Below are 57,671 nucleotides of genomic sequence, written 5' to 3'. Positions count from 1 at the left end.
GATCAAAGAGATGGCAGCAAAATATGGCTGTGATATCTCTCGTCCGGCAACTAACGCTCAGGAAGCGGTGCAGTGGACTTACTTCGGCTATCTCGCAGCGGTTAAGTCACAAAATGGCGCAGCAATGTCCTTTGGCCGCGTGTCCACTTTCCTTGATGTCTATCTGGAACGCGATCTGCAGGCTGGCAAAATCACCGAACTTGAAGCACAGGAACTTATCGATCATCTGGTGATGAAACTGCGTATGGTGCGCTTCCTGCGTACGCCAGAATATGATGAGCTGTTCTCCGGCGATCCTATCTGGGCTACAGAATCACTGGCTGGCATGGGCGTTGATGGTCGTACGCTGGTCAGCAAATCAAGCTTCCGTTTCCTTAATACGCTTTACACCATGGGCCCATCGCCTGAGCCTAACATGACCATTTTGTGGTCAGATAAGCTGCCGCTGAACTTTAAAAAGTTCGCTGCCAAAGTCTCTATTGATACGTCGTCCGTTCAGTACGAAAACGACGATTTGATGCGGCCTGATTTCGATAACGATGATTACGCTATCGCCTGCTGCGTCAGCCCAATGATCGTGGGCAAACACATGCAGTTCTTTGGTGCTCGTGCCAACCTGGCAAAAACCATGCTCTATGCCATCAACGGCGGCATGGATGAAAAACTGAAAATGCAAGTGGGTCCGAAAGAGAATCCAATAACCGATGACGTGCTGGATTTTGACGTGGTTATGGAACGCCTGGATCACTTCATGGACTGGCTGGCCAAACAGTATGTGACATCGCTGAATATCATTCACTATATGCATGATAAATATAGCTATGAAGCATCACTGATGGCACTGCATGATCGCGATGTTTATCGCACTATGGCATGTGGTATTGCCGGTTTATCAGTAGCCGCCGACTCACTTTCAGCGATTAAATATGCCAAAGTGAAACCGGTGCGTGATGAAGATGGCCTGGCGATCGACTTTGAAATTGAGGGTGAATATCCGCAGTTTGGTAACAATGATGCCCGCGTAGACGATCTGGCCTGCGATTTAGTTGAGCGCTTCATGAAGAAAATTCAGAAGCTGACAACCTATCGTAATGCTGTACCGACGCAATCGGTGCTGACCATCACCTCAAACGTGGTATACGGTAAAAAAACCGGTAACACACCTGATGGCCGTCGTGCCGGTGCGCCATTCGGACCAGGCGCTAACCCCATGCACGGTCGCGATCAAAAAGGCGCGGTGGCTTCCCTGACCTCGGTTGCTAAACTGCCGTTTGCTTATGCAAAAGATGGTATCTCTTACACCTTCTCAATCGTGCCGAACGCGCTGGGTAAAGATGACGAAGTGCGCAAAACCAATCTGGCAGGTTTGATGGATGGTTATTTCCATCATGAAAGCACCATTGAGGGCGGCCAGCACTTGAATGTAAACGTCATGAACCGTGAAATGCTGCTCGACGCTATGGATAACCCGGAAAAATATCCGCAGTTAACCATTCGCGTCTCCGGCTACGCGGTCCGCTTCAACTCGCTCACCAAAGAGCAGCAGAAAGATGTGATTACGCGTACCTTCACACGCTCACTCTAATGCGCTGACAGTGTTAAAAAGGCTCCGTCAGGAGCCTTTTCTTCCAGTCCGCTTTGCCAGTCGCCTCAGCAGCAGACGCCGGGCAAAACAGATTAACTTAACGCAGCACCAACAGACTGCGTCACCTGCTCACCAGATAACAATGGGAGAACCATCGCAATGTCAGTAACCGGCCGTATTCACTCTTTTGAATCCTGTGGCACCGTTGATGGCCCTGGCATTCGCTTTATCACCTTCTTTCAGGGCTGCCTGATGCGTTGTATGTATTGCCATAATCGCGATACCTGGGACACGCATGCCGGCCGCGAAACCACGGTCGAAGAGTTGATGAACGATGTCACCTCCTATCGCCATTATATTAACGCCTCCGGCGGTGGCGTGACCGCCTCTGGTGGCGAAGCGATCCTGCAGGCAGAATTTGTTCGCGACTGGTTTCGTGCCTGCAAAGCTGAGGGCATTCACACCTGCCTGGATACCAACGGTTTTGTCCGCCGTTATGATCCAGTGATTGATGAATTGCTGGAGGTAACCGATCTGGTAATGCTCGACCTGAAGCAGATGAATGACGATATCCATCAGATTCTGGTCGGCGTGTCTAATCACCGCACGCTGGATTTTGCGCGTTATATTGCCAAAAAAGGCATTCGGACCTGGATTCGTTATGTGGTGGTTCCCGGTTATACCGACGATGACGCCTCTGCACACAGGCTGGGAGAATTTACCCGTGATATGGGTAATGTCGAGAAAATAGAGCTTTTACCCTATCATGAGCTTGGCAAGCATAAATGGGTTGCTCTTGGCGAAGAGTATCAGCTGGAAGGTGTTAAGCCGCCGTCAAAAGAGACCATGGATCGGATAAAAGGTATTCTGGCGGAATATGGCCACAAAGTGATCTATTAACGGGGCTGACGCCCCGTTATTTTTAGGCGTGAGCGATGGGAGTGATTTGCTGATCGGCCTTGCGAAGCAGCATAACCAGATAGACCAGTGCCACCAATGCGATCATGACGAACAGCAGCTGATCGGAATAGTTTTGCATCAGTAATGACGTCATGGTCGGTCCGGCAAGGCTGCCGATGGTATAGCTCAACAGCAGCGCCTGATTCATCGCTACCAGTTCATTGTGCGGCACGGCTTCACAGGCCCATGACATCGCCACGGGATAAAGCGTAAAACCTGCACAGCCAAGGATAAAGAGCGCTGGTGCCATAGCAGCATTCCCCAGCATGGCAACCGCGCCCAAAATCACCACAAATACCTGAACACGTAAAACCATCAGTCGACCAAAGCGATCGGCGAGACGTCCTATCGGCCATTGTCCCACGATGCCTGCACTCACCAGCAGTGCCATCCAGTAACCCACCGCCGAATCATTCATGCCCTGATGAGAAAGATAAACGGGCATCAGACCATATAGCGAACCGAGCAGAATACCGGAAATGATACAGCCGTTGATGCCAAGGCGCGCCCCGCGACGGCGCAGCATTGGCCAGATGCGCGATGCCGGAGATTCTTCCTGTTCGCTGCTGGCAGAAATACGCACCAGTACCAGTGGCAGAAATGCCAGCATAATCAGCAGGGTAACTAGCGGAATAACCTGTGCCAGCTGCGTCGAAAGTCCGCTCACCATCAGCTGACCCAGCACCGTGCCCAGATAATAAACGATCATATAAGCCGCCAGCAGCTGGCTGCGATTCTTCAACGTACCGCTGCATAACAGTGCGCTTTCCACCACCACCCAAATCAGAGCGCAGCCAATACCGGCGACAAAGCGCGCCATTGACCATGACCAGAAACCTTGCGTCAGCATCAGCGCCATGCTGGCAACGGCAAACAGTGCAGCCGCAAGGTAATAGCTGCGATTGAAGCCGTAGCGTTTAATCACCATACCCGCAGCAAGCGTACCCGCAAGGTTACCGGTGTAATACGCTGAGCTAACCACCCCAACCTGCCACGTTGGCAGAAGATCATGCGTGAGCCACAGCGGCACCAGGGTATTGAGCACGGCAATAGACACCGTCAGCAACATCAGGCCGCAAAGCAGCATAAATACGGGGCGGGACCAGGTGGACATAGCGAAGGGAACCAGAATAAGCGTAAGATTTTGCGCGCATAATGCCATTAGCTTTTTTAAAGTCAATGAGCGCTTTCAGACAGGCGCACAATTTGTCTTTGACCGATAAATTTTTTTCATTAACAGGAGGTTACGGCGGTTGAAGTAGCGGACAGGGAAAAAGTTATCTCTATGAATAATATAGCTTTCACTCCCGGAGCCTGCCGGGAAGACGATAATAATTACTCTTACTGTTAAGTTTATGAGATCGCGGTAATTATTTCAGCCGTACGCCTTTTTTCCAAAAAAAAGCCCGCCAAACGGCAGGCTTTAATGTTGGGATGATGGTTTAGCCAATCACCTCGAGTCCTTGCATATAAGGACGCAACACTTCAGGTACGACAATCGACCCATCGGCCTGTTGATAGTTTTCCAGTACGGCTACCAACGTTCGGCCTACTGCCAGGCCTGAGCCGTTGAGCGTATGCACCAGACGCGTTTTTTTATCGCTTTTACTGCGGCAACGCGCCTGCATACGGCGTGCCTGGAAATCCCACATGTTGGAGCACGAAGAGATCTCGCGGTAGGTATCCTGCGCAGGCAACCACACTTCCAGATCGTAAGTTTTGGTTGCGCCTGCACCCATATCGCCGGTGCATAACAACATTTTGCGATAAGGCAGGTTTAACAGCTGCAGCACCTTCTCCGCGTGGCCAACCAGCTCTTCCAGCGCCTGCATTGAGTCTTCCGGACGCACAATCTGAACCATTTCGACTTTGTCGAACTGGTGCATGCGAATCAGTCCGCGTGTATCACGTCCATAAGCACCCGCTTCCGAACGGAAACACGGCGTATGCGCGGTATACTTCAGCGGCAGCGACTCTTCTTCCAGAATCTCGTCGCGCACCAGATTGGTCAGCGGCACTTCTGAAGTTGGAATCAATGCATAGTCGCTGCTTGATGCCTCTTCTTCGAGCGGGCGCGTATGAAAAAGATCTTCACCAAATTTTGGCAACTGACCGGTACCAAACAGTGACGCGTGGTTAACCAGGTAAGGCACATAGGTTTCCATGTAGCCGTGCTGTTCGGTATGAAGATCGAGCATGAACTGGCTCAGCGCACGATGAAGCCGCGCAATTTGCCCTTTCATCACCACAAAGCGTGAACCGGTCAATTTCGCCGCGGTGGCAAAATCAAGGCCCTGCTGCATCTCGCCCAGTTCAACATGATCGCGCACGGCAAAATCATATTGCTTCGGCTCGCCCCAGCGGCTGATTTCAAGGTTATCCGTATCATCTTTGCCAGCAGGAACTTCATCAGCTGGCAAGTTTGGCAGGGCCAGCGCGAAATCGCGGATCTCATTTTGCAGAGCATCCAGCTCAGCTTTCGCTGCGTCCAGGCGTTCGCCCAGTACGTTCACTTCCTCACGCAACGGCTCGATATCTTCCCCACGCGCTTTCGCCTGCCCGATAGATTTGGATCGTGCGTTACGCTCAGCCTGCAAGTTTTCAGTTTCGACCTGCAGCACTTTACGACGCTCTTCCAGCGAACGTAGCGTGTCCACATCCAGTTTGAATCCTCGGCGTGCCAGTTTTTCTGCGACTGCGTCTGGCTCGTTACGCAGCAGATTGGGATCGAGCATGCTTGTCCTGTGCTTTAAGTAATGGATGAAAAAGGAGACGCATTCGACGTGCGAATGCGTTGAATTTACTGCTAACCTTACCGTAACGTCCGTTTTAGCGATAGCGTTTTGTCGGGCTATTTTGATCCTGTTCAGTAAGCCAGGCGAGCTTTTCGCCGATCTTACCTTCAAGGCCCCGCGAGGTGGGATGATAATAACGCGTACCGGCCATTTGCTGCGGGAAATAGTCTTCGCCGGCTGCATAGGCGTTGGGTTCATCATGGGCATAGCGGTAGGACTTGCCTAATCCCATCTCTTTCATCAGTGAGGTCGGGGCATTACGCAGATGGTCAGGCACATCGTGATCGGCATTCTCGCGCGCATCACGCATTGCCGCTTTAAAAGCGTTATAAACGGCGTTGCTTTTTGGCGCGCAGGCAAGATACACAATAGCCTGTGCAATGGCGCGCTCGCCTTCCGCCGGGCCTACTCGCGTAAAGCAATCCCAGGCGGAAATAGCCACCTGCATGCCGCGTGGATCGGCATTACCGACATCTTCAGAAGCGATGGCCAATAGCCGACGCGCAACGTAAAGCGGATCGCCGCCTGCGGTGATAATGCGCGCATACCAGTAGAGCGCCGCATCCGGTGCTGAACCGCGCACCGATTTATGCAGTGCAGAGATCAGATCGTAGAAACGGTCGCCTTTGTTATCAAAGCGCGCTGCGCGTTCGCCAGACACCTCATTGAGCAATGTCGGCGTCAGTTCACGCTCACCCAGCGCATTAAGCTCAGCCATATCTGACATCATTTCCAGCGTGTTTAAGGCACGCCGCGCATCGCCATTCACCAGTTCAGCAATCATGCGCCGGGTATTATCAGGCAGCACAATATCGCTATCGCCGTAACCGCGGGTTTTGTCGCGCATCGCCTGATCCAGCACCTGTTCGATATCCTCTGTGGTTAACGACTTGAGCAGATAGACGCGCGCACGTGACAGCAGTGCGGAGTTGAGTTCAAAGGAGGGGTTTTCAGTGGTGGCCCCGATAAACGTGATGGTGCCATCTTCGATATGCGGCAGGAAAGCGTCCTGCTGGCTCTTGTTAAAGCGATGTACTTCATCCACGAACAGGATGGTGCGCTGGCCGACCTGCTGGCTTTGGCGGGCACGTTCGATCGCTTCGCGAATCTCTTTGATGCCGGAGGTTACGGCTGAAATACGCTCCACGTTGGCACTGGCGTAGTGGCCGATAATTTCTGCCAGCGTGGTTTTGCCGGTGCCAGGTGGCCCCCATAAAATCATTGAGTGCAGCTGGCCCGCTTCAATGGCACGCGGCAGCGGTTTACCCGTAGCCAGCAAATGCTGCTGGCCGATATATTCGGCCAGCGTGGTTGGCCGCATACGCGCGGCCAAAGGTTGAAATTCGTTACTGGCAAAGTTCAGAGAGAGGTTGCCCACACTGGCCTCACTGTCGTTGGTCGTCCACCGTCACGCCTTTAGGTGGCGTAAAGGTAAATTTATCCGGGCTGATAGCACCGTTTTGCTGGCTCTTCAGCTCATAGTTGCTACGTTGACCATCCTGCTCAATTGCGCTGAACTGATTGATGGTGCCGCTGCGGGAAACGTTAATAGTGAACTGCTTGAGGTTTCCGGCATCGCTTTTTGGCGTCAGTGAAAATTGATCGCCCTGCTGTTTGATATTGTACTGTTTCCAGTCACTCGCCTGGTTGCGCGCAATCAGCATAAATGGCGTGTTGCTGGTCGCATCTTTCAGCCAGCTGGCACTAACCTGCTCAACAAACGGGTTGTAGAACCACAGCGATTTGCCATCAGAAATGATGATGCTTTCATCGGGGGCGGTCATATGCCAGTTAAACAGATTCGGTCGCTTAACCCACAGCTCGCCCTGACCGTCCTGCACGTTTGCCCCACTGCCGTCGGTGACTTTCTGCGTAAAGCTGGCGTGGAAACTGTTTACTTTATCAAGGCGCTGCTGGAGTTCGCTGGCACCGTCGGCCAATGCGCTGGCTGATGCAAATGCCGTGAGCACGCAGCAAGATAGAAGAATCTTTTTCATTTAACGTTTCCTTATTGACCGTTTTTATCCTGTGACAACCGTCATAACCATAGCGTCTGGACACAGAGCTGCACAGGAGAATTTCCCGAAAGCCTGTTCAGATATGGGGACAACGCCTGAAAAAACAATGGACCAGATAATCTGGTCCATTGTGAAAGCCTTAATGCAACGTGCGAGGTTTACATCTCATGAGGCGGTGGAGAAAGTACTTCGCGGTTACCGTTATGGCCTGGTGGCGAAACGATGCCCTGCACTTCCATCTGTTCAATAATACGAGCAGCACGGTTATAGCCAATGCGGAACTGCCGTTGCACACCTGAAATCGATGCACGCCGCTTCTCAACGATAAAGGCCACCGCCTGATCGAACAGCGGATCCAGCTCTTCATCGCCTTCCAGCCCCAGACTGCCCGCTTCGCTTTCACTGCCCGCGGTGATGCTTTCGATGTACTGCGGACGACCACGTGCCTTCCAGTCACTGACTACCGCATGCACCTCTTCATCGCGCACAAAAGCGCCATGAACACGGATTGGCATCGATGAGTTAGGCGGCATGTAGAGCATATCGCCCATGCCTAACAGCGATTCTGCACCCGACTGATCGAGAATGGTGCGCGAATCGATTTTGCTGGAGACGGTAAAAGCGATACGGGTCGGGATGTTTGCTTTGATCAAGCCGGTAATCACATCCACCGACGGACGCTGCGTAGCCAGTACCAAATGTATGCCAGCCGCACGCGCTTTTTGCGCCAGGCGTGCGATTAACTCTTCCACCTTTTTACCGACGGCCATCATCAAATCGGCGAACTCATCGACCAACACCACGATATAAGGCAGTTTTTCCAGCACTGGCGGCGTACTGTCCATGCTATCGCCGGGTTTCCAGAACGGATCGGGAATCGGCCTGCCCATCGCTTCGGCCTGCATCACTTTTTCATTATAGCCAGCAAGGTTACGCACGCCGAGCGCCGACATCAGCTTATAGCGACGCTCCATCTCACCCACACTCCAGCGCAGCGCATTGGCGGCATCTTTCATGTCGGTTACCACTTCTGTTAACAGATGCGGAATGCCTTCGTAAACCGACAGCTCCAACATTTTCGGGTCGATCATGATGAAGCGCACTTCATCCGGCGTCGCTTTATACAGCATGCTGATGATCATGGTGTTAACGCCGACCGATTTACCCGAACCGGTGGTACCGGCAACCAGCAGGTGCGGCATTTTTGCCAAATCGGCCACTACCGGTTGGCCTGCAATGTCTTTGCCCAGCACAACGGCCAGCGGCGAAGGATTGTCGCGGAAGGTGGCGCAATCCAGCACTTCACGCAGATAGACCGTCTGCCGCTTTTTGTTTGGTAGCTCAAGACCCACATAAGGTTTACCGGGAATCACCTCAACCACACGCACCGCAACTGCAGAAAGCGAACGCGCCAAATCGCGAGAGAGATTTGAGATACGCGCCGCTTTGACGCCAGGCGCCAGATCAAGCTCAAAGCGCGTGATAACCGGGCCCGGAGAAATGCCGACCACTTCCGCTTTAACACGGTAGTCAGCCAGACGAGCCTCAACCAACCGCGCCGTCTGCTCAAGTGCGAACATATCTACCGGTTCTTCTTCTTCAGGCGGTGCCGTCAATAACTCCAACACCGGCAATGGCGTTGACGGTTTCTCCATCGGTTGCTCATGACGCACCAGGAACGGATGAAACAGACTATCCTGCATGCTGTTTTTTTCCGGTGTTGGTGCAGCGGGTGCCACCGGCGCGGCGTAAGCGGGCTGGGCTGGCGGCTGTGCTGGCGGCGGCTCGGGTGCGACATAACGTGGCACCGGTTCGGGAGCAAATACCGGTTCAGCATCATGCACTTCGGGCTGCACTGGCGGCTCAGGTGCGACATAACGTGGAACCGGTTCGGGTGCAAATACTGGTTCAGCATCATGCACTCTGGGCGGCGTTGGCGGCTCGTAACGCGGCGGCGTGTTAACCGGCTGCTGAGCGGACCACTGCGCTGACTGTTGCGGCAGCTCGACTTCAGGCGTGGCAGCGATGGTAAACAGCGGTTCACCGGGTCCGTCGTCGACCAGATCATCCATCGGCGAGAAATCAAACGCGGCGGCTGTATCGATAGAGAAAGCAGGCGCCGGCGTATCTGGCTGAGGCGGCTGATAACGCTGCTGCTGCTGATCGGCAAACTGGCGAGCCAGCGCTGCCTGTTCACGTGCTTCTTCTTCCTCTTTTTCAGCCTGGGGCTGATACTCTTCGCCGTAACGCTGTTGCTGTTGTTCTTGCCAGGCATCGCGCAGTTCCGCTTCCTGTGCCGCATTTTCTACGGCATCCGTGGTCGGTTCTGTAGATGGCTGACGTTGTTCTTCCTGTTTAGCTTTCTCTTCTGCCATGCGCTGTGACGGTAGCTTAATGCCATAGGAAGCGAGCTCGCGGCGCGTTGGCAGCTTAACCGGATTAGGCCGGGGAAGTTCAGGACCAATGCCCTGCTTGACCTGTGGATTAATCTCTTCGCTACTGCTGGCGCTAAATTCCGGCATAAAGGCATGGGCAGAAGCCTGGCTGGCGGCAAAACCCGCCGCCGCTACCGTAGCCGCAGCAGGAATCTGAGCGGGCTGCGAGGGTTGCGGTGAAGAGAAATCGAACGGTGAGGCTGGATCAGTGGTGCCGCGCCAGTTGCCCATAACAGGCTCCTCCTCGTCGATCTGCCCTGCAGGGGCAGCATCTTCAGGGATATCGAAGTGATATAGCGGTGGCGTTTCTGGCTCAGCCGCTGCGTAATGCGGCGCTGGCTGACTGGCTGCTACAGGCTGAGCAGGCGACGCAGGCGGTTGTTGCACCGGCGCGGTTGCCACTGGCTGAGGCTGAGACGCAGCAGCTGGCGGGACTGTTGGCGCAGCGGCCTCAACGGCGGCGGGTGCAGCAGGCGTTTTCGCTACCGGCGCAAACAGCGGATCGTCCAGCTCATCGTTATCGGTATTGTCGTTAGCTGCATGAGCGGAGAGTTTGCGTGGCGGAGCCAGCAGAATATCTTCATCATCTTCTGCAACGGGCGTTGCGCGCTGAATGACCGGCGCCTGCGGTTCATCTTCCTCATCCTGCCAGCGATCGTCATCACGCGAACGGTTACTGGCAAAGGTCAGTACGCCCATGACGACGCCACCGATTTTTTCAGCGATAGTCAGCCACGACCAGCCGGTATAAAGGGTTAGACCCGCTGCCCAGATGCACAGCAGCGTCAGTGTGCCTGCTGCACCGTTGAACCACGGCACCATGGCGTTACTTACCAGGCTACCAATTACGCCACCCGACGCAAAATACCAGATATCGTCAGCATTGAGCGCTGCCAGACCACAGGTGGTGATAACCAGCGCCAGCACGCCTATCAGACGTAATCCTACGGCAAAATAGTCGATGTAATCCTGGCGATCACGCTGGCGAAAGGTAATCCAGCACAGGCCTAAGATCACCGGAGGAATGGCATACGCCATCACGCCAAAGATAAACAGCAAGGTATCAGCCAGCCATGCGCCTACGCCACCACCAAGGTTATGGATCGGTTCATGCCAGGCCGTTTGCGACCAGCTGGGATCGGAGGGATTAAAACTCACTAGTGCTATCATCAGATAAACAGCAAACAGCGCTACGATGATCAGCAAAGCTTCAAGCAGACGACGTCCGCTGCTAAGAGGCTGCAGGGAAACGTCTTTATCTTCTGTATATTCCTGGCTCAAGAGAACTCTCCAGGTGCCCGTAAATAGTGAAGGCAACAGCGCCGGGATAGGAGCCCGACGCTGAACCTGTATGAATTCACAGGAGTGTACCTAAACCCGTCAGGTTTTGCACCTGCCCTGTGTTACCGCGTTTTAATGACAAGGCGGTTGCTCTGTTTCACTTCTTCCATGACCACGTAGGTACGCGTGTCGTTGACACCCGGCAGACGCAGCAGGGTTTCGCCCAGCAGTTTTCGGTAGGCGGACATATCTGGCACACGCGTTTTCAGCAGGTAGTCGAAATCACCTGAAACAAGATGACACTCTTGAGTTTCCTCAAGTTTTTGTACCGCGGCGTTAAACTGTTCAAACACATCTGGCGCGCCGCGATTCAGAGTAATCTCAACGAAAACCAGCAGTGAGGCATCAAGATAGTGCGGGTTCAACTGCGCGGTATAGCCAAGGATAAATCCCTGACGCTCCAGGCGACGAACACGCTCAAGGCATGGCGTTGGCGATAACCCCACACGCTTCGACAACTCGACGTTGGAAATGCGTCCATCTTTTTGCAGTTCATTAAGAATATTGCGGTCGATACGATCGAGATCTTTCCCGGGGCGTTTTTTATTATCTACCATTATTATTGTCTCTCTTCATTCCTTCCCTTTGCCTGCCACACCCTGCAACCATTCATTAGCGCAGAGTTTTCTTTGAAAGAGATAAGCCTGTGCCGATCAAAGCACCACCCGAAAAGCACGCACGTTGTCTGTCCACTCCATGCTGCCTTTTTGATGTCAGGCTGAGTTTATTGGCTTAATTAGCTAAAACAGGATATTACGCCCGGCCGTTACCGTTAAACACACTCTGCTTCCTCCCTTGTTTTCGCAAAAGCGCAGCCGATTGTCAAAGTAAAACAACCAAAATCAGTACAAGATGCCAGATGGAGTGCTGCTTAACTGTTTTTAAATGGGTAATTTGCGGCAAGTGCACCAGCATCGGCCGTTTTTTGCCCCCTTTTAGCGCAGCAGGCGGAAATTTTCTGATTATCGGCTACACCACTTGCATCTATCGGTAACAAAATCGCACAAGCCTTTTTTTGCCTGCATAATTTGCCTACAATCCTCGGACATGTTTTATGCCGAATAGCAATGGGGAAGTCATGAGTACGGCCAAACACAGTAAGCTACTTATTTTGGGCTCAGGCCCGGCAGGCTATACCGCAGCAGTTTATGCTGCACGCGCCAATCTCAACCCGGTATTGATCACCGGCCTGGAAAAAGGCGGTCAGCTTACCACGACCACCGAAGTTGAAAACTGGCCAGGCGATCCAGAGCATTTGACCGGTCCTTTGCTGATGGAACGTATGCATGAGCATGCGGTAAAATTTAACACCGAAATTTTGTTCGATCATATTCACACCGTCGATCTGCAAAATCGCCCTTTCCGCTTAATCGGCGACAGCGGTGAATACACGGCCGATGCGCTGATCATTGCCACCGGCGCGTCAGCACGTTATCTCGGCCTGCCGAGTGAAGAAGCCTTTAAGGGCAAAGGCGTTTCCGCCTGCGCGACCTGCGACGGCTTTTTCTACCGTAACCAAAAGGTCGCGGTTGTCGGTGGCGGTAACACCGCGGTGGAAGAGGCACTTTATCTGGCGAATATCGCAGCGGAAGTACATCTTATTCACCGTCGTGACAGCTTCCGCGCCGAGAAAATCTTGATCGATCGCCTGATGGATAAAGTGAATAACGGCAATATCGTGCTGCACACTGACCGCGCGCTGGAAGAAGTGCTGGGCGATCAGATGGGCGTAACCGGTGTTCGTCTGCGTGGCAGCCTTAATGAGACGATTACGGAAGAGCTGGATGTAGCAGGCGTGTTCATCGCTATCGGCCACAGCCCAAATACCGCTATTTTTGCCGACCAGCTTGATCTGGAAAATGGCTACATTACCGTGCAGTCCGGTTTGCACGGTAACGCCACGCAGACCAGCATCCCAGGTGTCTTTGCCGCAGGTGATGTGATGGACCATACCTATCGTCAGGCTATCACTTCTGCCGGTACCGGCTGTATGGCTGCTCTGGATGCCGAGCGCTATCTGGATGGGCTGGTTAAAAACGATCGCTAAGTTGTTAATCAGTCGATCTTAATTACCAAAGGCGACGCTTATGCAGTCGCCTTTTTTATTGTCTCCGTGATACATTTTTCGGCATCCTGAGTGGCGCTTTTGCGAGTGCCATCGCCTTTGTAGACGGTCAACGATGAATAAAACGCGTCAACAGTTTCTCAGCCGCTGGCTGCGCCAGCAGCGTTCGCATGGTCAACGCTGGCTTCATGTCTGCTCGTTGCTTGGCGCGCTGGCAGCGGTGATGATCGTACTGCAAGCCTGGACGCTCGCTTCGCTGTTGCAGGCACTGATTCAGCACAACGCCGACCGCCACGATCTGCTCCTCCTGTTTATCGCTCTCTTCGGCTGCTTTGTGCTGCGCGCTGCGGTTAATTTTCTGCGTGAACGCGCCGGGTTTATGGCTGGCCTGGCGATTCGTCGTGCGCTACGTCAGCAGGTATTGAACAGGCTACAGCAGTCAGGTCCGGCCTGGATCCAGGGCAAACCGGCGGGTAGTTGGTCGAGCCTGCTCCTGGAGCAAATTGAGGACATGCAGGATTATTACGCGCGCTACCTGCCACAGATGACGCTGGCGCTGCTGATTCCACTGGTTATTCTTTTAACAGTCCTGCCGATAAACTGGGCCGCCGCGCTGATTCTGTTTGCCACAGCGCCGTTGATTCCGCTGTTTATGGCGCTGGTTGGACTTGGCGCTGCTGATGCTAACCGCCGTAACTTTGCTGCCCTTGCGCGTCTCAGCGGCGACTTTCTTGACCGTTTGCGCGGGCTCGATACGCTGCGGCTGTTTCATCGTGGCGAGGCGGAAAAACAGCATATTGGCCAGGCAACAGAAGATTTTCGTCTGCGCACGATGGAAGTGCTGCGCCTGGCCTTTCTTTCTTCGGCGGTACTGGAGTTTTTCGCCTCGCTGGCGATTGCCATTGTGGCGGTCTATTTTGGCTTCTCCTATCTCGGCGAGTTGAACTTCGGTCACTACAATAGTGGCGTCACGCTGTTCGCCGGATTTCTGGTGCTGGTGCTGGCACCGGAATTCTTTCAACCATTGCGCGATTTGGGCACCTTTTATCATGCCAAAGCGCAGGCGGTGGGTGCGGCCGACGTACTTGAACAGTTTCTCTCACAGGATCATCCCGCGCCTCATCAGGGCACTAACCTGCCCGCTGCTACCGTCTTGAATATTGAGGCCTGCGATTTGGTGATCTGTTCGCCAGCCGGTACGCTGCTGGCCGGGCCGCTGACGTTTAGCCTGCCGCCAGGCAGGCGCGTGGCTGTGGTTGGGCAAAGCGGCGCGGGCAAAACCTCATTGATCAATGCACTGCTCGGCTTTCTTCCCTATCAGGGCTCGTTACGCATTGGCGGCATTGAACTTCGCGAACTTGCTCCCACGCAATGGCATCAATGCCTTAGCTGGGTTGGCCAGAATCCGCAACTGCCTGCCACAACGCTGGGTGAAAATCTGCTACCTGCAGGCGCAGAGACTGAACGCCTGCCTGCGGTTATCGCTGCCTGTGGTATCGATGAGTTTTTGCCACTGTTGCCGCAGGGCCTGGAAACCGAAGTGGGCGAACATGCTCTGCGTCTCTCGGTAGGTCAGGCACAGCGGGTGGCCGTTGCCAGAGCGCTCATGAAACCTTCTGCCTTGCTGCTGCTGGATGAGCCGGGCGCCAGCCTGGATGCGCACCACCATCAGCGTATTACGGAGGCGTTGATTAACGCGTCTTATCAGCAGACCACGCTGATGGTGACGCACCGAATGTCTGAACTGGCGGCGTGGGATGAAATCTGGGTGATGCGCGACGGAAAAATCATTCAGCAAGGCAGTTGGGATGCATTGCATCACCTGCCCGGCCCGCTATTTTCTCTGTTGCAACAGCGCAAGGAGACGGAACGATGAAAGCATTGCTGCCATTTTTTCGCCTGTGGCGTCGGCAATTCTGGCTGCTCAGTCTCGGTGTGGTGCTTGCGCTGTTGACCCTGCTGGCCAGCATCGGACTGCTCACGTTGTCGGGCTGGTTTCTCGCCGCCTCTTCGCTGGCGGGCGCAGCGGGCTTAACCACTTTCAACTATATGCTTCCTGCAGCGGGCGTGCGCGGCACGGCGATTGTGCGTACCGCGTCGCGCTATTTTGAACGACTGGTCAGCCACGATGCGACATTCCGGGTACTGCGTTTTTTGCGCGTGCATACCTTCAGTGCCCTGCTGCCGCTGGCGCCTGCCGGGCTGATGAGATTTCGTCAGGGTGAGCTGCTTAACCGTTTTGTTGCGGATGTCGATACGCTGGATCATCTTTACCTGCGCATTATCTCGCCGCTGATCAGCGCGGTGATCGTGACGCTGGTGGTCGCTCTGGGTTTAGGCTATCTCGACCTGAAGCTCGGGTTGCTGGTCGGTAGCATTATGCTGTTGACGCTATGCCTGTTACCGCTGCTTTTTTATCGGCTGGGCCAGCCTGGCGGACACGCCATCAGTGTGCTGCGCGGCGTCTGGCGCGATCGCCTGACCGGCTGGCTGCAGGCGCAGGCTGAACTGCAAATTTTCGGCATGGCAGCATTATGGCGCCAGCGACTGGATGAGACAGAAGAACAATGGCAGCAGGCACAGCGTCGTCAGACTACGCTGGCGGCCTGTTCACAGGCGTTGCTGACGATCATCACCGGCGCCAGTGTGGTGTCCGTACTCTGGCTGGCGGCAGCGGGCGTAGACGATCACGCTCAGCCAAGCGCCCTGCTGGCTTTAGTGGTGTTTTGCACGCTGGCAGCTTTTGAGGCGCTGGGCCCGCTGGCCACCGCGTTTTTGCATCTCAGCCAGGTCACCCGCGCTGCAGAGCGCATTACCGATATCATTGAGCAACCGCCGACGGTGCGTTTTCCAGAAACCTCATCGGTGCTCACGGCGGCTTCAATTGACCTGCAGGCGGTGACCTTTAGCTATCCGGGCAGCGCGCAGCCAGCGGTCGACGCGGTGGATTTACATTTGCGTGCAGGTGAGAAAGTGGCGTTGCTGGGTTACACCGGCTGTGGCAAATCCACGCTGCTGAACCTGCTCACGCGGGCATGGGATCCGCAACAGGGCACCATCCTGCTAAGCGGAGTCCCATTACAAAACTGGAGTGAAGCGGCGCTGCGGGCAACCCTCACCGTGGTAACGCAACGGGTGCATCTGTTTAATCAAACGCTGCGTGAGAATCTACAAATCGCCTGCGCCTCCGCCTCTGATGACAGCATGATTGATGCTCTACGCCAAACCGGGCTGGAGAAATTGCTGCTCGACCCGCACGGGCTGGATGCCTGGCTGGGTGAAGGCGGCAGAGACCTTTCCGGTGGTGAACGTCGTCGGTTGGGCATTGCACGTGCACTATTGCACAACGGCCCGATTTGGTTGCTGGATGAGCCAACCGAAGGCCTCGATGCCGAGACGGAAAAGCAGATTCTGGCGCTGCTCCAGCGCCTGAGCCGTGATAAAACTGTGATTATGGTGACGCACCGACTGCAGGGCCTGCAGCATATGGATCGCATCTGCCTGATGGCAGAAGGCCGAATCGTTGAACAGGGCAGCCATCTGGAACTGCTCTCAAAAGCGAGTCACTACCGCGCTTTTCACCAGCCGTTTACGCTATAGTCTTAGCCTGCAATTTGATGAGAAGAGAGTGTGATGAGACTGGTTCAGCTTTCCCGTGAATCATTGAATTTCCCCCCGCCGTCGATGGCGCTGCGTGAACCTAATGGCCTGCTGGCGATGGGCGGCGATCTCTCGCCTGCCCGCCTGCTCAATGCTTATCACAACGGCATTTTTCCGTGGTTCTCGCCTGGCGACCCTATTTTGTGGTGGTCACCCGATCCCCGCGCCGTGCTGGATCCCGCCACCTTTCATCTCAGTCGCAGCATGAAACGATTTCATCGCCATTCGCCTTATCAGGTGACACTTAATCACGACTTTGACGCGGTGGTTGCTGGCTGTGCCAGCGATCGCAACGAAGGCACCTGGATTACCAATGAGGTCAGGCGCGCATGGAGCCGTCTGTTTGCTATGCAGCAGGCGCACTCCATCGAAGTGTGGGCAGAGGGCGAACTGGTTGGCGGTATGTACGGTCTGGCGCTGGGACAAATATTTTGCGGCGAATCGATGTTCAGCCGCCAGGAGAACGCTTCCAAAACCGCACTGCTGGTTTTTTGTCAGCACTTTATGCGCTATCACGGCAAATTGATCGATTGCCAGGTGCTGAATGCACACACCGCATCGCTGGGCGCGGTGGATATCAGCCGCGCAGCCTATCTGGAGCAGCTGGACGAACTGGCGAATCAACCTGTTGATCCCGCTTGTTGGCAGTCACAACGCCTTTTTTAAGGCGTTGAAACGATGTTTTGCACACAACTTCCGGCAAAAGTGATACAATTCCAGCGTTTGGTATGTCGTCCGCTTTTCGCGTATGCGAATCCGGAATTACCAGGCTGAGAATCTTTACGCACTTCAATACTGTTGCAAACGTGCACATGGAGGCGTTTGATGCAGATTCCTGGCCCGAAATTCTCCCGCTGACGTCCCATAACCATAACACCTCATTCTGAGCTTTGTGCTTGCGTCATTGCGTCAGGCACAGCGAAGCGTTGGTGAAATCACCAACAATTCTTTACATAATTCTTTGAATTGGGCATTATCTTGCCGGTTCAAAACAATGGTAGTCCACCCAGAGGATTCGATGGCCAAAGAAGACAACATTGAAATGCAGGGTACCGTACTTGATACGTTGCCTAACACCATGTTCCGCGTTGAATTGGAAAACGGGCACGTGGTAACCGCTCATATCTCCGGTAAAATGCGCAAAAACTACATCCGCATCCTGACGGGCGACAAAGTCACAGTTGAGCTGACCCCGTACGACCTGAGCAAAGGCCGCATTGTCTTCCGTAGTCGTTAGTTTGCAGCTTAGTTTCGCCAGCGTTTGATGCAAACAGGGCGATAAAAAAAGGCCGGATATATTATCCGGCCTTTTTGCATTCAGACATCAGTGATTAATGCACCGTGCCTTCCGTTTTGTTTTTTGTCGCGCTCATGAAGTGATAGGTGAGCTGGTTTTTCTCTTTGTCGAGAGCAACCGACACCGATCCTCCATCCACCAGCGAGCCGAACAGCAGCTCGTTCGCCAGCGGTTTCTTCAGGTTTTCCTGCACGGCACGCGCCATTGGTCGCGCACCCATCGCTTTGTCATACCCTTTCTCAGCCAGCCAGTCGCGCGCTTCGTCACTGACTTCCAGCGACACGCCTTTGGCATCAAGTTGGGCCTGCAATTCGACAATAAACTTGTCTACCACCTGATGAATAACCTCAGGTGAAAGGTGGTTAAACCACATAATATTGTCGAGGCGGTTACGAAACTCTGGGGTAAAGATCTTTTTGATCTCTTCCATCGCGTCAGTGCTGTTGTCCTGTTGAATCAGGCCAATCGACTTGCGCTCGGTTTCGCGTACGCCAGCGTTGGTGGTCATGACAAATACCACGTTGCGGAAATCTGCTTTGCGTCCATTGTTATCGGTCAGCATACCGTTGTCCATTACCTGCAGTAGCAGGTTAAAGACATCCGGGTGCGCTTTTTCAATCTCATCCAGCAGCACGACCGCGTGCGGATGTTTGATAACGGCGTCAGTTAACAAACCGCCTTGATCAAAGCCTACATAACCTGGAGGCGCACCGATCAACCGGCTCACGGTGTGGCGCTCCATGTATTCCGACATATCAAAACGCAGCAGCTCAATGCCCAGCGCTTTTGCCAGCTGAACCGTCACTTCAGTTTTCCCGACACCGGTTGGACCGGCAAACAGGAAAGAACCCACCGGTTTGCGATCCTGGCCAAGACCTGCACGGCTCATTTTGATCGCTTCAGTCAGCACTTCGATAGCGTCATCCTGTCCGAACACCAACATTTTCAGGCGCTCGCCCAAATTTTTCAGCGTATCGCGGTCGGTTGCCGACACGCTCTGTTCCGGAATACGCGCAATACGGGCCACCACAGATTCGATATCAGCCACGTTGACCGTTTTCTTGCGCTTGCTGGCCGGCATCAGACGGCTACGCGCGCCCGCTTCATCAATAACGTCAATGGCCTTATCGGGCAGATGACGATCGTTGATGTACTTCACGGCGAGCTCAACCGCCGCCCGTACCGCTTTCGCGGTGTAGCGAACGTCATGGTGCGCTTCATACTTCGGCTTCAGGCCGTTGAGAATCTGAACGGTTTCTTCAACGCTAGGCTCAGTCACATCAATTTTCTGGAAACGACGCGCCAGGGCGCGATCTTTTTCAAAGATATTGCTGAATTCCTGATAGGTCGTGGAACCCATTACCCGAATCCTGCCGCTGCTCAGCAATGGCTTGATCAGGTTAGCAGCATCGACCTGTCCACCAGAGGCGGCACCGGCACCGATGATAGTGTGAATCTCATCGATAAACAGGATGCTACTGGTGTCCTGCTCCAGCTGCTTCAGCAGCGCTTTAAAACGCTTCTCAAAGTCACCACGGTATTTTGTTCCTGCCAGCAGTGAACCGATATCCAGCGAATAGATGGTGCAATCTTTGATCACTTCCGGCACGTCGCCCTGCACAATACGCCAGGCGAGTCCTTCGGCGATCGCCGTTTTACCGACGCCCGATTCACCCACTAACAGCGGATTGTTTTTACGGCGGCGACAAAGAACCTGGATAGTACGTTCCAGCTCTTTATCCCTGCCGATAAGCGGATCGATACCGCCGACGCGAGCAAGCTGGTTGAGATTGGTGGTGAAGTTTTCCATACGTTCCTCCCCGCCTGCCTGCTCTTCGTTTACCGGATTTTCTGCGCCTGGCGCCTGGCCCGGTTCATCTTTACGCGTGCCGTGTGAAATAAAGTTCACGACGTCAAGACGGCTAACTTCATGTTTGCGCAGCAGATAAGCTGCCTGCGATTCCTGTTCGCTGAAAATTGCCACCAGCACGTTTGCGCCGGAGACTTCGCTGCGACCCGATGACTGGACATGGAACACCGCACGCTGCAGAACGCGCTGGAAGCTGAGCGTAGGTTGTGTGTCACGCTCCTCTTCGCTGACGGGCAGCACCGGTGTGGTTTGTTCGATGAAGGCTTCAAGTTCCTGCCGAAGAGCGACAATATCCACCGTACAGGCTTCCAATGCCTCTCTGGCCGACGGGTTACTGAGCAGTGCCAGCAACAAATGCTCGACGGTCATAAATTCATGACGGTGCTCACGCGCTCTGGCGAAAGCCATATTTAAACTGAGTTCCAGTTCTTGATTGAGCATTAGGCACCTCCCCCAATTATAGTCTGACAATCATTCCCGATATGGGGATAACCTCAGGCTTTTTCCAGCGTGCACAGCAACGGATGCTCATTTTCCTTCGCGTATTGATTCACCATTGCCACTTTTGTCTCTGCGACTTCAGCGGTAAATACACCGCAAATGGCCTTTCCCTGGTAGTGCACTCTAAGCATCAGTTGCGTTGCACGTTCAATATCATAAGAAAAGAACTTTTGCAGAACGTCAATAACAAATTCCATAGGCGTATAATCGTCATTGTTCAGTATAACTTTATACATTGAAGGTGGCTTAAGCCCTTCGCGCAGTTTGTCATCTGCAAGATGTTCAAAATTAAGCCAGTCGTTAGTGTTTGCCATGAAAATTCCGTTGCTGTTCTGCGTGACGAGCAGGAGGCGTCACCTCACTGCTTCAAGTTTAACACGTGCTTCAGGACCTGGGCCGCGTGTGGAAAGATGTACAAAAATAGTTAGCGCGACCCCCATCACAAAATTTGCAATAGCGTTAACCGCTTCAAATTTTAAAGATTTTCCTGCCGCCTTCCCTGCCCGATTGCTTGACGCCCCGTAGGGTTTCTCTACATTCTACAGGCACAGCTGTTTGAGATTTGAGCAATCAGCTCACAGCATGTTACCTCACCTACCGAATACAATGTCTTGCGAGGGATCCAGAGCATGGAGACGGGTACAGTTAAATGGTTCAATAACGCCAAGGGCTTCGGCTTTATCTGCCCAGGTGATGGCGGCGAGGATATTTTCGCGCACTACTCCACGATTCAAATGGAAGGATACAGAACCCTGAAAGCCGGGCAGCATGTCCAGTTTGATGTTCATCCGGGACCCAAAGGCAACCATGCCAGCGTTATTGTTCCCGTCGAGTTACAGGCTACCGCCTGACTCTGGCTATTCTGTACAACCCCGTTGAAAAATGCCAGCCATCGCCGCTGGCATTTTTATTTTTTCCACCCGACGCTTTTTCACAACGTTAACGCCGAACTGCCTGCTCGCCTGCGCTTTTTCGCCCGTCAGCTGCATGAAAAACAGACGCTATAGTAGCGTGCCAAACGCAATCATATTTAACGGCTGGTGCCACCGGCTTAGTCGTGATGCAGGGCACAAAAAGTTTATTCTGTGAGCAGGGTTTACGCTGCGATCGTTTTTGGATAGCGTGTCCGTTACTTTTTCACGGACGAGCGCGATTCATGTATTCCGGCCTGTTAATTATCCTTATTCCTCTGATTCTTGGTTATTTACTGCCTTTACGTCGCCCGGCGATACTGGGCATGGTCAATCGTCTGCTCAGCGGCATGGTTTACGTCATTCTTTTTTTTATGGGCATCAGCCTCGCCTTTCTCGATAACCTCAGCAGCAACCTGTTGGCGATTTTTCACGTTGCCCTGGTTAGCGTGGTCGCTATTCTGATCTGCAATCTGCTGGCGTTGCGGCTGCTGGAGAAAAAAATGCCGTGGCGGCATGCGCACAAGCAGCAGGCGTTGCCGTCGCGGCTGAATATGGCGCTCGACTCACTGAAGCTGTGCGGCGTGGTGGTAGCGGGCTTTCTGCCTGGCTTGACCCACTGGTCACCGCTGACCCATGCCGGTGAAGCCAGCGAATATGCGTTGATCTTTCTGCTGTTTCTGGTGGGTATGCAGCTGCGCGGTAGCGGCATGACGGTTCGACAAATTGTGCTTAATCGGCGTGGCACAATTGTGGCGGCGACGGTCTGCGTGAGCGCGCTGGCAGGCGGAGCCATTGCTGCGCTGCTGCTCGGATTACCGATTCACACCGGCCTGGCGCTGGCGAGCGGCTTCGGCTGGTACTCGCTGTCCGGCATTCTGATGACCGAATCCTTCGGCCCGGTAATTGGCAGCGCGGCCTTTTTCAACGATCTGCTGCGTGAACTGATCGCCATCATGCTGATTCCTGGCTTAATTTCGCAACATCGCTCCAGCGCGCTGGGATTATGTGGCGCCACCTCAATGGACTTCACCCTGCCGGTGCTGCAGCGCTCAGGCGGCAATGAAATTGTTCCCGCCGCGATTGTGCATGGCTTTTTACTGAGCCTGCTGGCACCGGTACTCATCGCCCTGTTTGTTTCCTGAATGTGATCGGGCGCACTTTTCGCCGCCCGATCCTCTTTCGCTCAGCTATGCTTTTTTCACTGTCATTACCGGCCACGGATGTGGGCCATACAGCTGAAAGGAGCTAATCATGAAAAATACCGTTGCGGCGCTGGTTGCGAAGACACTGGAAAACGCCGGCGTGAAACGGATTTGGGGCGTTACCGGCGACTCCCTCAACGGCTTGAGCGACAGCCTGAATCGCATGGGCACCATTGAGTGGATGCCAACGCGCCATGAAGAGGTTGCGGCCTTTGCCGCCGGTGCCGAAGCGCATATTACCGGCGAGCTGGCGGTGTGTGCCGGCTCTTGCGGGCCAGGTAACCTACATCTGATCAACGGCCTGTTCGATTGCCACCGCAATCAGGTGCCGGTGCTGGCTATCGCAGCGCACATTCCTTCCAGCGAAATTGGCAGCGGTTACTTCCAGGAAACGCATCCGCAGGAGCTGTTTCGTGAATGCAGCCATTACTGCGAGCTGGTTTCCAGCGCCGAACAGTTGCCTCAGGTGCTCGGCATCGCCATGCGTAAAGCGATCCTTAACCGTGGCGTTTCCGTGGTGGTGTTACCCGGCGATGTTGCGCTGCAGCTGGCACCGGAACACGCTTCTGCCGAGTGGTATCCTCCGCAGGCCCCGCTGATCATCCCGCGTCACGAGGAGCTGGAAAAACTGGCGGCGGCGCTGAATGAGGCGAGCAACGTCACGCTGATGTGCGGCAGCGGCTGTGCCGGTGCGCATGCGGAAGTGATTGAACTGGCCGCCACGCTGAAAGCGCCGGTGGTGCATGCGCTGCGCGGCAAAGAACACATTGAATATGATAATCCCTATAGCGTTGGCATGACCGGCCTGATCGGCTTTTCATCCGGTTTTCAGGCGATGATGAATGCCGATACGCTGATCCTGCTGGGTACGCAATTCCCCTACCGCGCGTTTTATCCGCAGTCGGCAAAAATCATTCAAATCGACATTAACCCAGGCAGTATCGGTTCGCACTGCCACGTCGATATGGCGCTGGTTGGAGATGTGAAATCGACCCTCAGCGCGCTGTTACCGAAGCTCAGTAATAAAGCGGACAGTCATCATCTTGAGAGCGCGCTGAAACATTACCGCGACGCGCGAAAAGATCTCGACGATCTCGCCACCGCCAACGATAAGCAGGCGATCCATCCACAGTATGTTGCCCAGCAAATCAGCCGCTACGCCAACGACGACGCCATTTTCACCTGTGATGTCGGTACACCAACCGTTTGGGCGGCGCGTTATTTGGAGATGAACGGCAAACGGCGTCTGCTCGGTTCGTTCAACCACGGTTCAATGGCCAATGCGATGCCGCAGGCGCTGGGAGCGCAGGCCATCGACCGCGACCGTCAGGTTATCGCCCTGTGCGGTGACGGCGGCTTTAGCATGCTGATGGGCGATTTTATTACCGTCGCTCAACTCAAGCTGCCGGTTAAGCTGGTGATCTTCAACAACAGCGTGCTCGGCTTTGTAGCGATGGAGATGAAAGCAGGCGGCTATCTGACTGACGGCACTGAACTGCACAATCCTGACTTCTCGGCGATTGCCGCGGCGTGTGGCGTGAAAGGCATTCGCGTCGAAAAAGCCTCCGACCTCGATGGCGCACTGCAGGAAGCCTTCGCGCACGACGGTCCGGTACTGGTGGATGTCATCACCGCGACCGATGAGCTGGCCATGCCACCGCAAATAAAACTGGAACAGGCCAAAGGTTTCAGCCTTTATATGTTGCGCGCGATCATGAATGGACGCGGCGATGAGGTGGTTGAACTGGCGAAAACCAACTGGCTGCGGTAAAACAATCTCAGGCGAATACGGGCACTGCGGTGCCCTTTTTTACAGGGAGCAAAACGTGATCGATTTACGCAGCGATACAGTGACCCGGCCCGGCAGCGCAATGCTCAGCAGCATGATGAAAGCTGAAACAGGCGATGATGTGTATGGCGACGATCCCACCGTCAACCAGCTTCAGGACACCCTGGCGGAAATGAGCGGTAAGCAGGCGGCGCTGTTTTTCCCCACCGGCACGCAGGCCAATCTGGTCGCGCTGCTGTGCCACTGCCAGCGCGGCGATGAATATATTGTGGGCCAGCTGGCGCACAATTATAAGTATGAAGGGGGCGGTGCGGCGGTGTTGGGCAGTATCCAACCGCAACCAATCCTGGCGGCCGATGACGGCACTTTGCCGCTGGATGTCGTGGCACAGTTCATCAAACCCAACGATATTCACTTTGCCCACACTACCCTGCTCAGTCTGGAAAACACCCACAACGGCAAAGTGTTACCGCTGGATTATCTGCAACAGGCAATGGCCTTCACCCGTGAGCACAAACTGGCGCTGCACGTGGACGGTGCGCGCATCTTTAATGCCGTGGTGGCGCAAGGCGTCACGCTGGAAACGCTGACCCGCCATTGCGATACCCTGTCGATCTGCCTGTCCAAAGGGCTGGGCACGCCGGTGGGTTCTGTGCTCTGCGGCGATCGTGACTACATTGAGCAGGCGAAGCGCTGGCGCAAAATGACCGGTGGCGGCATGCGTCAGGCGGGAATTCTGGCAGCGGCGGGTCTGTACGCGTTACAGCATAACGTTGAACGTCTACAGGTCGATCACGATAATGCTGCCTGGCTGGCAGCGGCGCTGCGTGATATTGGCGTGCAGGTGACCAGTCAGAACACCAACATGGTGTTTGCGGCGATACCTGCCGAACAGGCTGAGCCGCTGCGCCTGTGGATGAAGGCGCGCGGCATTGCGCTGTTTACGGGTCAGCGCACGCGCCTGGTGACGCACATTGACGTCGATCGTCAGGCGCTGGAAACCGTGGTGCGCGAGTGGCGCGCATTTCTCGCCGCCTGATCTTCAGGCGAGGCTATTCCGCCTCGCCATATTTCTCCAGTAGCGCTTCGGCGATAGCGAGCGTTTCCGCATCGGCAATGCCGCGATAATCCGCTGGCCGAAAATGCATCTGAAAAGCCGCGATGACTTTTTGCTGCTGTCGCGCAGTGAGCGTTTCCGGTAATCCATAGCCATAGCGCGCCAGCGCGTTTAGCAGCCGCTGCGTCAAAGCTGGATCGTCGTCACGGATACCCTGTCGCAATGCGGCGACCCGTTCAGCGGCCGGCCAGGCACCCAGTCCAAGGCTGGCTAACGGCTGCCAGGGAAACAGCGGTCCCGGATCCTGTTTGCGCTGTGGCGCAACATCGCTGTGCCCAACAATATTGACCGGCAAGATGCCGTAACGCTGCACGATATCGCGCAGCAGCGGCGTCAGCGCGGCTATCTGCTGAGGCGTATAAGGCTGCCACACCAGGCCGCCTGGCGTGCGGCGATAGCCAGGATTGACCAGCTCAATGCCGATTGACGTATCGTTGAGCCGTGTTGCGCCGCGCCAGAAGCTTGGCCCGGCGTGCCATGCCAGCTGCGATTCCGGCACCAGCTGCCAGACGGCGGGTTGGCCTCGCCAGCGGCTGGGATGCGCCGGAATCAAATAATGCGCACTGACCTCACGATCGGTTAGCGTCGCCAGCGAACTCGGTAAATCTTCAGCGGTATAATGTAAAACAACCACTTTAACGCGTGGCCGGGCACCCAGCGCCGGGTGAGTTTTGTCCACCGCATAGCCGTCACGCGCTTCATAATGGCCGTTCTGACAGCCTGCCAACGCGAACAGCGCCAGCAGTAAACACCGGATGCGCATCAGCGGGTTTTGACCGCCGTGCCGCTAACGCTGACCATCAGCATACTGCTGTCTTTGCCAACGGTTTCGTAATCGATATCAATGCCAACCACCGCATTGGCACCCAGCGCGCTGGCCTGAGCTTCCAGCTCCGCAAAGGCGATCTGGCGGGCTTTACGCAGCTCTTTTTCATAGGCGCCCGATCGGCCGCCAACAATGTCGCGAATGCCGGCAAAAAAGTCGCGAAAAATATTGGCACCGAGAATCGCTTCGCCAGTGACGACACCGCAATACTCAGTGATCGGTTGACCTTCCAGCGTGGGGGTGGTGGAAAACTGCATTATTCGCTCCCTAATTTGACGTTGAGCACGACTTTAGCCCGTGCGGCTTAGAACCATGGCTATACTTTATGCTAAAAAACCCGCTTTGCCAGATAACAACAAGGAAATAGTGATGAAAAACATTGCGTTCGCTGCGCTGATTCCCGCGGCGCTGCTGCTTAGCGCCTGCACCACCGTTGAGCCGGTTTACAAAGATAACGGCCCGCGTTTTGGCAGCTGCGTTGAAGGCGGCCCGGACAGCGTCGCACAGCAGTTTTACGATCTGCGCACCGCTCAGCCGACGCAGGGGCTGCCCAACGCCCAGCTACTGGCGAAATATCGCCCTTATCTGAGCGACAAACTTTATCAGTCACTGGTAAAAGCTAACGGTGAGCAGAACGCGCGTTATCAGGGCGATCTCTTCTCCAGCGTGGCCGCCGGACCAACCGAAGCCAGCGTTGCCGATGCCTCATCCATTCCCAATCGTGATGCACGCAATATTCCGCTGCGCGTCAGCCTAAGCCGTGACGATAAGCAATGGCAGGATGAAGTGCTGATGGTGCATGAAGGCAACTGCTGGGCAGTAGACGATGTGCGCTATGCGGCCAGCGCGCCTCACGCTGACGGCGGCTCGCTGAGCGAGATGTTGAGAAAATAACTGATATGGCGCATCGCTTAATGATGCGCCTGCTAGCCGCCCGCTCCGCATCACGTTGTGCTACGATTCAGTTATCCTGCTTATCATTAATAAATTTTAACGCAGCTGAATTGCATAACTATGCTGTTGACGTTAAGATTTGCCGCATCAATTGCTATTCACTTTTGGCGCATGAGTATTCAACTAAACGGCATTAATTGTTTCTATGGCCCGCATCAGGCGCTGTTCGATATCGATCTGAACTGCCCGGAAGGCGAAACGCTGGTATTGCTGGGCCCAAGCGGCGCAGGCAAGAGTTCATTGCTGCGCGTGCTTAACCTGCTTGAGGCACCGCGCTCGGGCACCCTGTCGATCGCTGGCACCCATTTTGACTTCAGCAAACGCCCTTCTGAAGCAGCGATTCGTGCGCTGCGGCAGAATGTCGGCATGGTCTTTCAGCAATACAATCTCTGGCCGCACCTTACCGTTATGCAAAACCTGACGGAAGCGCCCTGCCGTGTGCTGGGCCTGAGCAAAGATCAGGCGCGTGCCCGTGCTGAAAAACTGCTGGACCGCCTGCGTCTGACGCCTTATAGCGATCGTTTCCCGCTGCACCTTTCCGGCGGTCAACAGCAGCGCGTGGCCATTGCCCGTGCGCTGATGATGGAGCCGCAGGTACTGCTGTTTGATGAGCCTACCGCCGCGCTCGATCCTGAAATTACCGCCCAAATTGTTGCCATTATTCGTGAGCTGGCGCAAACCCGCATTACGCAGGTGATTGTTACCCATGAAGTGGAAGTGGCCCGTAAAACCGCCAGTCGCGTGGTCTATATGGAAAACGGCCACATCGTGGAACAGGGTGACGCCAGCCGATTTACACAGCCGCAAACCGACGCGTTTGCTCATTATCTTTCGCACTAACGCAGGATTCTCTAATGAAAAAAATCATTCTTGCCGCGCTGATTGCCGGCTGCAGCCTGAGCGCAACCGCTGCGCAGACCATCCGATTCGCGACGGAAGCGTCCTATCCTCCGTTTGAGTTCGTTGATGCCAACAACAAGATTCAGGGCTTTGATGTCGATCTGGCTAACGCGCTGTGTAAAGAGATCGACGCCACCTGCACCTTTACGAATCAGGCGTTCGACAGCCTGATCCCCAGCCTGAAATTCCGCCGCTTCGACGCGGTAATGGCAGGCATGGATATCACGCCGGATCGCGAGAAGCAGGTACTGTTCAGCAAGCCTTATTACGATAATTCAGCGCTGTTCGTCGCGCAAAAAGGCAAAGTTGCTGATATCGCCGCGCTGAAAGGCAAACGCGTTGGCGTGCAGAACGGCACCACGCATCAAAAGTACCTTGGCGATCGTCACAGTGAGATCACCACTGTGCCTTACGACAGCTATCAAAATGCCGTGCTCGACCTGAAAAATGGCCGTATCGATGCGGTATTTGGCGATACGGCGGTGGTGAACGAATGGCTGAAGCAAAACGCTAATCTGGCAGCGGTCGGCGATAAAGTCACTGACAAAGCCTACTTCGGCACCGGCCTCGGCATTGCGGTTCGCCAGGGTAACAGCGCCCTGCAGAGCCAGTTCAATACCGCGCTGGATAAGATCAAAGCCGATGGCACCTACAAAACCATCTACAGCAAATGGTTTCAGCAATAATTAAATGAATGAGATCATGCCTCTCGCAAGCGCCGCCGGGATGACCGTCGGCCTTGCCCTTTCCGCTCTGGTGGTTGGCCTGGTGCTGGCGATGATTTTCGCTGCCTGGGAATCAGCACGCTGGCGCCCGGTTGCCTGGCTCGGCACGGGCCTGGTGACGCTGTTTCGCGGCCTGCCAGAAATTCTCGTGGTGCTGTTTATCTACTTCGGCGCCTCGCAGTTGCTGTTGCTGCTCTCCGACGGCTTTACGCTGAATTTTGGCCTGTTTCAGCTGCCGATTCAGGTCAACATCGAAAATTTCGACGTCAGTCCGTTTCTGTGCGGCGTAATCGCGCTGGCCATTCTGTATGCTTCTTACGCTTCGCAAACTCTGCGCGGCGCGCTGCGTGCCGTGCCACAGGGCCAGTGGGAATCGGGGCAGGCGCTGGGCATGAAGAAAAGCGCCATTTTTTTCCGGCTGATCCTGCCACAGATGTGGCGTCATGCGCTGCCCGGCCTGGGTAATCAGTGGCTGGTATTGCTGAAGGATACCGCGCTGGTGTCGCTGATCAGCGTAAACGATCTGATGCTGCAAACCCGCAGCATTGCCACACGCACGCAGGAGCCGTTCAACTGGTTTCTGATCGCCGCGGCAATCTATCTGGTGATTACGCTGCTGAGCCAGGCGGTGCTGCGACGCATTGAACTGCGCACCACCCGTTTTGAGCGAGGTGACAGCTGATGCTCGCCTACTTACCTGAATTAATGAAAGGCCTGCAAACCAGCCTGACGCTCACCCTGGCTTCACTGATTGCCGCGCTGGTGCTGTCGCTGCTGTTTACCGTGGTGCTGGCGCTGAAGGTGCCGGTGGTCAGTCAGCTGACCAGGGGCTATATCACTCTGTTTACCGGCACGCCGCTGCTGGTGCAGATCTTCCTGATCTACTACGGTCCCGGCCAGTTTCCGTCTATCCAGAACATTCCCTGGCTGTGGCATCTGCTGTCGCAGCCCTGGCTCTGTGCGCTGCTGGCGCTCTCGCTAAACAGTGCTGCCTACACCACACAGCTGTTTTACGGCGCGGTGAAAGCGATTCCTGCTGGCCAGTGGCAGTCGTGCGCGGCGCTGGGGATGAATCGCAATGATACGCTGCGTATCTTGTTGCCCTATGCCTTTAAACGCGCGCTCTCTTCCTATTCGAATGAAGTGGTGCTGGTGTTTAAAAGCACCTCGCTGGCCTACACCATCACGCTGATGGAAGTGATGGGCCACGGCCAGCTGCTATATGGCCGCACCTATGATGTGATGGTGTTCGCCGCCGCCGGACTGATTTATCTCTGCGTGAACGGCCTGCTGACCTTAATGATGCGGCTGATCGAGCGACGCGCGCTGGCGTTTGAACGGCGTAACTGATTTACGGTGCAGGGTTTCCGCCCTGCCCGCCTGCTGACTTTTTCGCGGCCTGCACCTGCGCACGGCGCATAACTTATGGAGCAATATTGATGAACAGATGGATCCTGGCTGCCGTGCTGGCAACCGCCACGTTAACTGCCCACGCTGCTGACAACATTCGCTTTGCCTCATCCGCGACTTACCCGCCGTTCGAGTCGCTGGACAGCAATAATCAGGTAGTGGGTTTTGATATCGATTTAGCGAAAGCGCTGTGCAAAAAGATGCAGGCTGACTGTACCTTTACCAATAACGCGTTTGACAGTCTGATCCCGTCGCTGAAGTTTCGCCGTTTTGATGCGGTGATCTCCGGTATGGATATCACCGCAGAGCGCAGCAAGCAGGTGGCGTTTACCCAGCCTTACTACGCTAATTCCGCGGTAGTGATCGCCCGCAGTAAAAACTTCACGCAACAGGATCAGCTGGCAGGCAAGCGTATCGGCATGGAAAATGGCACCACGCATCAGAAATACCTGCTGGAGAAACATCCTGACGTGGTGGCCGTGGCCTATGACAGCTATCAGAACGCCATTCTGGATTTGAAAAATAATCGGCTGGATGGCGTATTTGGCGATACCGCGGTGGTTAATCAGTGGCTGAAAACCAATCCTGAGCTGCATACCGTGGGTGAACACATTACCGATCCCGCCTATTTTGGCACTGGTTTAGGCATCGCCGTGCGTCTGGATAATCACGCGCTGCTGGAAAAACTCAACGCTGCCCTGAACGCCGCCAAAGCTGACGGCACCCTGCAGCGCATCAACGATAAGTGGTTCCCGCAGTAAGCCCTCCTTCAGGGCCGCCAGGCGGCCCTTAGCTTTTCCGCTCCAGCAGTGTCAGCACTTCGTAGTGCGCGGTATGGGGAAACATGTCGAACAGCTGCACCCGCTGCACCGCGTAATCCGGCAAACGGGCGATATCGTCCGCCATGCTGCGTGCATTGCAGCTCGAGTAGAGGATCCACGGCGGCGCCATCTCGCTGAGCCACTGACACAGCGTTTCACCAATGCCACGCCGTGGCGGATTGACCAGCACCAGCTGTGGCGCGCTGTCATTGCCGGTGGCAAACTGCGTCGAATCCAGCGCGGCAAAGTTCACCTGGTGTAATCCCATCGCCTGCGCCGACTGCTGTGCGCAGGCGATCGCTTCAGCGCTGATCTCTATGCCGGTCAACCGCATCTGCGGGGTTGCGCAATGCAGGCCAAAACCGCCTACCCCACAAAAAAGATCCCACATGCTCTCAACCGGCAGCGCCCGCACCCACTCGCGTGCAGTTTGATAAAGCTGCGCAGCCACCGGCGCGTTGGTCTGGAAAAAACTCTGCGGGCGGATCGACAGCGGCACATCGTTCAGCTGTTCCGCCAGAGCGTGCTGCGCGGTGAGAAAGATCTCCTCTTTGCCTTCGAGAATCGCCATCGGTACCGGCTGAATATTGGCAGTGATCACCTTAAGCTGCGGCAGCTCCGCCTGTAGCCATGGCAGCGCCGCCTGCAGCTGAGTCAGCTTCTGTTCTGAGCGCAGCACAAAGCGCAGCATCAGTTCGCCGCGCGTGCTTTCGGTGAGCAAGACGAATTTCAGTTCGCCACGGCGGCGCGCAACGTGATAAGGCGTCAGCCCGGCACGGGCAATAAATGGGATCAGGGCAGCAAAAACGGTGCGGAAACTCGCAGGATAGAGCGGGCAGTCGGTTAAATCCACCGCTTCGCCGTCGGCGTGCAACAGCCCAAGCACCGGGCGCTCAACGCTGCCGCTGACCACCATTTTCGCTTTGTTGCGAAACGCCTGTTGCGCGGAGAGCACCGGTGCGCGCCACTCGGCGACCGGGTGATCGGCCAGCAGCTGTTGCAGCAGCGATTGTTTGTCGTCGATCTGTTGCGAATAGGATTTTTCCAGCCACTGACATGAGCGACAGCGGTTGGCGTCATAAAGCGCGCAGTGCATGTTAAACCTGTGTTGAGTGTTCTGAAGCAGCGCGCGATTATAGCACCATCAGTGACGGAAATATTGCCGACTGCTGGCGGGCACAAACAGCAATATCAGCACCAACAGATCGGGCAGCTTTTGCAGCAGCACGCGATGGACGATCTCCGCATCGTTCTCACCGCTGATGCTGAAAATCTCCGGATACACCCAGCCCAGCGACGCTACCACCATGTAGCTCAGCACGATCGCCTGAGTCAGTGCGTAGCCCCAGCGGCCTCGATTTGCGCCGCGCATCAACATAAACGCACAGCGCAGCTCGATGCAAAACAGCAGCTGGCTGGCGATAAAGATCAGCGTGGAATCCCACGCCTGCGCGCTGCGATGCACAAAAGAGGCGATCTCCTGAAAGCCCAGCTCATGGAACAGCATGGCGACGCCCAGCGTACGCGTCGCCAGAATCGCGATTCCCGCGATCATTACCGGCACCGGCGCATCATGCAGCGGCGCGGTTTTAAAGGTTTCAGACATGGTGCAACTCCGTAAAAAGGGCCGACAAAGCGGCCCTTTCCGAATAGTGGCAAACTTTATGCATTTCAGCCACGTTTTGCTTTCTGAATATCGCGTATTCGCTTCTTCTCTTCGTGCGCCATCAGGCGCCAGGCGATAAAGCCAACGATGCCCACCACCAGCAAAATCAGCGACGCCAGCGCATTAATCTCCGGGTTCACCCCGCGACGCACGGTGGCAAAAATCGCCATCGGCAGCGTGGTGGCGCCCGGTCCGGTGACAAAACTGGCAATCACCAGATCGTCCAGCGACAGGGTAAAGGCCAGCAGCCAGCCGGTGACCAGCGCCGGAGCGATCATCGGTACGGTAATCACAAAGAAGACCTTCAGCGGCGCGGCGCCTAAATCCATCGCCGCTTCTTCGATTGAGCGATCGAGTTCGCGCAAACGGGCGTTAATCACCACCGCCACGTAGGCGGTACAAAAGGTGACATGCGCCAGCCAAATGGTCAGCATACCGCGATCGGCGGGCCAGCCAAGCGCGTGCGCCATCGCCACAAACAGCAGCAGTAGCGATAGACCGGTTATCACATCCGGCATCACCAGCGGCGCCGTCAGCATAAATGCAAAGCCGGTATGACCGCGAAAGCGACCAAAGCGCACGATGATCACCGCTGCAATGGTGCCGAGCACCACCGCCATGGTGGCCGCCAGCGCGGCGATGGTCAGGCTGAGCGTAACCGCGCTGATCATCGCGCTGTCCTGAAACAGCACGCGATACCAGTGCAGCGACCAGCTTTCCCATACGGTTACCAGCTGCGAGCTGTTAAAGGAGTAGACCACCAGCAGCACCATCGGCGCATAGAGAAACAGAAAGCCCACCAGCAAAATGACGCGGCGCCACGGGGATCGAACGGCGGGTAAACTCATGCTTTCTCCCCCAGCTGTTTGTTTTGATGTTTATGAAACCAGATAATCGGCAGAATCAGAATCAGCAGAATAATCACCGCCAGCGACGAGGCCACCGGCCAGTCACGGTTGTTAAAGAACTCCTGCCAGAGAATTCGGCCAATCATGATGCTGTCCGGGCCGCCAAGCAGTTCAGGAATAACGTATTCGCCCACCGCCGGAATAAACACCAGCATCGAACCGGCAATAATGCCGCCTTTGGTCAGCGGCACGATAACGCTGAAAAAAGTCTTCAGCGGTCGGGCACCCAGATCCAGCGACGCTTCCACCAGAGAATAATCGATACGCGTCAACGCGGTGTAGATCGGCAGCACCATAAACGGCAGATAACAGTAGACAATGCCGATGTAGACCGCCGTGTTGGTATAGAGGATTACCAACGGATGGTCGATGACGCCCAGCCACAGCAGAAAACGGTTGAGAATGCCGTTGTTGTTCAGCAAGCCCATCCAGGCGTAGACGCGAACCAGAAACGATGTCCAGGAAGGCAGCAGCACCAGCAACAGCAGAATGCTGCGCATTGACGGTTTGCTGTGCGCCACCGCCCACGCCAGCGGATAACCGATCAGCAGGCAGATTACCGTGGAGATCGCCGCCACTTTCAGCGACTGTAAGTAAGCATCAATGTAGAGCGGATCGTCGGTAAGCTGCAGATAGTTGGCGAAGTTAAGCACCAGGCTGAACTGATCGTCGGCCCAGCTAATCAGATCGGTGTAAGGCGGAATCGCCCGGGCAATATCCGCAAAGCTGATTTTCAGCACGATCAGAAACGGCAGCAGGAAAAACAGCGTTAGCCAGAGATAAGGCAGCGCAATCACCAGTTTACGGCTGTGCTGCATTTTCATGCGGGCAACCCAGCGTTTTAGCGCGCCGGGACGCGGCGGCGGATGGCCGCCGTCAGAATAGTGGCTCATGATCTTCTCCTGCGTTATACCGTCAGTACGACGCAGCTGTCGGTATCCCAACAGAGCTGCACCTCATCGCCCCAGGTTGGCGCGCCTTTGCGATAACGATGGGCGTTTTGCAACTGCGCGCTGAGCATCTGTCCACTGCGCAGGCGCACATGGTAAATTGACAGATCGCCCAGATAGGCAATATGCACCACTTCGCCGGTGGCGAAGTTGCAGCCATCGGCAGGCGGCTGTTCACACAGCATCACTTTTTCCGGGCGCAGCGCCACATAAACCGGCACGTTTTCCAGCACCGACATATCAGAATCAACCTTCAGCGGATTAATCAGTCCCGGGCTCTGAATCACCAGCCCATCCGCTTCGCGTGCGGTCAGCAGGCCTTCAAAGACGTTAACCGAGCCGATAAACTCGGCGCTGTAACGGCTGGTTGGGTGCTCGTAAATCTCTTCCGGCTCGCCAATCTGCACGAATTTACCGCGATTCATGATGGCGATGCGCCCCGCCATGGTCATCGCCTCTTCCTGATCGTGCGTTACCATCACGCAGGTGGCACCCACACGCTCCAGAATATCCACCACTTCCAGCTGCATGCGATCGCGCAGCTTTTTGTCCAGCGCGCCCATTGGCTCATCGAGCAGTAGCAGCTTAGGCCGTTTCGCCAGGCTGCGCGCCAGCGCCACACGCTGACGCTGGCCACCTGAAAGCTGGTGCGGTTTGCGTTTGGCGAACTCCTGCATGTGCACCAGCGCCAGCATCTCCTCAACGCGATCGCGAATGTCCGCTTTCGCCAGCTTGTCCTGCTTCAGGCCGAAGGCGATGTTCTGCTCAACGGTCATATGTGGGAAAAGCGCATAGGACTGAAACATCATGTTGATTGGCCGTTGATAAGGCGGCACGTGCGACAGATCCTGGCCATCCAGCAGAATCTGGCCGCTGGTAGGCGGTTCAAATCCTGCCAGCATGCGCAGCAGCGTGGATTTACCGCAGCCAGATGCGCCCAGCAGCGCGAAGATTTCACCCTGATAAATGGTCAGGCTGACGTCGTCTACCGCATGCTGGCCGTCGAAAGATTTGGTCAGGTTACGCATTTCCAGCAGCGGGGTCAGCGCTTTAGCGGGTTTCGGTTGAGGGCGGGTTGTTGCATCGTTCACAAATAATACTCTCCGGAGCCAGGCAAAAGCCGGGCTAAGCCAGCCGCAAAAATGGCACAACAGAGGCCGGTGGTGCGCCTCTGTTGTCAGATTATTTCAGGTTAGTCCGCGCTGACGGGTACGCCAGCCAGCGCGGGCCGATCGATTTATCGACCGCTTTTCACTTTGGTCCAGGCGCGGGTGCGCACACGATCCAGCTTTGGATCCTGAACTTTCAGCACAAACAGTTTCGCGAGGGTATCCGGCGTCGGGAAAATGCCGGGGTTATTGCGCACATCCGCGTTGATCAGCGGCAGCGATGCTTTGTTACCGTTAGCGTAGAACACTTTGTCAGAAACGTCGGCAATCACCCTGGGATCCATCATGTAGTTCAGCCATTTGTAGGCCTCATCCACATTTTTGGCATCTTTTGGAATCGCCATCATGTCGAAGAACGCCAGCGCGCCCTCTTTGGGAATGCTGTAGGCGATGTTGACGCCGTTCTTCGCTTCGTCAGCGCGTTTCTTCGCCTGTAACACGTCACCTGCCCAGCCGATCGCCACGCAGGTGTTGCCGTTGGCGAGATCGTTGATGTACTGCGAAGAGTGGAAATAGCGAATATTAGGCCGCAGCTTCAGCAGCAGATCGGTCGCGGCGCCGGTGTAATCTTTGGCATCGCTGCTGTTGGGATCTTTGCCGAGGTAGTTCAGCACGGTAGCGAAAATCTCTTCCGGCGCATCGAGGAAAGAGACGCCGCAGCTTTTCAGCTTCTCGAGGTTTTCTGGCTTCAGCACCAGATCCCAGCTGTTAACCGGCGCATCTTTGCCCAGTGCCGCTTTCACTTTCTCAACGTTATAGCCAATACCGGTGGTCGCCCAGAGATAGGGAATGGCGTATTTGTTGCCGGGATCGTGCTGCTCAACCTTCTGCAACAGGGCTGGATCGAGGTTTTTGTAGTTCGGCAGCTTGCTCTTATCCAGCTCCTGAAAAACGCCTGATTGCAGCTGACGCGCAAGAAAGCTCGACGACGGCACCACAACGTCATAGCCGGTGCTGCCTGCCATCAGTTTGCCTTCCAGTACTTCATTGGAGTCAAACACGTCGTAGACCACTTTGTCGCCGGTCTGCTTTTCAAAATTTGGCACGGTATCCGGCGAAATATAGTCGGACCAGTTATAGACGTGCAGCGTTTTCTGTTCTGCCATCGCGCCGGCCGATGCCAGCATCAGCACGCCCGCTACCACACCCGATAACCCTGTTTTACGTGGGTTGAACATTCTTCCTTCCTCCAGGCCAATCAAAACGCACGATGCAGAACGGGCAGCCCCGAGCTGAGATAATGCCTGCCCGGTCACACAGTGAATCACTATTCACCCTCATGAAACCGTCAACAGACCGCGACCGGCGAGCCAGGAGCACGCGTAACGCCGCCCCGCAAGAATAGCGGCCCCACCGCATCGAGGCCAGTGCCCAGCGTAAAAAACGCCTTTTATCGATTTTTTATGCAGGTTTTGTCTATGAGATAGCGCTTAACCGGCATAAACAGCGAGAAATATCTGGTGATTGCGGATAAAACTGGAATAAACGTTGGTGCGAAAGCGGAGGGAACCGCCACGCGGGGTGGCGGTGAACAGCAAAAGGGCTTAATGCAGCATTGAATGGCCGCTGGCCAGCGAGGGACGTTCCTCTTCTTCTTCATCGCCGACGATCAGCAGATTGTTGGCAAAGGCTTCCATGATCACCATGGAAATCTGCTCTTCACTCTGCTTCATAAAGGCGGAAAACTGGCCGAAGGTGAGCCCGGCGCTGACGCTCAGCGACTGACAGACGATCAGCTTCGGCAGGTTATCATCCTGAATATCCAGAAACGCTTTAACCGTCAGCGAACTGGCATTGATTTGCGACAGGTCGCCAACCAGAGGAATTAACGCCGTGGGTTTTACTTCAGCCAGTGCAGAAAAGAGGATGATATTGTCCACCAGATCGATCTTGGCATCGAATACGCCTTCAAAATTTTGCATGTGCGGCAGATGTAAAGCCTGACAGGCGTCACATTCAAACCAGCTGATACTTTGTTGATCCAGCCAACGTCGTAACACGTCAATATCTGGAACGACGAGTGAATCCATCGTTGAGTCCTACACCTGTTTCAGGAAGCGCATTAGCTTACGAAAAAAAGCGGCGAAACACCACGATCCGGCACGCATTATGCCGGTCAGCCACCGGTTTTCAGACAGAAACCGGGCTGTGCGTGCTGTTCAATCCATGCAATCATCATCGCCGCGATGTTCATCCCGCTGATCTTTTCGATGCCTTCGAGGCCGGGCGACGCGTTGACTTCCATCACCAACGGGCCACGCGCGGCGCGCAAAATATCCACGCCTGCCACGTCCAGCCCCAGCGTAGCGACGGCTTTCACCGCCATTGCTCGCTCCTGCTCGCTGATCTCGACCTGACGCGCCCGGCCGCCGCGGTGCAAATTAGAACGGAAATCGCCCTCTTTCGCCTCGCGCTCAATGGCGGCGACCACATCATCGCCAATCACCAGACAGCGAATGTCGCAGCCGCGCGCTTCGCGGATAAATTCCTGCACCAGAATGTGCGCGTTCAGCCCGCGAAAAGCGTCGATCACGCTCTCCGCCGCCTGGCGCGTTTCTGCCAGCACCACGCCAATGCCCTGCGTGCCTTCCACCAGCTTGACCACCAGCGGCGCGCCGCCCACCATCTCGATCAGATCATGGGTGTCGTCCGGCGAGGAGGCAAAACCGGTAACCGGCATATCTATCCCCTGCCGCGCCAGCAGCTGTAATGAACGCAACTTGTCACGCGCACGGGTGATCGCCACCGACTCGTTCAGCGGGTAGCTGCCGCTCATCTCAAACTGCCGCAGCACCGCCGTGCCATAAAAGGTGGTGGCCGGGCCGATGCGCGGAATCACCGCATCAAAAGGCCCGAGCGGTTGGCCGCGCAGATGCACGGCGGGCGACGCGGGATTGATATTCATGTAGCAGGAGAGCGGATCGATAAGGTCCACCTCATGCCCACGCGCCAGCGCTTCGTCGTGCAGTCGCTTACAGGAATAGAGCGTTCCATCCCGCGACAAAATGGCTATTTTCACCGTGCGGCTCCGCAGCAGATTATTTGGTTGCCCAGCCCTGCTGGTGCAGATAATCGAGAATAAACGGACGAGTCTCTTTCATGATCAGCCGCTCAATCAGGCCGCTCCAGGTTTCTGAACGCTGGTTACTATCACGCTGATGATAATAGTCGTTGAGCTGACGATCATATTCCGCCAGCACCTGCTTATCGACCGGCTGATAGTGGTTTTCATGCACCAGCATCGCCTGCGGCATGCGCGGTTTGACGTCCGGATGCGATTCCGGCCAACCCAGACAAAAGCCAAACAGCGGCAGTACAAACTTCGGCAGCTGCAGCAACTCGGTCACGTCGGCGATGTTATTACGAATGCCGCCGATGAAGACGCCGCCCATATCGAGCGATTCTGCCGCCACCATGGCGTTCTGTGCCATCAGCGCGGTATCAACGCAGCCGAGCAGCAGCTGTTCAGCGCGGCCCAGCTGTGCGTCGGGCACGATCTGCTGATGACGATTAAAATCGGCGCAGAACACCCAAAATTCCGGTGCGCTGCCAACCCATTCCTGACCGCCGGTGAGTTCGACCAGCTTCTCGCGCATGGCGCGATCGGTGATGCGAACAATAGATGAGCACTGCAGGAAACTGGAGGTTGATGCAGATTGCGCAGCGGCAATAATCGCCTGGCGTGTCTCATCGCTGACTTCACGATCGGTGAAGGCGCGGACAGAACGGTGTGAGCAAAGTAATTCAATGGTCGGCGTCATGCTTGTCTCTCTCTTTTTTAGGGGTCGATGCGGCGAACAGCTGCGGCGCGATAATCTGCGCCGTGCGCCACATCATTATTATCGCCGCGGGCAGCATACAGCAGACCGCTGCGGCGATAAGCAGCCTGGCAGCTGTTTTGCCTTGTAGCCAGTCGGGCAGCGGCAATACATCGTTAAAAGCGATCCACGCCACCACCAACATCAGCGCGCCCATACCCTCCAGCAGCAGGACCGGCAGCGGCAGCGAGGCCAGGCTTTTTGCCGCAGGCGGGCGCGGCGCACCCTGCGGATTACGCGCCATAATGCGCTTTCTGCCTATCGTCAGTGCTTATCAGACTAACAGTCATTTCCTTCTTCCTTTCGGCAGGGGTTGCGGGCATGATAACCGCCATTATTGATGAGCGTGATAGCAATCACAACTCAACGACTGCAAGGAGATACCGATGATCGCTGTAATTTTTGGTCGCCCAGGCTGCCCTTATTGTGTGCGTGCTAAAGAGCTGGCCGAGAACATTGCCGGACAACGCGAGGATTTTGATTTCCGTTACGTTGATATCCAGGCTGAAGGTATCACCAAGGCGGATTTAGAAAAAACCGTCGGCAAGCCGGTGCAAACCGTGCCGCAGATTTTCGTCGATGAGCAGCATGTTGGCGGCTATACCGAATTTGCCGCTTATGCCAACGCGAATCTCATGACTGCCTGAAGCGCAGTACGATGCAAAAAGGGCCTGCTCATGCAGGCCCTTTTTTTTAGTGCAGCTGACGGCGCGGGAACAAGGCGCGCCACAGGCTAACCAGCAGCGCCCCGCAGACGCAGAGGAAAATGGCGCTGGCGTGCCAGGCAAATTCCTGCAGCGGGCTCGACAGATTTAACAGCGGCAGGGCCAGCATCAGCAGACAGACTGGCGTCGCCAGCAGCGCGCCGCTTAGTGCCACCGTGACCGCGTTGGGACGCGCGATCAGCCCGGCCAGCGCGCCAGGCAGCATAAACAGCAGCAGGGCCGGCTGACCATGTTGGCCCAGCGCCGCGCTGTAGCGGGCCAGAATAAAAATCGCGCAGTAAAGCGACAGGCAATTAATCACCGCGGACAGGCGAACGGCACGCAATGGCATAACGCGACCTCTACATTAGCACCGGCTGAAGGTGCAAAAAGGGTGAAGAGAGATGAAAAAAAGAGTGGCGCTGAATACCGTGAATACGTGGCGACAAAATATATTCAGGTTTACACTGCTGGATAATTTTATTGCCGCGGATGAAGTCAATAAAAGCTGCGTCACTGCGTGGTAAGTTAGCGCAGAACATCTCTCTTATCAATCAGTTACTGGTAAAGTAAAAGTTAACTCGTGAATATAAATGTCGCAAATTTGTTAAGCGCCAATGACATCTTGTTATTATTTGTCGTGCTTGCGCTGGGCCTCTGTTTAGGGAAATTACGCTTTGGCCCGATTCAACTGGGTAATTCCATTGGCGTTTTAGTGGTGTCGCTGCTTTTAGGGCAACAACATTTTGCGATGAATACCGACGCGCTCAGCCTGGGCTTCATGCTGTTTATTTTTTGCGTTGGCGTCGAAGCCGGGCCGAACTTCTTCTCTATTTTCTTCCGCGATGGCAAAAACTATCTGATGCTGGCCCTGGTGATGGTCGGTAGCGCGTTGCTGCTGACCATCGGCATGGGCAAACTGTTTGGCTGGGATATCGGCCTGACCGCCGGCATGCTGGCGGGATCGATGACCTCAACGCCGGTGCTGGTTGGCGCTGGCGATACCCTGCGACAAACCCTTGGCGAACCGCAGCTGGCGCTGATGCAGGATCACCTGAGCCTCGGCTATGCGCTGACCTACCTGATCGGTCTGGTGAGTTTAATTGTCGCCGCGCGCTATCTGCCGCGCCTGCAGCATCAGGATTTACCGACCAGCGCCCAGCAGATTGCCCGGGAACGTGGTCTGGATGCCGACAGCCAGCGCAAGGTTTATCTGCCGGTGATCCGTGCCTATCGCGTCGGCGCAGAGCTGGTGGCGTGGAGCGGCGGTAAAAACCTGCGAGAACTCGGCATCTATCGGCAAACCGGCTGCTACATAGAGCGCATCCGTCGCAACGGCATCCTTGCCAGCCCGGACGGTGACGCGGTACTGCAGGAAGGCGACGAGATCTCGCTGGTTGGCTACCCGGAAGCGCATGCGCGGCTCGATCCCAGCTTTCGCAACGGTAAAGAGGTGTTCGATCGCGATCTGCTTGATATGCGCATCGTCACCGAAGAGATCGTGGTCAAAAACCACAACGTGGTCAACCGCCGCCTTAGCCAGCTTAACCTCACCGATCACGGCTGCTTCCTCAACCGGGTCATTCGCAGCCAGATTGAGATGCCTATCGATGACAGCATCATCCTGAATAAAGGCGATGTGCTGCAGGTTAGCGGCGAAGCGCGCAGGGTAAAAAGCGTCGCCGACCGCATCGGCTTTATCGCTATTCACAGTCAGGTTACCGATCTGCTCGCCTTCTGCGCCTTCTTTATTATCGGCCTGATGATCGGCATGGTGAACTTCCAATTCAGCAGCTTTAACTTTGCCATTGGTAACGCTGCCGGTCTGCTGTTTGCCGGCATCCTGCTTGGCTTTTTGCGCGCCAACCATCCTACTTTTGGGTACATCCCTCAGGGCGCGCTGACCATGTTGAAAGAGTTTGGCCTGATGGTATTTATGGCGGGTGTGGGTCTCAGCGCGGGCAGCGGATTGTCGCATGGCCTCGGCAGCGCGGGCCTGCAGATGCTGCTGTGTGGCCTGGCGGTAAGCCTGGTGCCGGTGGTTATCTGTTATCTGTTTGGCGCCTATCTACTGCGTATGAACCGCGCCCTGCTGTTTGGTGCCATTATGGGTGCCCGCACCTGCGCCCCGGCGATGGAAATTATCAGCGACACGGCGCGCAGTAATATTCCGGCGCTGGGTTATGCCGGCACCTATGCCATTGCCAACGTATTGCTGACGCTGGCAGGCACCATTATCGTTATTATCTGGCCGTTAATTGGCCCCTGAAAAATTATCCGTAGCGTTGCAGAACTTTTAAATATTTACGAAGTCTTATTTATTGCCACTGCTTTTCTTTGAAATCCCTTAATTGCGGAGCCCGTTAATCACTGATTAACGGGTTTTTTTATGTCTGAAATTCAGGATTCCATCAGAGCGGTGCCTTAAGGCAAATTGTCGATGTTTTCTTAATCAGCAGAGAAACCTAAACAAAAGCGCAACCCGATGGGTAATTAAGAGTGCTGCCATTTACCGCAGCGTTGACTCTCTGCAGGATAGCCCACCGGATTCAGACGTTATTTTTTATCCGGCGGTGTGCAGGAGATTATCGCCACGCCGGTGTTTATTCAGGATGCCCTTTGCATCCGCAAGGTAATAAGAGGAAACGAGATGGAAGAGATTAACCGCACGCTGTTTTTGTGGATCAACGCCACGCCGCAGTCGCCCGCCTGGCTTTTATCGCTGGCGACTTTTATCGCCCGCGATCTAATTATGATTGTGCCGCTGCTGATCGTTGGCATGTGGCTGTGGGCACCCAGCCATCGCGTGATGCCACAGCGCGAGCTGGTACTGAAAACCGGCATTGCGCTGCTTTACGCTCTCACCATCTCCTGGTGTGTCGGCCAGCTACTGCCTCATCCACGCCCCTTTGCTATCGGCTTTGGTCATCAGTTTCTTGCCCATCGTCCTGATGATTCTTACCCCAGCGATCACGGCACTACGATTTTTACCTTCGCGCTGGCCTTCGTGTTCTGGCACCGGCTCTGGTCAGGCGTGCTGCTGCTGGCGATCGGCACGACCATCGCCTGGTCACGGGTCTATCTTGGTGTTCACTGGCCTATGGATATGGTGGGCGGCTTGCTGGTGGGATTACTCGGCTGCCTGACGTCGCATCTTGCCTGGCAGGTGTACGGCACGCGGCTGCTGAGCGCGCTGCATCAGGCTTATCGACTGGTGTTTGCCCTGCCGATTCGCAAAGGCTGGGTGCAGCAGTAATGCAAAGGGCGGCCTGGCGCCGCCCTTTTTCTCGCCTAGCTAAACCACTTGCCGAACCAGCCGTCCAGCTTCATCATCACGAAATCCACAATGCGGCTGAAAAAGCTGCCTTCCTGCACCTCATCGAGCACCACCAGCGGCCGCTGCTCAATGGTTTTGCCGTTGAGCTGAAAATCGATCACGCCAACCTGCTGATGTTTTTTTAGCGGCGCGCTGAGCTGCGGCGAAGTCAGGGTAAAGCTCGCCTTCATGTTCTTCATCTGCCCTTTCGGGATGGTCAGCGCAGCATCTTCTGCCACGCCAAGGTTGACCATCTTGCGATCGCCAAACCAGACGCGCTGGCTGGCAAAGGGCGTCGCTGCCTTAACCGGCGTCACCGTTTCAAAGAAACGGAAACCCCAGGTCAGCAGTTTTTCACTTTCGCGGAAGCGCTGTGCATCGGTATCCGCGCCGAGCACCACAGAAATCAGGCGCATGCCGTTATCCGTAGCCGACGCCACCAGATTGTTGCCTGCGCCTGAGGTGTGTCCGGTTTTGATGCCGTCCACCTGCAAGTTGGTGCTCCACAACAGGCGGTTGCGGTTGTGCTGACGAATATTATTAAAGGTGAACTCTTTCTCTTTGTTCAGCGCGTACTCTTCCGGCACATCGCGGATCAGCGCCTGACCTATCAACGCCATATCGCGCGCGGTGCTGTACTGGCCGTCAGCATCCAGTCCGTGTACGGTTTTGAAGTGGGTGTTCTGCAGTTTTAGCGCTTTGGCGTAATTGTTCATCAGGCCGACAAAAGAGTCCTGACTGCCAGCGACGTAATCCGCCAGTGCAATACTGGCGTCGTTGCCGGACTGAATCACAATGCCTTTATTCAGCTCGGAGACCGGAATGCGATCGCCGGGCTTCAGAAACATCAGCGAGGAGCCACGCAGCGCCGGGTTGCCGGTCGCCCAGGCATCCTGACCAACGGTAACCATATCATCGCGGGTAATTTTGCCCGACTTCAGCGCCTGGCCCACCACATAGCTGGTCATCATTTTGGTCAGGCTGGCGGGATCGAGCCGCTGATCGGCATTGGCTTCCGCCAGCACTTTACCGCTGTTGAAATCCATCAGCATCCAGGCTTTGGCTTCCACCTGCGGCGCACCAGGCGCCTGCTCGGCATGGGTAAGTGGCGTAAACATCATGAATACGGTGCAGAATGCCAGCGAACGGGGCGTGGCAAAGAGGGATTTTTTCGTCATGGCGTGCCAGGGTATCCATAGTAAATCTGCGCTTTCAGCGATATAGCCAAGCGTGCGGGCGATCTACGCTACCTGTTAAGACGGGCGAAAAAAACCGCCCAATCGTAAAGTTTTTTGAAGATTAGTAGATAAACCTCAACTTCGGCGTTTGCGCCCTGGTCCGAATTTGTCAGGTAATCATCTGAAACGTCACAAAAATACGTTACGCTGGGTAAAATTCGCTGCAGGAGAACGATGATGGATTTGGCCGTTTTTGATCTTGATGAAACGCTGATTTGCGACGACAGCACCAGCCTTTGGCTGCGCTGGCTGGTCTCCCAGGGATTTGCGCCACCGGCGCTGCTCAAGCAGGAACAGGCGCTGATGCAGCAATATTATCAGGGCACGCTGGAGATCGAAGCATACATGCACACCATTCTCGCTCCGCTGGCCGGACTGAGCACCTTAACGGTCAGCGGCTGGATCCGCCGCTTTATTCAGCGCGATATTCTGCCGCGCGTCTACCCTGCCGCCCGCGAACGGCTGGCCTTTCATCAGCAGCGCGGCGACACCATTGTGATTATCTCCGCCAGCGGCGAGCATCTGGTCGCGCCGATCGCTGAACAGCTGGGTGCGCACGGTGCGCTGGCTATTGGCGTGGAAATTGTTGACCAGCGCTACAGCGGTCTGACCTTCGGCACCATGACCTATAAAGAAGGCAAGGTGGCGCGGCTGAACAGCTGGAAAGCGGAACAGGAAGCAGCGCGCTTCCAGCAGACGTGGGCCTACAGTGATTCAATGAACGACCTGCCGCTGCTGATGCAGGCCGATCGGGCATATGTGATTAATCCTGACGCGCCGCTGGAGCAGGAAGCGCTGCGGCGCGGCTGGGACGTGTGCCGCTGGAAGCGCTAGTCACGCAGGCCGACCTTCAGCAGCTTGCCGTTGCTGGCGTCGGTCAGCACGTAGAGATAGCCGTCCGGTCCCTGGCGAACGTCACGTATGCGTTCGCCACGGTCAGCCAGCAGGCGTTCCTCTTCCGTGACGTTTTCCCCTTTAACCTGCAGGCGAATCAGCGCTTTCTCTTTTAGCGCGCCGATAAACAGGCTGTTTTTCCACGCCGGGAAGCGCAGGTGATTATAAAACGCCATGCCGCTGATGGCGGGCGATACCTTCCAGTAAAACGCCGGCTGCACGGTGCCATTAACCTTGCCGCCCTGCGCTTCCGGCACCTTTTCGCCGCTGTAATCGACGCCCCAGGTAGCCAGTGGCCAACCGTAGTTTTTGCCTTTCTGCACGATATTGACCTCATCGCCGCCGCGCGGCCCGTGCTCGCTTTCCCACATCTGCTGCGTCCACGGATTCATCGCCAGTCCCTGCGGATTACGCACGCCATATGCCCAGATCTCCGGCCGCGCGCCAGCCTGCCCAACGAACGGATTATCCTGCGGCACCGAGCCGTCGGCGTTCAGCCGCACCAGCTTGCCCTGCAATTTATCGAGGTGCTGCGCGTTGGCACTGCGGAAGTGGTCGCCCAGCGCAATCCACAGGTAGCCCTGGCTGTCGAACGCCAGTCGGGTGCCGATATTGGCCCCGCCGGAAAGCATCGGCTGCTGGCGAAAGATCTCGCGCACGTTCTCCAGCCGCCGGTTGTCGGCGCTGAGTTGGGCGAGGCTCACTACCGCACCGGCGCCGTTTTTCTCCTCACGGGTATAGCTGAGATAGAGACGACGGCTCTGTGCAAAATCGGGCGCCAGCACCACATCCAACAGTCCGCCCTGCCGCTCTGCCCATACCGGCGGCACGCCACTAATCGGCTGAGACAGTCCGCTACTGGCCTGCCAGAGCCGCAGCTGGCCGCTGCGTTCGGTAATCAACACGCCCTGATTAGCGGGCAGGAGAGCCAGCGACCAGGGATGATCGAGCCGGTCCTGTAACTGCTCAACGCTGACCTGCGCAGCCAGCGCGGGAGATGATAAAGAGAGAGAAATCAGTGCCGTTAAGGTTATTCGCCGCATGGGATCGCCTTGTTATCCATCGTGGGTTAACTGTAGCTGTCGGTGATGGCTTTTTGTTCGCTTTTACATTTCCATAAAAAAGCGCACTGGCTTTTCAGGCAATTTTGGCCGGATAAAATGCTCATTATTTCAGCTCACTTACCTGTATAAATCTGATCGCCTCGCGTGTAGAATCACGCGCCAAAGCTGTGCTGAACTGGAAATGAGCCATGTCCCAAACAACAACAATGCCGCCGCGTGTAGGTTTCGTCTCACTCGGCTGTCCAAAAAACCTGGTAGATTCAGAGCGTATCCTCACCGAGCTGCGCACTGAAGGCTACGAAGTCGTGCCCCGTTATGACGACGCTGAGATCGTGATCGTGAATACCTGCGGCTTCATTGACAGCGCGGTTCAGGAATCCCTGGAAGCGATTGGCGAAGCGCTGAATGAAAACGGCAAGGTGATTGTCACCGGCTGCCTCGGCGCGAAAGAGAACCAAATTCGTGAAGTGCACCCAAAGGTGCTGGAGATTACCGGTCCGCACAGCTATGAGCAGGTGCTGTCACACGTGCATCGTTATGTGCCAAAGCCACAGCACAACCCGTTTCTGAGCCTGGTGCCGGAACAGGGTGTCAAGCTGACGCCGCGTCATTACGCCTATCTGAAGATCTCCGAAGGCTGTAATCATCGCTGCACCTTCTGCATCATTCCTTCCATGCGTGGCGATCTCGACAGCCGCCCGATTGGTTCGGTGCTGGATGAGGCAAAACGTCTGGTAGAAGCGGGCGTCAAAGAGCTGCTGGTAATCTCCCAGGACACCTCAGCCTACGGCGTTGATGTGAAACATCGCACCGGTTTCTGGAACGGCTCGCCGGTGAAAACCAGCATGGTTAGCCTGTGCGAACAGCTGGCGAAGCTTGGCGTCTGGGTTCGCCTGCATTACGTCTACCCTTATCCGCATGTGGATGATGTCATTCCACTGATGGCGGAAGGCAAGATCCTGCCGTATCTCGATATTCCGTTACAGCACGCCAGCCCGCGAATTCTGAAGTTGATGAAACGTCCAGGCGCGGTAGAACGCACGCTGGAACGCATCAAACGCTGGCGTGAAATCTGCCCGCAGCTGACGCTGCGCTCCACCTTTATCGTGGGTTTCCCTGGCGAAACGGAAGAGGAGTTCCAGATGCTGCTCGACTTCCTGAAAGAGGCGCGTCTCGATCGCGTGGGCTGCTTTAAATACAGCCCGGTGGAAGGCGCAACCGCTAACCAGCTGCCCGATCAGGTGCCGGAAGCGGTGAAAGAAGAACGCTACGATCGCTTTATGCAGCTACAGCAGAAAATCTCCAGCGAGCGGCTGCAGGAGAAAGTGGGCCGTGAAATTCTGGTGCTGATTGACGAAGTCGATGAAGAAGGCGCTATCGGCCGCAGTATGGCCGATGCACCTGAAATTGACGGCGCGGTTTACCTTAACGGTGAACGTGACGTGAAGCCGGGCGATGTGATCCGCGCGGTGGTCGATCACGCCGATGAATACGATTTGTGGGCGACTAAGCGCTAACCGTACTTCTGTTGATGCGCGCGCTTACGGGCTAAGTAATCCTCGTCGGCGCGCAGTTTGTCCCAGTAACCTTTGAAAATCGCCGCCGCCGCGGCTTTCTCTTCATCCCTGCCCCACGGCAACGTATTGCCATCAGCATCATATTTGCGCCCGCCTTTGTAATTGCTGTAGCGACGCGCCCGCGTGTAGCCCATCTGAATAAATTTTCGCGCCATGTCCATGCCGACAAAATCATCCTGGGCGCGATAGGCTTCAAACAGCGCCATGATTTTATCGGCAGATTCCTGCGCAATCGGCACGGTTTTGAAACGCCAGTACGGTAAAATTTCGCCCTTGTAAGGCTCAACCGACAGCACACCCTGTTCGCCGCGCCCTACCTGGTATTTCTCCGGATGCTGACGAAAATCGATGTGGTCAAAATCTTGCTCATAGTCAAAAGGTCGCAGTGCCATAATATCGCCTTGCTTATGTTTTTAGTTTCGGGTCCAGCGCATCGCGCAGGCCATCGCCCAATAAATTAAACGCCAGCACGGTAAGAAAGATCGCCAGGCTGGGAAAAATCGCCACGTGCGGCGCAATCACCATGTCGGCGCGCGCTTCATTAAGCATAGCGCCCCATTCCGGCGTCGGTGGCTGTGCGCCCAGACCGAGAAACGACAGGCTGGCTGCGGTAATAATGGAGGTGCCGATGCGCATGGTGAAATAGACCACGATGGACGAGACGGTGCCCGGCAAAATATGGCGCAGCAGGATAGTGGCGTCGGAAGCACCAATGCTGCGCGCCGACTCAATATAGGTTTGCTGTTTCAGCACCAGCGTGTTGCCGCGCACCAGACGAGCAAAAGCGGGAATGCTGAAGATCGCCACCGCAATGATCACGTTGGACATGCCGCTGCCCATGATCGCCACCACCGCAATCGCCAGCAAAATGCCGGGAAAGGCGAACAGCACGTCGCAGATGCGCATGATAATGCGGTCCCACCAGCCTTCGTAATAGCCCGCCAGCAGCCCGAGCAGCGTGCCAAGCGCCGCGCCAATCGCCACCGAGAAAAACCCGGCAATCAGCGAGATGCGCGTGCCGACCAGCACCCGGCTGAAGATATCGCGTCCCAGCGAATCGACGCCCAGCCAGTGCAACGCAGAAGGCCCGTCGTTAAGCCGGTCATAATCAAAATAGTTTTCGGCATCAAAGGGCGCTATCGCTGGCGCAATAAACGCCACCACGATCAGCAGTAGCACAAACAGGCCCGCCACCAGCGCGACATGTTGTCGGCGAAAGCGCCGCCAGAATTCGCTCCACGGCGTGCGCACCCGATTTTCCCTGATGGTCGGCATGGCGTTGATCGCCGCATCGCGTCGCCAGTTTTTCATTGCGACTCCTTATTTGTAGCGAATAGCCGGGTTGATTGCCGCGTACAGCATATCGACGACCAGATTGATAAGAATGAACTCCAGCGAAAACAGCAGCACTTCCGCCTGAATCACCGGATAGTCGCGCATCGCCACTGAATCGATCAGCAGACGTCCCAGTCCCGGCCAGTTAAACACCACCTCAACCACAATCGATCCGCCCAGCAGAAAGCCGAACTGCAATCCCATCATGGTGACCACCGGAATCATGGCGTTACGCAGGCCATGTTTCACCACCACCAGCGACTCGCGCACCCCTTTTGCCCGTGCGGTGCGCATGTAATCTTCCTGCATCACCTCCACAAAGGAGGCTCGGGTAAAGCGTGCCATCACCGCTGCCACCGCCGCACCAAGGGTCAGCGAAGGCAGAATGTAATGCTGCCAGCTGTCGGCGCCCACCGTCGGCAGCCAGCCGAGACGCACGGAAAAGAGTTCCATTAGCAGCATGCCGAGTGCAAAAGCGGGAAAAGATATGCCTGAAACCGCCAGCGTCATGCCGATGCGATCCGGCCAGCGATTACGCCACACGGCAGAGACAATGCCGATGCCCATGCCGATGATCACCGCCCACACCATGCTGGTGAGCGTCAGCCACAGCGTGGGATAAAAGCGCGCGGCGATCTCTTCCGATACCGGCCTTTTTGACACCATTGACTGGCCAAAATCACCCTGCACCGCATTGACCATGAAATGCAAAAACTGCTGCGGCAGCGGTTTGTCCAGCCCGAGATCCTGACGCACCAGTTCAACCACCGAGGCATCCGCCTCTGCGCCAGCGATCAGCCGCGCCGGGTCGCCCGGCAGCAGGTGAACAAACAGAAACACCAGCACCGCCACGATCAGCAGCGTGGGAATCAGCCCCAGCAGGCGTTTAATAAAGTAGTTAAGCATGCGTTATCCTGCGCGCTATTGCGCCAGCCATCCGCGGCTGGCGCAACCGTGATTTACTTCAGATCGGCGTCGTCAAAGCTGAATGAGGTATCTGGCATGACGTCAAAACCGGTAAGGTTTTTGGTGTTGGCCGAAACCAGCTTCTCGACCACCAGCGGCACCCACGGCTGATCTTTCCAGATACGATCCTGCGCATCTTTATAGAGGCTCGCCTTGCGCTCGCGGTCGGTGGTTTTCAGCGCGTCAGCCAGATCTTTATCCACCTGTTCATTGCTGTAGAACGCGGTGTTGAAGATGGTTGGCGGCCAGGAGGCGGTGGCGAACAGCGGCGTCAGCGCCCAGTCAGCTTCACCGGTTGAGGCGGACCAGCCGGTGTAGAACATGCGCACGCCGCTCTCTTTCTGTGCTTTGCTTTCCACTTCTGCGGCACGCTGGCCGGCATCCATCGCCGTGACCTTCAACTTGATGCCCACCTGCGCCAGCTGCTGCTGGGTAAACTGCAGCACTTTTTGCGCGGTGCTGTGGTTATGCGACGACCAGAGCGTGGCTTCAAAGCCGTTGGGATAACCCGCCTCTTTCAGCAGCTCGCGCGCTTTGGCCGGATTGTAGGCGATCGGCGGATAGGTCTGCGCGAAATCGATGCTCGGCGGCACGATGCCGGTGGCTGGCGTGGCGTAACCGGCAAACGCTACTTTAACCAGCGCCTGACGGTTGATCGCATAGTTGATCGCCTCACGCACTTTGGCGTTATCGAACGGCTTCTGCGTAACGTTCAGGCTAATATAACGCTGCATGATCGACGGTGAGGTCACCACGTTCAGCTTGCTGTTTTTCTCCAGCACTTTGGCCTGCTCAAACGGAATCGGGAAGGCAAAGTTAGCCTCGCCGGTTTGCAGCATCGCCGCGCGGGTATTGTTATCGACCACCGGACGCCAGGTAATGCTGTCCAGCTTCGGATAGCCGCTTTTCCAGTAGCCTTCCCACTTCTCAACCTTCACAAAGTCGGTCTGGTTCCAGGTCACAAATTTGTAAGGCCCGGTACCCACCGGATGAAAGCCGATATCTTTGCCATATTTTTTCAGCGCCGTTGGCGAAATCATCACCGCCGCCGGGTGTGCCAGGTTATTGATAAAGGCGGAAAACGGCTGTTTCAGCGTGATTTTCACCGTGGTCGGATCGACCACTTCGGTGGTGGCGACATATTTAAACAGGTTGTAGCGTTTGAGATGATTGTCCGGGTTGCTGGCACGATCGAGGTTGACCTTCACCGCTTCCGCGTTGAAATCGGTGCCATCCTGGAATTTCACGCCGGAACGCAGCTTGATGGTGTAAGTCAGCCCATCGTCGCTGGCCTGATAGCTTTCCGCCAGCACGTTGGTCAGCTTCATCGACTTATCAAAGCTGAACAGCCCCTGATAAAACGACTTGGCAACCGCCTGAGACAGCGTGTCGTTAGCGTTATAGGGATCGAGCGTGGTGAAGTTGGAGGCCACGGCAATTACCGCATCTTTTGCCGCCCAGGCCGGAACGGCGGCAATGCTGCCGAGCAGGCCGGCGGTCAATAGCCACTTACGCGTTGGATAGGTCATTCTGGTGTGTCTCCGATCGGTTATAAGCGTGGCGCCTCAGGCGCCGCTAATCACATGTTGTGCAACATAATGGCCCGGCGCCACTTCGGTGAGCGGTGCCACATCAGGTTCATCGTTGAGCGCCCGAATCGGGCTGGGGATCTCATCCACCATCAACGCCCTTTCCCGCCGGTGATGACCAGGATCGGCCACCGGCACGGCGGACATCAGCTTTTTAGTATAGGGGTGGCGCGGCGCTTCAAATACCGCCTGGCGCGGCCCCATTTCGACAATCTGGCCGAGATACATCACCGCCACGCGATGACTGATGCGTTCAACCACCGCCATATCGTGTGAAATAAACAGAAACGCGATACCAAACTCACGCTGTAAATCGAGCATCAGGTTAATAATCTGCGCCTGTACCGAGACATCCAGCGCCGACACCGACTCATCGGCAATCACCACTTTCGGGTTTAGCGCCAGCGCACGGGCGATGCAAATGCGCTGGCGCTGGCCGCCAGAAAATTCGTGCGGATAACGTCGCGCATGCTCCGGCAGCAGGCCAACGCGCGCCAGCAGCCAGGCGACGCGCGCTTCCGCCTCCGTGCGGTTCATCACCTTGTGCACCAGCAGCGGCTCCATAATGGAGAAGCCCACCGTCAGACGCGGATCGAGCGACGCGTAAGGATCCTGAAAAATAAACTGAATATCGCGCCGCAGGTGCTGCAACTGCGCGCCTTTCATCTGGTCGATGCGCTGACCATTAAAGGTAATGGTGCCGCTCTGGCTCTCAACCAGGCGCAGCAGCGAACGTCCGGTGGTGGATTTACCGCAGCCCGATTCGCCCACCAGCGCCAGCGTTTCCCCGGCGCGCAAATCAAAGCTGACCTTTTCCACCGCGTGCACCCGCCGCTGGACGCGATTAAAAAAGCCACCGCGAATATCGAAGCGGGTCACCAGATCGCGCACCTGCAGAATCGGCTCGCCCGGCTGCACGGTATCCTGCGGTCGATCGGGCGTATCTTCCGTGCTGTTAATCAAAGGGAACTTTGCCGGTAGCGGCTGGCCGTGCATCGAGCCGAGTTTTGGCACGGCAGCCAGCAGCGCGCGGGTGTAATCCTGCTGCGGTGCGGAGAACAGCGTGCGCACGTCGGCGGTTTCCACTACGTCACCGCGGTACATCACCTGCACCCGATCGGCCATCTCTGCCACCACGCCCATATCATGGGTGATAAAAATCACGCCCATTGCCATCTCTTTTTGCAGCACGCGGATCAGTTGCAAAATCTGCGCCTGAATGGTGACATCCAGCGCGGTGGTTGGCTCATCAGCGATCAGCAAGGAAGGCCGACAGCTCAGCGCCATGGCGATGACCACGCGCTGACGCATGCCGCCAGAGAGCTGATGTGGATAGCGCGACAGTACATTCTGTGCTTCAGGAATACGCACCAGATCGAGCATGCGTCGCGCTTCTGCCAGCGCCTGCTGATGATTTTTGCCCTGATGCAGGCGAATCGACTCAGCGATCTGTTCACCAACGGTGAACACCGGATTCAGCGAGGTCATCGGCTCCTGAAAAATCATCGCCATATCGGCGCCACGAATGCGGCGCATCTGGCTCTGCCGCGCCTGCATCAGGTCGATCGGTTCGCCATGTCGCCGCCGCAGCCAGATTTCACCGCTGGTCAGCTCGCCGCCCGCCTGTTCAATCAAACGCATCAACGCCAGCGAGGTGACCGATTTTCCCGAGCCAGATTCACCGACGATAGCCAGCGTTTCGCCCTGCTTCACGTCGAGATTGAGATGCCTGACCGCCTCGGTAATGGTGCCTTCATGGCGAAACTGCACGCTTAAATCGCGCACCGCCAGTACCTGGTCTTCCGCCATCGCCCCCGGCTTATTCATGCTCTGTTATTCCTCGCGGTAAATGTTGATCACGGCGGGTTCGCCGACATAACCGTAGCCGCGATACATGCCTTCGCTGTTAAACGGCAGTGCAACGTTGCCCTGTGCATCCACGGCGATCAAGCCACCGCTGCCGCCCAGCGCCAGCACCTTCTCCATGATGACGCGGTCGGCTGCCTGCTGCAGAGAAAGCCCTGCATATTCCATTAGCGCGGCGAGATCGTAGGCGGCCAGCGTGCGCATAAACACTTCGCCGGTGCCGGTACAGGAGACCGCGGCGGTGTGATTGCTGGCATAGCATCCGGCGCCAATAATCGGCGAGTCACCGACGCGCCCCGCCTGTTTGTTGGTCATTCCGCCGGTAGAGGTCGCGGCGGCAAGGTTACCGTCCCGATCCAGCGCTACCGCGCCGACCGTGCCCAGCTTGCGGTCAGCATCCAGCGGATCGCCAGCGGCACCGTCGTGATCGAGAATAGCCTGCGCGCTGCCCAGCGCGCGCTGTAGCTGCGCAAAGCGCTCCGGGGTGGAAAAGTAATCCGCAGCCACCCTCTCCAGACCGTGCTGGTCGGCAAACGCTTCCGCGCCCTCGCCAATAAACAGCGCGTGCGGGCTGTTTTCCAGCACCGCGCGCGCCGCCAGCACCGGATTGCGCAGATGCTTCACGCCCGCTACCGCGCCAACCTCCAGCGTGCGGCCATCCATCATGCTGGCGTCCAGCTCATGCGTGCCCTGATGGGTAAAAACTGCGCCTTTGCCGGCGTTAAACAGCGGGCACTCCTCCAGCAGCCGCACCGCTTCGGTTACCGCATCAAGCGCGCTGCCGCCCGCCGCGAGGATCGCCTGACCGCTGGCCACAATAGCGGCCAGCGCATCGGTATAGGCTTGCTCTTTTTCCGTACTCATTGCCGCGCGGGTGATCGCCCCGGCGCCGCCATGAATAGCAATCACTGCTCTGGCCATATGGGTTTCCTGTGCGTGTCTTTCAGGTAATAAACAGCGTGACTGCGGAGGTTATTAATTTTTCAACGATTTTTGACTATAGAAAGCCACTGCCCGCTTGTAAAGCAGAAACTTTGCTTACTGATAATAACGAAATCATCTAATTAATACGTTATGTGACCCATCGCCGAATTAGCGCCATAATGACGCCATGAATTTGAAAAAAGCTGGAGAAACGATGGAAAACCATACTGCCGGATTAATTTCGCTGGAAGAGGCGCTGGCGCGCATGCTGTCACAGGTTACCGCCATTGATGAACAGCAGCTGATTCCCATCACCGAGGCCGCCGGGCGCATTACTGCACAGGCGGTAATCTCACCGCTGGATGTGCCGCCATTTGATAACGCCGCGATGGACGGTTATGCGATCAAGCTCAGCGATTTACTTTCTGAGCATCCGCTGACCGTGGCCGGTAAAGCCTTTGCGGGTGCCCCTTTCCACGGTGAATGGCCAGGCGGCAGCTGTGTTCGTATCATGACCGGGGCGCCAATTCCGCCGGGCACCGAATCCGTGATCATGCAGGAAGATGCGGAAGTCAGCGCAGAAGGCGTGCGCTTTGCGGGCAAGATTAAGCCGGGCCAGCATATTCGCCGTCGCGGTGAAGATATTCGCATTGGCGACGCCGTGCTGGCATCGGGCGTGCGGCTTGGTGCCGCCGAGCTGCCGCTGCTCGCCTCGTTGGGCATTGCCGAGGTCAGCGTGAAGCGCCGCCTGCGCGTGGCGGTGCTGTCGACCGGCGACGAACTGCAGGCGGTGGGCCAGCCACTGCAAGAGGGGCAGATTTACGATACCAACCGCTTTGCCGTTAGCCTGATGCTGCATCAGCTCGGCTGTGAAGTTATCGATCTGGGCGTGGTTCGCGACGATCCGGCGGCGCTGCGTGCAACGCTGCTGAAAGCGGATGCGCAGGCCGATGTGGTGATCAGCAGCGGTGGCGTGTCGGTTGGCGAAGCGGATTACACCAAAGAGCTGTTAGCCGAGCTGGGCGAAATTGGCTTCTGGAAGCTGGCGATCAAACCGGGCAAGCCGTTTGCCTTTGGCCGCCTGCAACAGAGCTGGTTCTGTGGCCTGCCGGGCAATCCAGTTTCAGCCACGGTGACCTTTTATCAGCTGGTGCAGCCGCTGTTGGCCGCACTGTCCGGACAGCGCGGCGCGGCATTGCCACCACGCCAGCGTGTTCGCACCACAACGGCATTGAAAAAGGCGCCGGGTCGGCTCGACTTTCAGCGTGGCATCGTCTCGCGGGCCGCCGACGGCACGCTGGAAGTGCGTAGCACCGGCCATCAGGGTTCACATATTTTCAGCGCCTTTGCGGCGGCAAACTGTTTTATCGTGCTGGAACGCGAGCGCGGTAGTGTTGAGCCAGGCGAATGGGTGGATATTGAGCCGTTCAATCATCTGCTGGGAGGCTGAGATGATCGAACTCAGCGACGAGGAGATGCTGCGCTATAACCGTCAGATTGTGCTGCGCGGCTTCGACTTTGATGGCCAGGAGCGGTTGAAAGCCTCGCGGGCACTGATTATCGGTCTGGGAGGCCTGGGCTGCGCGGCAACGCCGTGGCTCGCTTCCGCGGGCATCGGTCAGCTTACGCTGGTGGATTTTGACCGCGTCTCGCTCTCCAATCTGCAGCGGCAAATTCTGCATGACGATGCCCATATCGGCGTCGCCAAGGTGGCCTCCGCCGCCACGCAGCTGTCGCGCATTAATCCGCATTGTCGCATTGAGACGCACGACGGCCAGCTGGACGATGCGCAACTGGCCGCACTGATCGCCGGGCATGATGTGGTGCTCGACTGCAGCGATAACGTCGCGACGCGTGAACAGCTCAATCGCCTCTGCTACGCCAACCGCGTGCCGCTGGTATCGGGTGCAGCAATCCGCATGGAAGGCCAGCTCAGCGTTTTTCACTGGCAGCCTGACGAGCCGTGCTATCGCTGTATCAGCCGACTGTTTGGCGATCAGACCCTGAGCTGCGTCGAGGCAGGCGTCATGGCGCCGCTGGTTGGCGTGATCGGTGCCCTGCAGGCAATGGAGGCGATTCGCTTGCTGGCCAATTTCGGCGAGCCGGTCGCGGGCAAGCTGCTGCTTTATGATGCGATGACGCTGCAGTTTCGCGAGATGAAGGTGGCGAAGGATGCGCAATGCGAAGTCTGTGGGCAGGAGAGGTGCCCGGAAGCGGGCGGCTTTTAGGTCAACGGCCAAGTCAACGGCCAATTCGTTCTGCCTGGCAGGCAGCCTGGCTTAAGGTCAACGGCCATTTCGTTCTGCCTGAAGGCAGCCCGAGCAGGGGCGGCATGCGCCCCGCCCCTGCACCCCGGCTATCCGGCAAGCACAACCGCCCGCCACAGGCGGGTACCCTCGTCGGTTCACATTTCTTCACGGACCGCTCGCGATTCGCTCCCCGCTCAACGCTCCCTTGTCCCGCCATCCATGGCGGGACATCCTGAAATGTTCACCTCCTCAG

53 protein-coding genes (1 of these 53 running past the window's edge) are annotated in these 57,671 nt (G+C 56.0%); 24 read left to right on the top strand and 29 right to left on the bottom strand.

The annotated features are described in order from the left end of the window. Nucleotides 1-1,585, top strand: the 3' portion of a protein-coding gene (pflB, locus tag ACJY2L_RS03185; protein WP_209500181.1) for a formate C-acetyltransferase. Its footprint begins 698 nt before the window's first position; only the last 1,585 of its 2,283 coding nucleotides appear in the window; the start codon falls outside the window, past its left edge; it ends in the stop codon at nucleotides 1,583-1,585. A gap of 159 nt (nucleotides 1,586-1,744) precedes the next feature. Continuing rightward, the gene (pflA, locus tag ACJY2L_RS03180) at nucleotides 1,745-2,485 is read left to right on the top strand and encodes a pyruvate formate lyase 1-activating protein (protein WP_187486387.1); all 741 of its coding nucleotides are present in this window, start codon (nucleotides 1,745-1,747) and stop codon (nucleotides 2,483-2,485) included. Nucleotides 2,486-2,507: 22 nt separating this feature from the next. Here the strand turns inward: pflA and ACJY2L_RS03175 are convergent, their stop codons facing one another. The 6 genes from ACJY2L_RS03175 to lrp all read right to left on the bottom strand — a co-directional run bounded on the left by ACJY2L_RS03175 (nucleotide 2,508) and on the right by lrp (nucleotide 11,691). Further along, nucleotides 2,508-3,659 (bottom strand): MFS transporter, encoded by a 1,152-nt coding sequence (locus ACJY2L_RS03175; RefSeq protein WP_067429193.1) that lies wholly within the window; start codon nucleotides 3,657-3,659, stop codon nucleotides 2,508-2,510. Nucleotides 3,660-3,987: 328 nt separating this feature from the next. Then, entirely contained in the window at nucleotides 3,988-5,280 is a 1,293-nt protein-coding gene (gene serS / locus ACJY2L_RS03170; RefSeq protein WP_439212905.1) for a serine--tRNA ligase, read from the bottom strand. Nucleotides 5,281-5,374: 94 nt separating this feature from the next. Further along, a complete protein-coding gene (locus ACJY2L_RS03165; protein WP_209500183.1) occupies nucleotides 5,375-6,718 on the bottom strand; it encodes a replication-associated recombination protein A in 1,344 nt (447 codons plus the stop codon). Nucleotides 6,719-6,725: 7 nt separating this feature from the next. Further along, nucleotides 6,726-7,337: an outer membrane lipoprotein chaperone LolA gene (gene lolA, locus ACJY2L_RS03160; RefSeq protein ID WP_439212904.1), complete on the bottom strand. Its 612-nt coding sequence runs from the start codon at nucleotides 7,335-7,337 to the stop codon at nucleotides 6,726-6,728. Nucleotides 7,338-7,516: 179 nt separating this feature from the next. Then, entirely contained in the window at nucleotides 7,517-11,074 is a 3,558-nt protein-coding gene (locus ACJY2L_RS03155) for a DNA translocase FtsK 4TM domain-containing protein (protein ID WP_439212903.1), read from the bottom strand. A gap of 122 nt (nucleotides 11,075-11,196) precedes the next feature. Then, nucleotides 11,197-11,691: a leucine-responsive transcriptional regulator Lrp gene (lrp, locus tag ACJY2L_RS03150; protein WP_006118610.1), complete on the bottom strand. Its 495-nt coding sequence runs from the start codon at nucleotides 11,689-11,691 to the stop codon at nucleotides 11,197-11,199. Nucleotides 11,692-12,212: 521 nt separating this feature from the next. Here lrp and trxB point away from each other — a divergent pair. The 5 genes from trxB to infA all read left to right on the top strand — a co-directional run bounded on the left by trxB (nucleotide 12,213) and on the right by infA (nucleotide 18,096). Further along, nucleotides 12,213-13,181: a thioredoxin-disulfide reductase gene (gene trxB / locus ACJY2L_RS03145; RefSeq protein WP_439212902.1), complete on the top strand. Its 969-nt coding sequence runs from the start codon at nucleotides 12,213-12,215 to the stop codon at nucleotides 13,179-13,181. A gap of 133 nt (nucleotides 13,182-13,314) precedes the next feature. Continuing rightward, nucleotides 13,315-15,075 carry a heme ABC transporter permease/ATP-binding protein CydD gene (gene cydD / locus ACJY2L_RS03140; RefSeq protein ID WP_439212901.1) on the top strand — a complete coding sequence of 587 codons (1,761 nt, stop codon included), beginning with the start codon at nucleotides 13,315-13,317 and terminating at the stop codon, nucleotides 15,073-15,075. Then, nucleotides 15,072-16,799 carry a heme ABC transporter ATP-binding protein/permease CydC gene (gene cydC, locus ACJY2L_RS03135; RefSeq protein ID WP_439212900.1) on the top strand — a complete coding sequence of 576 codons (1,728 nt, stop codon included), beginning with the start codon at nucleotides 15,072-15,074 and terminating at the stop codon, nucleotides 16,797-16,799. The genes cydD and cydC overlap by 4 nt, the downstream gene beginning before the upstream one ends. A 33-nt stretch (nucleotides 16,800-16,832) precedes the next feature. Then, a complete protein-coding gene (gene aat / locus ACJY2L_RS03130; protein WP_067429168.1) occupies nucleotides 16,833-17,525 on the top strand; it encodes a leucyl/phenylalanyl-tRNA--protein transferase in 693 nt (230 codons plus the stop codon). Between the two features lie 352 nt (nucleotides 17,526-17,877). Next, nucleotides 17,878-18,096, top strand: a complete 219-nt coding sequence (gene infA, locus ACJY2L_RS03125; RefSeq protein ID WP_002211347.1) for a translation initiation factor IF-1 — start codon at nucleotides 17,878-17,880, stop codon at nucleotides 18,094-18,096. Nucleotides 18,097-18,190: 94 nt separating this feature from the next. Here infA and clpA read toward each other — a convergent pair whose 3' ends face one another. Beyond that, complete coding sequence (gene clpA, locus ACJY2L_RS03120; protein ID WP_067429165.1) at nucleotides 18,191-20,467, bottom strand: ATP-dependent Clp protease ATP-binding subunit ClpA; 2,277 nt, start codon at nucleotides 20,465-20,467, stop codon at nucleotides 18,191-18,193. A gap of 53 nt (nucleotides 20,468-20,520) precedes the next feature. Beyond that, nucleotides 20,521-20,841, bottom strand: a complete 321-nt coding sequence (gene clpS / locus ACJY2L_RS03115; RefSeq protein WP_067429162.1) for an ATP-dependent Clp protease adapter ClpS — start codon at nucleotides 20,839-20,841, stop codon at nucleotides 20,521-20,523. Nucleotides 20,842-21,156: 315 nt separating this feature from the next. Between clpS and cspD the strand changes: the two genes are divergently transcribed. The 4 genes from cspD to ltaE all read left to right on the top strand — a co-directional run bounded on the left by cspD (nucleotide 21,157) and on the right by ltaE (nucleotide 25,471). Beyond that, a complete protein-coding gene (gene cspD / locus ACJY2L_RS03110; protein ID WP_067429160.1) occupies nucleotides 21,157-21,378 on the top strand; it encodes a cold shock-like protein CspD in 222 nt (73 codons plus the stop codon). Between the two features lie 305 nt (nucleotides 21,379-21,683). Continuing rightward, the gene (locus tag ACJY2L_RS03105) at nucleotides 21,684-22,583 is read left to right on the top strand and encodes a lysine exporter LysO family protein (protein ID WP_439212899.1); all 900 of its coding nucleotides are present in this window, start codon (nucleotides 21,684-21,686) and stop codon (nucleotides 22,581-22,583) included. 109 nt (nucleotides 22,584-22,692) lie between these two features. After that, nucleotides 22,693-24,414, top strand: coding sequence for a ubiquinone-dependent pyruvate dehydrogenase (gene poxB, locus ACJY2L_RS03100; RefSeq protein WP_439212898.1), 1,722 nt, complete (start codon nucleotides 22,693-22,695; stop codon nucleotides 24,412-24,414). Nucleotides 24,415-24,469: 55 nt separating this feature from the next. Next, nucleotides 24,470-25,471, top strand: a complete 1,002-nt coding sequence (gene ltaE / locus ACJY2L_RS03095) for a low-specificity L-threonine aldolase (RefSeq protein ID WP_439212897.1) — start codon at nucleotides 24,470-24,472, stop codon at nucleotides 25,469-25,471. A gap of 13 nt (nucleotides 25,472-25,484) precedes the next feature. Here ltaE and ACJY2L_RS03090 read toward each other — a convergent pair whose 3' ends face one another. Both ACJY2L_RS03090 and ACJY2L_RS03085 read right to left on the bottom strand, forming a co-directional pair. Next, nucleotides 25,485-26,312, bottom strand: a complete 828-nt coding sequence (locus tag ACJY2L_RS03090; RefSeq protein WP_067429151.1) for an N-acetylmuramoyl-L-alanine amidase — start codon at nucleotides 26,310-26,312, stop codon at nucleotides 25,485-25,487. Continuing rightward, nucleotides 26,312-26,632, bottom strand: coding sequence for a heavy metal-binding domain-containing protein (locus ACJY2L_RS03085; protein ID WP_067429148.1), 321 nt, complete (start codon nucleotides 26,630-26,632; stop codon nucleotides 26,312-26,314). The genes ACJY2L_RS03090 and ACJY2L_RS03085 overlap by 1 nt, the downstream gene beginning before the upstream one ends. A 112-nt stretch (nucleotides 26,633-26,744) precedes the next feature. Here ACJY2L_RS03085 and ACJY2L_RS03080 point away from each other — a divergent pair, with 112 nt between their 5' ends. From ACJY2L_RS03080 to ACJY2L_RS03055, 6 genes are all read left to right on the top strand, one after another. After that, complete coding sequence (locus tag ACJY2L_RS03080; protein ID WP_067429145.1) at nucleotides 26,745-27,269, top strand: lipoprotein; 525 nt, start codon at nucleotides 26,745-26,747, stop codon at nucleotides 27,267-27,269. Between the two features lie 171 nt (nucleotides 27,270-27,440). Continuing rightward, nucleotides 27,441-28,169 (top strand): arginine ABC transporter ATP-binding protein ArtP, encoded by a 729-nt coding sequence (artP, locus tag ACJY2L_RS03075; protein WP_187488149.1) that lies wholly within the window; start codon nucleotides 27,441-27,443, stop codon nucleotides 28,167-28,169. Nucleotides 28,170-28,183: 14 nt separating this feature from the next. After that, a complete protein-coding gene (gene artJ / locus ACJY2L_RS03070; RefSeq protein ID WP_067429134.1) occupies nucleotides 28,184-28,915 on the top strand; it encodes an arginine ABC transporter substrate-binding protein in 732 nt (243 codons plus the stop codon). 4 nt (nucleotides 28,916-28,919) lie between these two features. Further along, entirely contained in the window at nucleotides 28,920-29,636 is a 717-nt protein-coding gene (gene artQ / locus ACJY2L_RS03065; protein WP_439212896.1) for an arginine ABC transporter permease ArtQ, read from the top strand. Then, nucleotides 29,636-30,304, top strand: coding sequence for an arginine ABC transporter permease ArtM (gene artM / locus ACJY2L_RS03060; RefSeq protein WP_439212895.1), 669 nt, complete (start codon nucleotides 29,636-29,638; stop codon nucleotides 30,302-30,304). Before artQ ends, artM begins: the two co-directional genes overlap by 1 nt. Nucleotides 30,305-30,393: 89 nt before the next feature. Further along, the gene (locus tag ACJY2L_RS03055) at nucleotides 30,394-31,125 is read left to right on the top strand and encodes an arginine ABC transporter substrate-binding protein (protein WP_439212894.1); all 732 of its coding nucleotides are present in this window, start codon (nucleotides 30,394-30,396) and stop codon (nucleotides 31,123-31,125) included. A 28-nt stretch (nucleotides 31,126-31,153) separates the two neighbouring features. Here the strand turns inward: ACJY2L_RS03055 and rlmC are convergent, their stop codons facing one another. The 10 genes from rlmC to ACJY2L_RS03005 form a co-directional block, all read right to left on the bottom strand. Continuing rightward, nucleotides 31,154-32,311: a 23S rRNA (uracil(747)-C(5))-methyltransferase RlmC gene (gene rlmC, locus ACJY2L_RS03050; RefSeq protein WP_439213099.1), complete on the bottom strand. Its 1,158-nt coding sequence runs from the start codon at nucleotides 32,309-32,311 to the stop codon at nucleotides 31,154-31,156. A gap of 18 nt (nucleotides 32,312-32,329) precedes the next feature. After that, the gene (locus tag ACJY2L_RS03045) at nucleotides 32,330-32,791 is read right to left on the bottom strand and encodes a YbjO family protein (RefSeq protein ID WP_187488147.1); all 462 of its coding nucleotides are present in this window, start codon (nucleotides 32,789-32,791) and stop codon (nucleotides 32,330-32,332) included. Between the two features lie 65 nt (nucleotides 32,792-32,856). Continuing rightward, nucleotides 32,857-33,699: a putrescine ABC transporter permease PotI gene (potI, locus tag ACJY2L_RS03040; protein WP_187486400.1), complete on the bottom strand. Its 843-nt coding sequence runs from the start codon at nucleotides 33,697-33,699 to the stop codon at nucleotides 32,857-32,859. Further along, on the bottom strand, nucleotides 33,696-34,652 hold the full coding sequence (gene potH / locus ACJY2L_RS03035) for a putrescine ABC transporter permease PotH (protein ID WP_439212893.1): 957 nt from the start codon (nucleotides 34,650-34,652) through the stop codon (nucleotides 33,696-33,698). Before potH ends, potI begins: the two co-directional genes overlap by 4 nt. A 14-nt stretch (nucleotides 34,653-34,666) precedes the next feature. Continuing rightward, complete coding sequence (gene potG, locus ACJY2L_RS03030) at nucleotides 34,667-35,800, bottom strand: putrescine ABC transporter ATP-binding subunit PotG (RefSeq protein WP_157883852.1); 1,134 nt, start codon at nucleotides 35,798-35,800, stop codon at nucleotides 34,667-34,669. 146 nt (nucleotides 35,801-35,946) lie between these two features. Then, on the bottom strand, nucleotides 35,947-37,056 hold the full coding sequence (gene potF, locus ACJY2L_RS03025) for a spermidine/putrescine ABC transporter substrate-binding protein PotF (RefSeq protein ID WP_439212892.1): 1,110 nt from the start codon (nucleotides 37,054-37,056) through the stop codon (nucleotides 35,947-35,949). A gap of 366 nt (nucleotides 37,057-37,422) precedes the next feature. Then, nucleotides 37,423-37,908, bottom strand: coding sequence for a YbjN domain-containing protein (locus ACJY2L_RS03020; protein WP_067429104.1), 486 nt, complete (start codon nucleotides 37,906-37,908; stop codon nucleotides 37,423-37,425). 86 nt (nucleotides 37,909-37,994) lie between these two features. Further along, on the bottom strand, nucleotides 37,995-38,897 hold the full coding sequence (rimK, locus tag ACJY2L_RS03015; protein ID WP_439212891.1) for a 30S ribosomal protein S6--L-glutamate ligase: 903 nt from the start codon (nucleotides 38,895-38,897) through the stop codon (nucleotides 37,995-37,997). Nucleotides 38,898-38,916: 19 nt separating this feature from the next. Next, a complete protein-coding gene (gene nfsA, locus ACJY2L_RS03010; RefSeq protein ID WP_439212890.1) occupies nucleotides 38,917-39,639 on the bottom strand; it encodes an oxygen-insensitive NADPH nitroreductase in 723 nt (240 codons plus the stop codon). Next, nucleotides 39,623-39,940, bottom strand: coding sequence for a YbjC family protein (locus ACJY2L_RS03005; RefSeq protein WP_264272929.1), 318 nt, complete (start codon nucleotides 39,938-39,940; stop codon nucleotides 39,623-39,625). The genes nfsA and ACJY2L_RS03005 overlap by 17 nt, the downstream gene beginning before the upstream one ends. A 142-nt stretch (nucleotides 39,941-40,082) precedes the next feature. Between ACJY2L_RS03005 and ACJY2L_RS03000 the strand changes: the two genes are divergently transcribed. Then, on the top strand, nucleotides 40,083-40,343 hold the full coding sequence (locus ACJY2L_RS03000; protein ID WP_067429093.1) for a GrxA family glutaredoxin: 261 nt from the start codon (nucleotides 40,083-40,085) through the stop codon (nucleotides 40,341-40,343). A gap of 46 nt (nucleotides 40,344-40,389) precedes the next feature. Here the strand turns inward: ACJY2L_RS03000 and ybjM are convergent, their stop codons facing one another. After that, on the bottom strand, nucleotides 40,390-40,752 hold the full coding sequence (ybjM, locus tag ACJY2L_RS02995; protein ID WP_067429090.1) for an inner membrane protein YbjM: 363 nt from the start codon (nucleotides 40,750-40,752) through the stop codon (nucleotides 40,390-40,392). A 231-nt stretch (nucleotides 40,753-40,983) separates the two neighbouring features. On the opposite strand from ybjM, the gene ACJY2L_RS02990 reads away from it, so the two are divergent. Together ACJY2L_RS02990 and ybjG are read left to right on the top strand one after the other, a co-directional pair. After that, nucleotides 40,984-42,669 carry an aspartate:alanine antiporter gene (locus tag ACJY2L_RS02990; RefSeq protein ID WP_187486404.1) on the top strand — a complete coding sequence of 562 codons (1,686 nt, stop codon included), beginning with the start codon at nucleotides 40,984-40,986 and terminating at the stop codon, nucleotides 42,667-42,669. A gap of 381 nt (nucleotides 42,670-43,050) precedes the next feature. Beyond that, on the top strand, nucleotides 43,051-43,656 hold the full coding sequence (gene ybjG / locus ACJY2L_RS02985) for an undecaprenyl-diphosphate phosphatase (RefSeq protein ID WP_187488144.1): 606 nt from the start codon (nucleotides 43,051-43,053) through the stop codon (nucleotides 43,654-43,656). 35 nt (nucleotides 43,657-43,691) lie between these two features. Here ybjG and ACJY2L_RS02980 read toward each other — a convergent pair whose 3' ends face one another. Then, nucleotides 43,692-44,837 carry a serine hydrolase gene (locus ACJY2L_RS02980; RefSeq protein ID WP_233702400.1) on the bottom strand — a complete coding sequence of 382 codons (1,146 nt, stop codon included), beginning with the start codon at nucleotides 44,835-44,837 and terminating at the stop codon, nucleotides 43,692-43,694. 294 nt (nucleotides 44,838-45,131) lie between these two features. On the opposite strand from ACJY2L_RS02980, the gene ACJY2L_RS02975 reads away from it, so the two are divergent. After that, nucleotides 45,132-45,788 (top strand): HAD family hydrolase, encoded by a 657-nt coding sequence (locus ACJY2L_RS02975; RefSeq protein WP_439213098.1) that lies wholly within the window; start codon nucleotides 45,132-45,134, stop codon nucleotides 45,786-45,788. Here ACJY2L_RS02975 and ACJY2L_RS02970 read toward each other — a convergent pair. Next, nucleotides 45,785-46,891, bottom strand: a complete 1,107-nt coding sequence (locus ACJY2L_RS02970) for a PQQ-dependent sugar dehydrogenase (protein WP_439212889.1) — start codon at nucleotides 46,889-46,891, stop codon at nucleotides 45,785-45,787. The genes ACJY2L_RS02975 and ACJY2L_RS02970 overlap by 4 nt on opposite strands. 209 nt (nucleotides 46,892-47,100) lie before the next feature. On the opposite strand from ACJY2L_RS02970, the gene rimO reads away from it, so the two are divergent. Continuing rightward, nucleotides 47,101-48,429, top strand: a complete 1,329-nt coding sequence (gene rimO / locus ACJY2L_RS02965; RefSeq protein WP_067429073.1) for a 30S ribosomal protein S12 methylthiotransferase RimO — start codon at nucleotides 47,101-47,103, stop codon at nucleotides 48,427-48,429. On the opposite strand, the gene ACJY2L_RS02960 is transcribed toward rimO, so the two are convergent. Genes ACJY2L_RS02960 through ACJY2L_RS02935 form a run of 6 tightly spaced genes read right to left on the bottom strand, consistent with a single transcriptional unit; the run spans nucleotide 48,426 to nucleotide 55,166 of the window. Further along, a complete protein-coding gene (locus tag ACJY2L_RS02960) occupies nucleotides 48,426-48,875 on the bottom strand; it encodes a DUF4385 domain-containing protein (RefSeq protein ID WP_439213097.1) in 450 nt (149 codons plus the stop codon). The two genes, rimO and ACJY2L_RS02960, sit on opposite strands and share 4 nt — an antisense overlap. Before the next feature lie 19 nt (nucleotides 48,876-48,894). Continuing rightward, a complete protein-coding gene (gene gsiD / locus ACJY2L_RS02955; RefSeq protein WP_187486406.1) occupies nucleotides 48,895-49,800 on the bottom strand; it encodes a glutathione ABC transporter permease GsiD in 906 nt (301 codons plus the stop codon). A gap of 9 nt (nucleotides 49,801-49,809) precedes the next feature. Then, nucleotides 49,810-50,730, bottom strand: a complete 921-nt coding sequence (gene gsiC, locus ACJY2L_RS02950) for a glutathione ABC transporter permease GsiC (RefSeq protein WP_067429066.1) — start codon at nucleotides 50,728-50,730, stop codon at nucleotides 49,810-49,812. Nucleotides 50,731-50,783: 53 nt separating this feature from the next. Beyond that, nucleotides 50,784-52,319, bottom strand: a complete 1,536-nt coding sequence (gsiB, locus tag ACJY2L_RS02945) for a glutathione ABC transporter substrate-binding protein GsiB (protein ID WP_264289391.1) — start codon at nucleotides 52,317-52,319, stop codon at nucleotides 50,784-50,786. Between the two features lie 36 nt (nucleotides 52,320-52,355). Beyond that, nucleotides 52,356-54,206 carry a glutathione ABC transporter ATP-binding protein GsiA gene (gene gsiA, locus ACJY2L_RS02940; RefSeq protein WP_067429059.1) on the bottom strand — a complete coding sequence of 617 codons (1,851 nt, stop codon included), beginning with the start codon at nucleotides 54,204-54,206 and terminating at the stop codon, nucleotides 52,356-52,358. A 6-nt stretch (nucleotides 54,207-54,212) separates the two neighbouring features. Continuing rightward, complete coding sequence (locus ACJY2L_RS02935) at nucleotides 54,213-55,166, bottom strand: isoaspartyl peptidase/L-asparaginase family protein (protein WP_439212888.1); 954 nt, start codon at nucleotides 55,164-55,166, stop codon at nucleotides 54,213-54,215. 217 nt (nucleotides 55,167-55,383) lie between these two features. Between ACJY2L_RS02935 and moeA the strand changes: the two genes are divergently transcribed. Further along, a complete protein-coding gene (gene moeA, locus ACJY2L_RS02930) occupies nucleotides 55,384-56,619 on the top strand; it encodes a molybdopterin molybdotransferase MoeA (RefSeq protein WP_439212887.1) in 1,236 nt (411 codons plus the stop codon). A gap of 1 nt (nucleotide 56,620) precedes the next feature. Next, nucleotides 56,621-57,397, top strand: a complete 777-nt coding sequence (moeB, locus tag ACJY2L_RS02925) for a molybdopterin-synthase adenylyltransferase MoeB (RefSeq protein WP_439212886.1) — start codon at nucleotides 56,621-56,623, stop codon at nucleotides 57,395-57,397. Nucleotides 57,398-57,671 lie beyond the last annotated feature (274 nt).

It is taken from the genome of Duffyella sp. Ts4 (assembly GCF_051851875.1).
Classification (GTDB): domain Bacteria; phylum Pseudomonadota; class Gammaproteobacteria; order Enterobacterales; family Enterobacteriaceae; genus Duffyella; species Duffyella gerundensis.
This window is presented reverse-complemented; position numbering and strand designations above follow the sequence as displayed.

Coding starts and splice junctions, on each gene's coding strand:
- pflA (WP_187486387.1), top strand. CDS start 1,745: ATGTCAGTAACCGGCCGTATTCACTCTTTTGAATCCTGTGGCACCGTT.
- ACJY2L_RS03175 (WP_067429193.1), bottom strand. CDS start 3,659: ATGTCCACCTGGTCCCGCCCCGTATTTATGCTGCTTTGCGGCCTGATG.
- serS (WP_439212905.1), bottom strand. CDS start 5,280: ATGCTCGATCCCAATCTGCTGCGTAACGAGCCAGACGCAGTCGCAGAA.
- lolA (WP_439212904.1), bottom strand. CDS start 7,337: ATGAAAAAGATTCTTCTATCTTGCTGCGTGCTCACGGCATTTGCATCA.
- lrp (WP_006118610.1), bottom strand. CDS start 11,691: ATGGTAGATAATAAAAAACGCCCCGGGAAAGATCTCGATCGTATCGAC.
- trxB (WP_439212902.1), top strand. CDS start 12,213: ATGAGTACGGCCAAACACAGTAAGCTACTTATTTTGGGCTCAGGCCCG.
- cydD (WP_439212901.1), top strand. CDS start 13,315: ATGAATAAAACGCGTCAACAGTTTCTCAGCCGCTGGCTGCGCCAGCAG.
- cydC (WP_439212900.1), top strand. CDS start 15,072: ATGAAAGCATTGCTGCCATTTTTTCGCCTGTGGCGTCGGCAATTCTGG.
- aat (WP_067429168.1), top strand. CDS start 16,833: ATGAGACTGGTTCAGCTTTCCCGTGAATCATTGAATTTCCCCCCGCCG.
- infA (WP_002211347.1), top strand. CDS start 17,878: ATGGCCAAAGAAGACAACATTGAAATGCAGGGTACCGTACTTGATACG.
- clpA (WP_067429165.1), bottom strand. CDS start 20,467: ATGCTCAATCAAGAACTGGAACTCAGTTTAAATATGGCTTTCGCCAGA.
- clpS (WP_067429162.1), bottom strand. CDS start 20,841: ATGGCAAACACTAACGACTGGCTTAATTTTGAACATCTTGCAGATGAC.
- cspD (WP_067429160.1), top strand. CDS start 21,157: ATGGAGACGGGTACAGTTAAATGGTTCAATAACGCCAAGGGCTTCGGC.
- ACJY2L_RS03105 (WP_439212899.1), top strand. CDS start 21,684: ATGTATTCCGGCCTGTTAATTATCCTTATTCCTCTGATTCTTGGTTAT.
- poxB (WP_439212898.1), top strand. CDS start 22,693: ATGAAAAATACCGTTGCGGCGCTGGTTGCGAAGACACTGGAAAACGCC.
- ACJY2L_RS03090 (WP_067429151.1), bottom strand. CDS start 26,312: ATGCGCATCCGGTGTTTACTGCTGGCGCTGTTCGCGTTGGCAGGCTGT.
- ACJY2L_RS03085 (WP_067429148.1), bottom strand. CDS start 26,632: ATGCAGTTTTCCACCACCCCCACGCTGGAAGGTCAACCGATCACTGAG.
- ACJY2L_RS03080 (WP_067429145.1), top strand. CDS start 26,745: ATGAAAAACATTGCGTTCGCTGCGCTGATTCCCGCGGCGCTGCTGCTT.
- artP (WP_187488149.1), top strand. CDS start 27,441: ATGAGTATTCAACTAAACGGCATTAATTGTTTCTATGGCCCGCATCAG.
- artJ (WP_067429134.1), top strand. CDS start 28,184: ATGAAAAAAATCATTCTTGCCGCGCTGATTGCCGGCTGCAGCCTGAGC.
- artQ (WP_439212896.1), top strand. CDS start 28,920: ATGAATGAGATCATGCCTCTCGCAAGCGCCGCCGGGATGACCGTCGGC.
- artM (WP_439212895.1), top strand. CDS start 29,636: ATGCTCGCCTACTTACCTGAATTAATGAAAGGCCTGCAAACCAGCCTG.
- ACJY2L_RS03055 (WP_439212894.1), top strand. CDS start 30,394: ATGAACAGATGGATCCTGGCTGCCGTGCTGGCAACCGCCACGTTAACT.
- ACJY2L_RS03045 (WP_187488147.1), bottom strand. CDS start 32,791: ATGTCTGAAACCTTTAAAACCGCGCCGCTGCATGATGCGCCGGTGCCG.
- potI (WP_187486400.1), bottom strand. CDS start 33,699: ATGAGTTTACCCGCCGTTCGATCCCCGTGGCGCCGCGTCATTTTGCTG.
- potH (WP_439212893.1), bottom strand. CDS start 34,652: ATGAGCCACTATTCTGACGGCGGCCATCCGCCGCCGCGTCCCGGCGCG.
- potF (WP_439212892.1), bottom strand. CDS start 37,056: ATGTTCAACCCACGTAAAACAGGGTTATCGGGTGTGGTAGCGGGCGTG.
- ACJY2L_RS03020 (WP_067429104.1), bottom strand. CDS start 37,908: ATGGATTCACTCGTCGTTCCAGATATTGACGTGTTACGACGTTGGCTG.
- nfsA (WP_439212890.1), bottom strand. CDS start 39,639: ATGACGCCGACCATTGAATTACTTTGCTCACACCGTTCTGTCCGCGCC.
- ACJY2L_RS03005 (WP_264272929.1), bottom strand. CDS start 39,940: ATGGCGCGTAATCCGCAGGGTGCGCCGCGCCCGCCTGCGGCAAAAAGC.
- ACJY2L_RS03000 (WP_067429093.1), top strand. CDS start 40,083: ATGATCGCTGTAATTTTTGGTCGCCCAGGCTGCCCTTATTGTGTGCGT.
- ybjM (WP_067429090.1), bottom strand. CDS start 40,752: ATGCCATTGCGTGCCGTTCGCCTGTCCGCGGTGATTAATTGCCTGTCG.
- ybjG (WP_187488144.1), top strand. CDS start 43,051: ATGGAAGAGATTAACCGCACGCTGTTTTTGTGGATCAACGCCACGCCG.
- ACJY2L_RS02980 (WP_233702400.1), bottom strand. CDS start 44,837: ATGATGTTTACGCCACTTACCCATGCCGAGCAGGCGCCTGGTGCGCCG.
- ACJY2L_RS02975 (WP_439213098.1), top strand. CDS start 45,132: ATGGATTTGGCCGTTTTTGATCTTGATGAAACGCTGATTTGCGACGAC.
- ACJY2L_RS02970 (WP_439212889.1), bottom strand. CDS start 46,891: ATGCGGCGAATAACCTTAACGGCACTGATTTCTCTCTCTTTATCATCT.
- rimO (WP_067429073.1), top strand. CDS start 47,101: ATGTCCCAAACAACAACAATGCCGCCGCGTGTAGGTTTCGTCTCACTC.
- gsiD (WP_187486406.1), bottom strand. CDS start 49,800: ATGAAAAACTGGCGACGCGATGCGGCGATCAACGCCATGCCGACCATC.
- gsiC (WP_067429066.1), bottom strand. CDS start 50,730: ATGCTTAACTACTTTATTAAACGCCTGCTGGGGCTGATTCCCACGCTG.
- gsiB (WP_264289391.1), bottom strand. CDS start 52,319: ATGACCTATCCAACGCGTAAGTGGCTATTGACCGCCGGCCTGCTCGGC.
- gsiA (WP_067429059.1), bottom strand. CDS start 54,206: ATGAATAAGCCGGGGGCGATGGCGGAAGACCAGGTACTGGCGGTGCGC.
- ACJY2L_RS02935 (WP_439212888.1), bottom strand. CDS start 55,166: ATGGCCAGAGCAGTGATTGCTATTCATGGCGGCGCCGGGGCGATCACC.
- moeA (WP_439212887.1), top strand. CDS start 55,384: ATGGAAAACCATACTGCCGGATTAATTTCGCTGGAAGAGGCGCTGGCG.
- moeB (WP_439212886.1), top strand. CDS start 56,621: ATGATCGAACTCAGCGACGAGGAGATGCTGCGCTATAACCGTCAGATT.